Genomic DNA, 57048 nt, shown 5'->3' with positions numbered 1-57048 from the left:
GTCGGCAGCGCGCCGGTGGCTTCGCTGGGCTTGATCGAGGCTTGCTCGACGACGGGCTTCTCTTCGGTGACGTTGGTGGTCGCCTGTGCCAGCCGGGCGCTCTGCGGCGGACCACCGGCGGCAGCCATCTTGGTGGCCGGTGCCGCAACCGCTGCGACCGGCTGGGCGGGAGCTGCGGCAACGGGCTGCGCCACTGGTGCGGCGGCGGCGGATTTCGAACCGGGCACGGTCAGCTTCATGCCGAGGCTGAGCTTGGCGGACTGATCGAGATTGTTGGCCTTGGCGAGTTCGCTGACCGAAACCTGATTGCGCCGGGCGATGCTCATCAGCGTATCGCCGCGATTGACGACATGGACGGTCGGCGCTGCCGCCGCGGCAGCCGGCTTGCTGGCCGCAGGCGCGAGGGCCGGCGCAGGCGCTGCCGTCGCCGTCTGGCGCGGAATGATCAGTTGCTGGCCGGGCGACAACACGCGCGGACCCTTATAGCCATTGGCCTGCAGGATCGCAGCGGCTGAAACGTTGTAGCGCTTGGCCAGAATGTCGAGCGTGTCGCTGGTGCCGACGATGATCGTGGTGCCGCCCGGCGCGGATGGGCGCGCGGCGGCCACCGAGCGCGGCGGCACCGTGGCGGTGGTCTCGATCGGCGGATGGGACGGCGGCGCATAAGACGAAACCCCGCGCCCTCCTCCCGACACGCCGCCCGAACTCGCGGGATAGGCTTGCGGTGCAACGACGGCGGGCGGCGGCAGGGCCTGGGACTGGTATTGCGGGGTCGAGGCCTGCGGCCGGGAATATTGCGGCAGCTCGCGGCGTTCGACGGCGGGAGCGCGCACCGAACCGGTCGCTTCGGGCTGAGAGGCAAAGGGGTTGGAGAACGAGCTATCGGAAAAGCGCGTCTGCATATCGGCGCTGCAGCCGGCAAAGCCGACCGACATCAGCGCCAGCACCGCGGCCTGCGGCACCCGACGCGAGCGAAGCAACTCGGCGACACGGGACATGGTTACTCACTCGTACGCAACAAAATACTGTTTTGAGTAAACACGTACCGAGTAAATAACCGCTTAACCCTTGGAATAAGATGTTGGCGGGAACCGCCAATCCGGGATTCTACAGTTCGCGCGCAATTCCCGGCAGGGCCGGGACGAAGCGGACATCGACCAATTCCTTGCGCTCAAAACCGCTATCCGTCCTGGTCACCCTGACCAGCGTCTGGCTGCCATGATGGGGCCCGACCGGCGCGATCAGGATGCCCCCCGGCAGCAGCCGCTCCAGCAGCTTTTCGGGGATTTGCTCCATCGCAGCCGTCACGATGATGCGGTCGAAGTCGCCGGCGCCGGGCGGAATCTGGAAGCCGTCGCCCAGCATTACTTCGATATTGAAGTACCCAAGCGCTTCGAGCCGGTCGCGCGCGGTGTCCGCCAGCGTCCGGTAGCGCTCGATGGTCAGGACATGCGCGCATAGCCGCGACAGCACCGCGGCCTGGTAGCCGGAGCCGGTCCCGATCTCGAGTACCTTGTAATGCTTCTGCAGTTGTAGCTGTTCGGTCATGTAGGCGACCACGAAGGGCTGGCTGATGGTCTGTCCGCAGGCGATGCCGAGCGCGCTGTCACGATAGGCATGGCTGCGATCGCCAGCCGCCACGAAAGCCTCGCGGGGCACCTCTTCCATGGTCCGCAGCACCGCCTGGTCGCTGATCCCCCGCCGCCGCAGAGTGAGCTGAAACATCATCTTTTCGAGCGGTTCTTGGGACATCGCGGTCTCGTGGCGGGAGGCCTGCCGCCAATCCGGTGCTTCGGCCTCGCCGAGATGTAATATAGCGTCCGCGCACTTAAGGAACGATTTCCTTAAAGATTGTAGTTCCTCACCCGGAACTGGGACCGCGTCCCGACGTTGGGGCGCCGGGAAAATCCTTCGCGAAGAGGCTTTACCCAGCGCCTACCCGCCCATACCGACATTGCACCGGGGTCCGTTTTTTGCGAACCTCGACGCTCGGAAGGGCAAGGAATCCATCATGGTAGCGACACGGCCGGCGGGCTGTTCTGTTTTCCTCGTTGAAGACGAGGTCATGATCCGCATGATGGTCGCTGACATGCTGGAAGAGCTGGGACACAGCGTAGCCGCCGAGGCCGGCGAAATCGGTGAAGCGGTCAAGCTGGTGCAATCGACCGAATTCGATCTCGCTATTCTCGACGTCAACGTCAACGGCAAGGTGATCACGCCGGTGGCCGAACTGATCACAGCGCGCAACCGTCCGTTCATTTTTGCGACCGGCTACGGCTCCTCCGGCCTGCCGCAGGAATATCGCGACCGCCCCGCGCTGCAGAAGCCATTCCAACTGGAAACGCTGGCCCAGGTGATCGCGTCCACGTTGAAGAGCGCGCCAGTTTAGGGCACTACGTGTAGCCCGAACGGAGCGAAGCGCAATCCGGCTACTTCGTCACCGTGCTCCGCGTTACTTCAACGTCGTCGTCAGCTCTTCCGAGAACGCTTCATCGGTACGATCCAGCCGCAGCGGTGTGACCGAGACGTAGCGCGCTGCCAGCGCTGCGAGATCGGTGCCATCGGCCGGCGTATCCAGTGCCGCGGCGCGTTCGAACCCGATCCAGTAATACGGATTGCCGCGGCCGTCGTGGCGCTTGTCAATTTTCAGGAAGCCGAGATTGCGCTTGCCCTGCCGCGTCACCCGAACACCCTTGACCTGATCGGGCGTGCAGGCGGGAAAGTTGACGTTGATCACGGTATTTTTCGGCACCCCCGCATCGATCACCTTGCGCAGGATGCCGGGGCCGAATTTCAGCGCGGTATCCCACAGCGGCGCGTGACGGGTCTCGATGGAAAATTCCTGGCTCAGGGCAAACGACGGGATGCCCAGGATCGTGCCCTCGAGCGCGCCCGCGATCGTGCCGGAATAGACGACGTCCTCGGCGACGTTGCGGCCCTTGTTGACGCCGGACAGCACGAGATCGGGCATCTTCTCGCCGAGGATGTGGCGCGAGCCCATGATCACGCAATCCGTCGGCGTGCCTCGCACCGCGAAATGGCGCGGACCGATTTCGCGTAAGCGCAAGGGATCGTTCAGCGACAGTGAATGCGAGACACCGGACTGATCGAGCTCCGGCGCCACGATCCAGACATCGTCGGACAGCGCGCGGGCGATCTCCTCGACGATCTTCAGACCCGGCGCATGAATGCCGTCGTCGTTGGTGCAGAGAATTCGCATCCGTCAAAATGCCTTCAGGTTAAGGTCGAGGTAGGCTTTTGCCTTTGGCTGTCGTCTTATCCGGCTATCGCGGCTGAAGCAAACCGGCCTGTTCCCTCATGTTTTCTTCATCCAGACGCGCCAGGGGCGGGCAAATCTGGCGCCGCCATCGTTTTTCATCTGCAGGTCTGGCGATGCCTGTTGCGCCGATTCGACGGGCAGAGGGGGCGCGCTCGCGTCCGCCGGCTTGGGCGAAGATGCCGCGACGGGCTCGATCGCCGGAAGCGCTGCAGCCGATCCCGCCTCCGGCCGCGTGTGTCGCGTCCGCGCAACCGCCAGCCCCTTGTCGAAGTCGGCGGCGTTGAGCCACTCCTTGGCATGCATGCGTTCGATCAGATCGTCGTCCCACAGGCGGGCCACTTCGATATCGAAGGCGCCCATCAGCCGCTGGTCGATCAATTGCATCCCGTGGCCGGTGACAGCCCATTGCTTCCCGATCCAAAGGATGTCGCGATGCAATGCCATTTTGCTTTGCGCTATTTGTCCCGCTCGATGATCTTGAGCCCGCCCATATAGGGCTGCAGCACCGCAGGCACCGCGATGGAGCCGTCTTCCTGCTGATAGGTTTCCATCACCGCGATCAGCGCGCGGCCGACCGCGGTACCGGAACCGTTCAGCGTGTGCACGAAACGCGGCTTGCCATCGGGCCCACGCGAACGCGCATCCATGCGCCGCGCCTGGAAATCACCACAGACCGAGCAGCTCGAAATTTCGCGATAAGCGCCGCCCTCGCCCTGACTTGAAGATTGACCCGGCATCCAGACCTCGATGTCGTAGGTCTTCTGCGCGGAGAATCCCATGTCACCGGAGCACAGCGTCATCACGCGATAATGCAAGTCGAGCCGGCGCAGCACTTCCTCCGCGCAGGACAGCATGCGCTCGTGCTCGTCACGGCTGGTCTCCGGCGTCACGATCGAGACCAGTTCGACCTTTGTAAATTGATGCTGCCGGATCATGCCGCGGGTGTCGCGTCCGGCGGCGCCCGCCTCGGCGCGGAAGCACGGCGTCAGCGCAGTCAGCCGCATCGGCAGTTCTTTCTCATCGACTATGGATTCGCGGACGAGATTGGTCAGCGAGACTTCGGCGGTGGGGATGAGACCCAGACGTTCAGTTTTCAATCGCTCATCCGGCGCTGCTAGCAGCTCCCCCTTGATGGCCCAGAACTGGTCGTCCTCAAATTTCGGCAACTGGCCAGTGCCGAACATCACGTCGTTGCGCACCAATAGCGGCGGACTGACCTCGGCGTAACCGTGTTCGTTGGTGTGCAGATCGAGCATGAACTGCCCAATCGCGCGCTCCAGCCGCGCCAGGCCCTTCTTCAGCACCACGAAGCGCGCGCCGCTCAGTTTCGCGGCCGCCTCAAAATCCATGTAGCCGAGCGCGCCGCCGAGATCATCATGCGGCTTCGGCGTGAAGGCGTAGCTGCGGATCTTGCCGTAGACGTGGCGCTGCACATTGCCATGCTCGTCTGCGCCTTCGGGCACGTCGTCGAGCGGCAGGTTCGGAATTGCAGCGAGTTCTTTCGCCAGTTCGTCGTCTGCCGTCTTCGCCGCGAGCTCGAGCTCCGGCATCGTGGTCTTGAGCTCGGCGACTTCCGCCATCAGCTTGTTGGCGCGCGCGTCGTCCTTGGCCTTCTTGGCCTCGCCGATTTCCTTCGAAGCCGCATTGCGCCGCGCCTGCGCCTGCTCGGACGCCAGGATCGCTGCCCGGCGCTTCTCGTCGATCGCCAGCAGCGAAGCCGACAACGGCGCCAGCCCCCGGCGCTTCAGTCCGGCGTCGAACGCCTGGGGGTTGTCGCGGATCGATTTGATGTCGTGCATGGCCACAATTTCCTGCGTCACGGCCGGGCAAAAGCGCGAAGCGCGTCTTCACCCCAGAGTCCCGGCCATCCACGTCTTTGCTGCGTTAGACCAAGTCGTGGATGCCCGGGTCAAGGCCGGGCATGACGAATCATAGGCAGCGGAGAGCTATGATAAGGAAAAATGCGGCCGGAGCGCCCTACTCGGCCGGATTAGCCTCTGGCGGCGGGCTTGCGGGCGGCGTCCCCGTGGACGCCCGCGCCGCGGCGGCCTTCTTTTCCACCATGCGGACCGCGACGATCGCGCCCTCGTAGAGCGCCATCAAGGGAATCGCGAGCGAGGCCTGGCTGATGACGTCGGGCGGCGTCAGAACGGCGGCAATGACGAAGGCGCCGACGATGAAATAGCGCCGCTTTTCTCGAAGCATCCTGGAGTTGACGACGCCGATCCGCCCCAGCAGCGTCAGGATGACAGGCAACTGGAACGCAACGCCAAAGGCGAAGATCAGCGACATCATCAGCGACAGATATTCGCCGACCTTGGGCAGCAACTGAATCTGCGCACTCTCGTCGCCGCCCATCTGCTGCATGCCGAGCGAGAACCGCACCAGCATCGGCAGCACCACGAAATAGACCACGAGCGAGCCGAGCACGAAGAAGAACGGAGTTGCGATCAGGTACGGCAGAAACGCGCCACGCTCGTGCTTGTAGAGGCCGGGCGCCACGAATTTATAGATCTGCGTCGCCACGATCGGGAACGAGATGAAGGCGGCGCCAAACAGCGCGAGCTTCAATTGCGTGAGGAAATATTCCAGCAGCGCGGTGTAGATGAACTTCGAATTCTCGGCGCCCGCCACCCAGACGAACGGCCAGACCAGCACGTTGTAGATCTGCTTGGCGAAGAAGAAGCAGAAGATGAACGCAATGCCAAAGCTGAGCAGCGCCTTGATCAGCCGCGAGCGCAGCTCGATCAGATGGTCCATCAACGGCGCCTTGCTGGCCTCGATGTCTTCGATGGTCATGACGCTTTGGCGTCCTTGAGAATGTCGGGCGCCGCCGGCGCGATATCCTGCGGCGCGGCCTGAACTTCACGGGTGATCGCCAGCGGTTCGGAAGCGGCCGCATGCGCCTCGGCCTCCACGAACGTTTCCGGCGTGGGCAGGGCTGGGGTAGTTGGCGTGACAGGCTCGCCGGTCGCGGAGGCAACTTGCGCATCCACCGGCTTGTCGGCAGGCTTGTCGATATCCCCAATCTGCAGGGCGTCGTTGACGTCTTTTTGCAGCGAGGTCATGACGTTGGCCGGCGAAAGACCCGTAGCCACGTCCTTGACCTCGTCAAAACTCTTCTTGAGGTCGGCCATTTCGGCCTCACGCATGGCTTCCTGGAACTGGCCCTGGAATTCGGCCGCCATCTTGCGCGCCTTACCCATCCATTGCCCGACCATGCGCAGCACACCGGGAAGCTCTTTCGGGCCGATGGCAATCAGCGCGACGACCGCGATGATGACCAGTTCACTCCACCCGATGTCGAACATGAATTCTTCCGCTCACGCGAGACGTCTGCGCCCAAATCCCTTTAGCAAAGATTTGGAGCCGCCCGCGTCTTTTCTCAACCGGCGTCTTTCCCCGGTGATGTCTGGTTGGTTCAGACAGCCTTGCTGCCGACATCCGTCCGGGCTGTCGGCGCCGGCGTCGCATTGTGATCGATGGTCTTCACCGGTTCGGCGGGCTTTTCGGGCGCCTTCTCATCGTCCTGCATGCCCTTCTTGAAGGCCTTGATACCATTTGCGACATCGCCCATCAGGTCAGAAATCTTGCCGCGGCCGAACAACAGCAGGACCACTGCGATCACGACGATCCAGTGCCAAATGCTAAGCGAACCCATCCTGCAACCCTCCAAAAGAGACGGCCGGCTTCCGGCCAAGCTTTCGCGGAAGGTAGGCCCGCGGGGTGTCAAAAACAAGGACCCCTGCCGCGGCAAATCGCTGTCGCGGCTACGTATTATGGCTATTATTAACCCCGCCTGAGTGGATTAATCGGGGGAGCCGTCGGAACTAGCTATCGCTGCCGCCTTCAGGCTCGGCGGCCGGAGCCAGCAGCAGTTCCAGATTGTCGCCAGCGTCCAGCGGATCCTCGTCCTCGCGTAGCGCCACGTCATCCGACGGCGTCGGAACGCTGAAGCCGGAAGGCAGCCGCGAATCCAGGAGCCCCGTACCTTTCAGTTCTTCCAGGCCCGGCAGGTCGCTCAGCGCCTCCAGGCTGAACTGCGAAAGGAACGCTTCCGTTGTGCCGAACGTCAGCGGCCGCCCCGGCGTCTTGCGGCGACCGCGGGGGCGAATCCAGCCGGTTTCGAGCAGCACATCCAGCGTTCCCTTTGACGTGATCACGCCGCGGATCTCCTCGATCTCTGCGCGCGTCACGGGCTGGTGATAGGCAATGATCGCGAGCACCTCGATCGCCGCCCGCGACAGCCGCCGCGTCTCCGTGCTTTCGCGCGTCATCAGCCACGACAGATCGCCCGCGGTGCGGAACGTCCATTTGTTCGCGACGCGCACCAGATTGACGCCACGCGGTGCATATTCCTCCTGCAATTGCGCCAGCGCCGCCTTGACGTCGACGCCGTCGGGCATGCGCTTGGCAAGCGTCGCCTGATCGATCGGGTCCGCGGACGCAAACAGCAACGCTTCGAGCAACCGCAATTCCTCGGGCCGCGCGGCCTGATCGGTATGTTGGTCGATGGGATGATCCTCGGCATCTTCCATGCGTTTTTCCGCCAGGCTTGCCATGGCTAGGTCTCCTTCCACTTACTCGACCGTCATATCCGGCGCAGGCATTGCGGCCTGCGGCGGACGCTTACGAAAGTACAGCGGCGCGAACGCCTCTTTCTGGTTCAATTCCATTTCGCCTTCGCGCACCAGTTCGAGCGCCGCGGCAAAGCTCGAGGCGAACACCGTCGCTCGCTGTGAGGGATCGACCACATAGCTGAGCAGGTAATCGTCGAGACAGTTCCACTCCTCGGATTCGGCCATGCCGACCAGCCGCTCCAGCGAGGCGCGCGCTTCGGCCAGCGACCACACCGTGCGCTTGGCCAAATGCACCGTCGCCAGCACGCGCTGCTGGCGCTGCGTGGCATAGGCGGTGAGCAGGTCGAACAGCGTCGCCGTGAATTTGGGATGCTTGATCTCGGCGATCGTTTCCGGATTGCCGCGCGGGAAGATATCGCGCTGGAACTGCGGCCGGTTCATCAACCGGTTGGCGGCTTCGCGGATGGCTTCGAGCCTGCGCAGCCGGTTGGCCAGGGCGGTGGCCATTTCCTCGGCGCTCGGCCCATCAGGCGTGGCCGGTTCAGGCAGCAATAGGCGCGATTTCAGGAACGCCAGCCAGGCCGCCATCACGAGGTAATCGGCGGCGAGTTCGAGGCGGATCTTTCGCGCCGCCTCGATGAAGATCAGATACTGATCGGCCAGCGCCAGGATCGAAATCTTGGCCAGATCGACCTTCTGCTGCCGCGCCAGGGTGAGCAGCAGGTCGAGCGGGCCCTCATAGCCCTCGACGTCGACGACCAGCGCCGGCTCGCCTTCGGTGATTTCGGCGGGCCGTCCGGTTTCAAACGATAGAATCTCAGCCGTCATGCCGTTCCTACCCGATCCATCAACGCTTCGAGTTCAGTCCGCGCTGCCTGCCGGTCGAACGGCTCAGGCTGCTTTCGCGAGGCCAGCGCCCGTTTGGCCCGATTCAAGGCCTCGCCCGCCAATTCCGGCGTCTCGCGCGCCACATCGCGCATTTCGTCGAGCTTGCCGTTGCAGTGCAGGACGATGTCGCAGCCGGCGCTGACGATGGCGCGGGTCCGATCCGAGATCGATCCGGCCAGCGCATTCATCGACACGTCATCACTCATCAGCAAACCCTGGAACCCAATTACGCCGCGAATCACCTGCCGGATGATTGTCGCAGAAGTCGTCGCCGGATGGACGGGGTCTAACGCGCTAAACACAACATGCGCGGTCATGGCCATCGGCAGGTCCGCCAGCGGCTGAAAGGCGGCGAAATCGGTCCGTTCCAGCTCTTCCCGCGCTGTATCAACGGTCGGGAGCCGGAAATGGCTATCCGCATTTGCCCGGCCATGGCCAGGAATATGCTTCAGCACGGGTAAGACGCCGCCCTGCTCCAGCCCCTCGGTGACGGCGCGGGCGATCGCCGCGACCTTGCCCGGCTCGGTTCCATAAGCCCGGTTGCCGATCACGGCGTCCGCGCCAGCCACCGGCACGTCCGCCAGCGGCAGACAGTCGACGGTGATGCCGAGGTCGATCAGATCGGCCGCAATCAGGCGCGAGCTCAAGCGGGCGGCTTGCAGGCCCAGCACCGGCTCGATGTCGTAGAGCGCACCGAAGGTGGCGCCGGGCGGATATACCGGCCAATGCGGCGGCCCGAGCCGGGCCACTCGCCCGCCTTCCTGGTCGATCAGGACCGGCGCATCCGCCTCGCCTACAAAACCCCGGAATTCATCAACAAGCGCAGATACTTGATCCGGCGTCTCGACATTGCGTTTGAACAGGATCAAGCCCCACGGCCGCATCCCACGGATGAATTCGCGCTCCGCGGCGCTCAGCTCGAGTCCCGATACGCCCGTGATGAATGCGCGACTTGTCATGGGGGCCGATTAGGCCCCTCATGGCCCCGGGGTCAAGGAAACCGCCGTTAATTCCTTTGGACGAAGCACTGCCCGCCGGCAGATTTCAGGCTGCTGCAGACCTGCGCCGCCTCTTCGGAAGAGCCGAACGGGCCGGCGAACGCACGGTAATAGACACCCTTTTCGCCGAGATCGACGCGTTTCACCAGCGACGAGTGCTGTCCCAGCACGCTCGGGAACTTGCTCTGCAGCGCCCGGTAGGAGGCCTGCGCGTCGGCCTCGTTCTTCTGCGAAGAGACCTGGACCAAGTAGCCTCCCCCGGCCGGGGCAGCCGGCTGGGTCGGATTGGTTGCCGCCATTCGAGTCGGCGCCGGAGCAGGATCAGCCCCACCCTGCGGCGTGAGCGGCATCGGCGTGTTGGCGCTGGCGTTCGCCGACGCGGGGTTACGCGCCGGCGGCTGGGCAGGAGCCGGCGGCGAAGCCGCAGCGCTGCGGGTCGTCGGTGCCGGCCTCGGCGGCGGCGCGCTGGCCCCTGCCGGAATGCCGCCATTGTCGGCGGGGTCGCCCTTGACGGCGAGCGTCCTGATCCTGCGCGGCTCGTTGTTCGGCATCGTACCGTTCACGCCCGTCTGCGGCGGCGGGCCGGACGGCGAAACGCTTGCGACCGGCGGCGGGTTGCTATTCGGATTTAGCGGCGGAAACACCACGCGCGGCGCGCCGGACCTTGCGTTGAGGTCGACCGGCGTCTCTTCGCGCGACACCAGCTTCTCGCCGCCATCGCCCGGCAGCATGCGGTCAGGGGCCTTGGCGGCACCCGCGTCGGACGGTGCCGGCATTACCTTGGTCGGGCTGTTGTCGGCCCTGATGATCGGCGGCTCGCCCGAGCGGGGCGAACCGATGTAAGTGCGATAGGCAAAGGCAGCGCCCGTCCCGACCACAGCCAACGCCAGCACTGCAGCGACCGTCATCAGGCCGCTCGAGCGCTTCTTCGGAGCGGGCTCCTCCTCCTCGTATTCGCCCTGGTACGCATAGGGATCGTCCGGATAGGCCGGATCGCGCTGATAGTCGTGCTCGCCATTTTCGAGCCGTCCATACAGCGCTTCGTCGTAGCGCGACAGGTCCTGCTGCGGCTCGTCGGCATCTTGCTGTGGAGCCTCGTAATAGTCCTGCGAGTCCTGCGCGGGCGCCTGATGCTGGGCCGCGTAGCGGTGCAAGGGATGCACCGGCGCCGGCTGGTAGTCCGGCTCGTCGTCGTGAGCCTGATCCTGCGGCAAAGGCGATGGAAGTGGCGGCGGCGGGGTTTCCTGCCGCGTTTCCTGGCGCGCGCGCTGCATCCATGCCGGCGGGGCCGGAGGCACATCGAGATCTTCCGGTGGATCATGCCGCTGTGGACGCGCATTCGCTCGCGACTGCAGAGGATGCGGTGCCGGTTTGGCGGCAGCCCCGTACGGGTCGTTCTGCCCGATCAGCCTTGCGAGCTCGGCAAGCGGATCGCTCTCGCCGCGATCCTGGTCGGCGGAGGGAAAATGTCGGTCCTGATATCGATCAGCCATCGTGATGATGCATCCCCTACGGGACAGCGCCAACTCGCCATGTCAAACAAACCATGACGAGCGTGGCCCCTGCCAGATACCCCCACGAACCCCCATTCGTGAAGGGCCTTCGCCCCTGCCTACCGCATCTCGGTCGGAGCGTGGACGCCGAGAACGGCTAAGCCCGATGCCAGAACCGAGACGACGCCCTGGACCATAGCCAGTCGCGCCCTCGTGATTTCTGCATCATTAGTTATAATGAAGCGTAAATAGGGCAAATCCCGCCCTTTCGTCCATAACGCGTGAAATTCACTGGCTAAATCATACAGATAAAAAGCGATTCGATGCGGTTCATGTGCGACCGCCGCCGCCTCGACCATCCGGGGATAGAGCGCCAGCCGCTTCAAAAGGTCAAGTTCGGCCGGATCCGTCAGCCGCTCCACCGGGGAATCCCCCAAATACGCCGTCCGGGCCGCGTCATCCTCGGGGAGGTCTGGAACGACCTCGCGGGCATTCTTGAAAATTGAGTGGCCGCGGGCATGCCCGTACTGGACGTAGAAGACCGGATTGTCCTTCGATTGCTCGAGCACTTTGGCGAGGTCGAAATCGAGCACGGCGTCGTTCTTGCGGAACAGCATCATGAACCGCACCGCATCGGAACCGACCTCGTCGACCACTTCGCGCAGTGTGACGAAATCGCCGGAGCGTTTCGACATCCGCACCGGCTCGCCGGCACGCAGCAGGCGAACAAGTTGCACCACCTTGACGTCAAGCGCGGCCTTGCCGCCGCTGACGCCCTTCACCGCCGCCTGCATGCGCTTGATGTAACCGCCATGGTCAGCGCCGAACACGTCGATCATGTCGAGGAAGCCGCGATCGACCTTGTTCTTGTGATAGGCGATGTCGGAAGCGAAGTAGGTGTAAGAGCCATCCGACTTGATCAGCGGACGATCGACGTCGTCGCCGTAGGCGGTGGCGCGGAACAGCGTCTGGATCCGGTCCTCGTAATCCTCGACCGGCTTGCCCTTCGGCGGCGGCAGGCGGCCCTCGTAGATGTCGCCCTTGGAGCGCAGGAAATCGATGGTCTCGGTGACCTTGTTGTTGCCGGTCTCGATCAGCGACCGCTCCGAGAAGAACACCTCGTGCTTGATATTGAGCGCGGCGAGATCGCCCTTGATCATGTCCATCATCATGGCGATCGCCTTGGCGCGCACGATCGGCAGCCAGGCGGCTTCAGCCATCGCCTTCAGCTTGCCTCCGTGCTCGGCCGCAAGCGCCTGCCCGACCGGCACGAGATAGTCGCCGGGGTAAAGCCCGTCCGGGATCTCGCCGATGATTTCGCCGAGCGCTTCCAGATAGCGCAGGTAGGCCGAGCGCGCGAGCACGTCGACCTGCGCGCCGGCGTCATTGATGTAATATTCGCGGGTGACGTCATAGCCGGCAAAATCCAGCAGGCCGCACAGCGCGTCGCCGAACACCGCGCCACGGCAATGGCCGACATGCATCGGCCCGGTCGGGTTGGCGGAGACATATTCGACATTGACCTTTTCGCCGCGGCCGATCGCGCTCTTGCCGTAGGACACGCCTTCGCGCAGCACGGTGCGCAGTTCGTCGGCCCAGACTTGCGGCTTCAAGGTGAGATTGATGAAGCCGGGCCCGGCGACCTCGACGGCGGCAACCAGATCGTCGGCGCGCAATTTTTCCGCGATCTTGTCGGCGAGGTCGCGCGGCTTTGCCTTGGCGTCCTTGGCCAGCACCATCGCGGCGTTGGTCGCCATGTCGCCATGGCTGGCATCGCGCGGCGGTTCGACCACGACGCGGGAGAAATCGATGCCGGCGGGCCATTGGCCCTCGGCTGCGAGCGCGGCGCAGACCGCCTGCACGCGCGCCAGCGCGTCGGCGAACAGATGTTGTGTGGCTGCCTTATCGGACATGGCCGCCGCCTAACGCAAATCCGGGGTCGAGTCAAAAAGCCGCTGGTGCTCCACCAGGGCGTAGCGGTCGGTCATCCCGGCGATGAAATTGCCAATCCGGCGCGCCCGCTCGCCGTCCGTGACGCGCTCGGTACCCTCCACCCATTCGGCCGGCAGGTCCCCCGGCGAATTCTGATAGCGCGCGAACAGGTCGAACAGGATGCCTTCCGCCTCGGCCATTACCCGCATCACCCGATTGTGGCGGTACATGTGCTGCTTCAGGAACGCCTTGATGGCAGCCTCCTCTTCCGCAACGTCAGGCGGAAAGGCGATCAGCGGCTGGTGATGGTGGCGGACGTCGTCGGCCGATTGCGGTTTCGCTTCTGCCAACCGCCTGGCCGCCTCCGACATGACCGCCACGATCATGTAGGAAATCAGCTCACGTACCAGTTCCGCGCCGCGCCTGGCGTCGTCAAGGTTGGGATAGTGCCGGTCGATCTCGGCGATGATCGCTTCGGTGAGCGGCATCACCTTGAGGTCGTCGACAGCAAACAGGCCGGCGCGCAGGCCGTCGTCGATGTCGTGGGCATCATAGGCGATGTCGTCGGCAAACGCTGCGGCCTGCGCCTCCAGCGAGGCGTAGCTCCACAGCTCCAGATCGAATTTTTGATCGAAGTCGGAAATGCCGATGGGGATGCCGCTGTCGCGGTAAGGCCCGGCCGGGGCCCCGTCCCGCTCGGTCAGCGGGCCGTTGTGCTTGACGATGCCCTCCAGCGACTCCCAGGTCAGGTTCAGCCCGTCGAACTCCGGATAGCGGTGCTCCAGCGAGGTCACGACACGCAGCGCCTGCGCGTTGTGGTCGAAGCCGCCGTGATCCTTAAGGCATTTGTCGAGCGCCCGCTCGCCGGCATGGCCGAACGGGGGATGGCCGAGGTCATGGGCCAGCGCCAGCGTTTCGGTGAGATCCTCATCGAGGCCGAGCTGGCGGGCCAGGGCGCGGGCGATCTGCGCCACTTCCAGCGAATGGGTCAGCCGCGTCCGATAATGGTCGCCCTCGTGGAACACGAAAACTTGTGTCTTGTGCTTTAGCCGGCGGAACGCGGTGGAATGGATCACCCGGTCGCAATCGCGCCGGAACGGGCTGCGGGTCCGGCTCGGCGGCTCCGCGAACAGCCGCCCGCGGCTCCGGTCAGGGTCGCAGCCATAAAGCGCGCGGGGGGCAGCCATTCCGACCGACACGGTTTTTTAGTCCTTATCCATTTGATTCCGCGAGATTGCGCACTTAACTATGTCTAACGCGCCATACCAAATGAATTGGGTATGACGGGGCCGGAGACCATGCAATGACCACTGCCATCACCGTCAGCGAGCGGGCTGCCCGCCGCATCGGCGAAATCCTTAAGAGCGAGGGCGACGGCGCCATGCTGCGCATTTCCGTCGAAGGCGGCGGCTGCTCCGGCTTCCAGTACAAGTTCGACGTCGACCGCGCCAAGGCCGAGGACGATCTGGTGATCGCGCGCGAGGGCGCGGTGGTGCTGGTCGACCCAGCCTCGGTGCCGTTCCTCGCCGGCTCCGAAGTCGATTTCGTCGACGACCTGATCGGCGCCTCCTTCCGCGTGGTCAACCCGAACGCCACGGCGTCGTGCGGCTGCGGGACCAGTTTTTCGGTTTGAGACGGTAATTCTATTCGACCATGGTCGTCATACACCGCGAAAGCGGGGTATCCAGTACGCCGCGGCTTATCCGTTCAATCACTCCGGCCTCTGGAATACTGGATCGTCCGCATTCGCCCTTCGCGGACGATGACGGGAGCGGCTACGCCTCGCGCGCGTAGCGCGGCAAATCGGCTTTCAGCATTTCGAGAACGTCGTCCCTGACCGGATCGCGCGTGCCGCGCGTCCAGGCAGCCGCCAGCGGCAGCTTGTTCATGTCGGAGGCGGCAAGGCGGATGAAGCGGACGCCGCGCGTCGCCATGCGCGAGGTCCAGCGCGGGACGATCGCGAGGCCGAGGCCGGTGGAGACCAGGTTGACGATGGTCTGCTTCTCGTCAGCGATCTGGGCGACGCGCGCCTCTAACCCCGCCTCGGCAAACAGTTTCATCGTGAGGTCATGGCTGTGCGGACGCGAGCGGCGTTCGGGCACGATCAACGGCTGGTTTTCGAGATCGGCAATGGTCACGCGCTTGCGCTGCGACAGCGGATGCCGGTCGGCGACCGCAACGACGGCGGTCTCGTGCAGCAGGAAGGCAAACTCCAGCCGCTTGTCGGGCCGCTCCGGCGGGCGCACCAAGGCGAGATCGAGCCGGCCGGACAACAGGCGCGGCAGCAGGCGGACCGTCTTGTCCTCGACCAGCTGCACGCTGACGTCGGGCCGGCGCTGCCGGAAATCATGGAGCAGTTTTGGCAACAGTCCCGCGGCGGCGCTGTCGATGGCGCCGACGCGAATGATCGCCGCGCGCTTGCGGCCGCCGGTGCGAAATCGCCCTGCAAGCGCATCGGCCTGCGTCAGCAGCGCCCGCGCCTCCTTGAGCAGCACGGCGCCATCATCTGTCAGCGCAACGCTTCGCGTCGTGCGCGTCATCAGCCGCGTGCCGAGATCCTCTTCGAGCAGGCGGATGAAGCGACCGAGCGCCGACGGCAGCATATCGAGCCGCTGCGCCGCCCGGCCAAAATGCAGCTCCTCGGCGGCAGCCACGAAGCAACGCAAGTGATGAAGGTCCATCGCTCCTCCCCGCCGGGATTATATCAATTTTTTGTATAAACGCGAGGCGGTTGTCCATCGGCAGAAGCGGCCCCAGGATACCCTGAGAGCAAGGCTGGTGCCCCGTCATTGCGAGCGCAGCGAAGCAATCCATAGCGCCGCAAGTGGAAAGGTGGATTGCCTCGTCGCTTCGCTCCTCGCAATTGACGTGGATAGGACGCGGGCCTGGCCGTTTCCAAGGAGAACTCGATGCGTGAATATTCAATCGCCGCCATTCCGGCCGACGGGATCGGCCCGGAGGTCATCGCCGCCGGCGTCACCGCGCTCGAAAGCCTCGCGAGGCGGCTTGGCGATGTGAAATTCAGCGTCGAAACCTTCGATTGGGGCTCGGCCTATTACCGCAAGCACGGCGCCATGATGCCGGCCGACGGCCTCGCCACGCTGAAAAAATTCGACGCGATCTATTTCGGCGCGGTCGGCGCGCCCGACGTGCCCGATCACATCACGCTGTGGGGCCTGCGCTTGCCGATCTGCCAGGGATTTGACCAATACGCCAACGTGCGCCCGACCCGGATCCTGCCCGGCATCACCTCGCCGCTTCGCCATGCCGAGGTGGGTGACCTCGACTGGGTGATCGTGCGTGAAAATTCCGAAGGCGAATATGCCGGCTGCGGCGGACGGGTGCATCGCGGCCTGCCGGAGGAAGTCGGCACGGAGGTCGCCATCTTCACCCGCGTCGGGGTCCAGCGCATCATGCGCTATGCGTTCCGCCTGGCGCAGTCGCGGCCGCGCAAGCTGCTCACGGTGGTGACAAAATCGAACGCGCAGCGGCATGGCATGGTGATGTGGGACGAGATCGCCGAGCAGGTGTCGAAAGAATTCCCAGACGTTACCTGGGACAAGATGCTGGTCGATGCGATGACGGTGCGGATGACGCTGAAACCGCAGAGCCTCGACACCATCGTCGCCACCAACCTTCACGCCGATATTCTGTCCGATCTCGCCGGTGCGCTCGCCGGCAGCCTCGGTGTGGCACCGACGGCGAACATCGATCCGGAGCGGCGCTTTCCCTCGATGTTCGAGCCGATCCACGGCTCGGCATTCGACATCACCGGCAAGGGCATTGCCAACCCGGTCGCGAGTTTCTGGACGGCATCGCAGATGCTCGATCATCTCGGCGAGGCTGAAGCCTCGGCGCGGCTGATGCGTGCTGTGGAGAAGGTCACCGGCGCCGGCATTACGACGCCCGATGTCGGCGGCACCGCGACGACCAAAGATGTCACCGCGGCTGTTGTGGAGGCGATTCATAGCTCCAACGTGTGAGGCCCGCACGGCGAACCGGTCGTGCAGCAAGAGGCCTGCGTTAAAAGCCAAACAAAACAAATTCTCCGGGAGGCACGTATGAGGAAAACAGCCGTCATCGCCGCAGCGTTCGCGATGCTCAGTTCGACCGCTTTGGCGCAGAACTATCCCAGCAGACCTATTACGCTGCTGGTCCCGTTCGCCGCCGGCGGCGCCACCGACACGGTCGCGCGGGTGACGGCGCAATCGATGTCAAAACTCCTCGGTCAGACCATCGTCATCGAAAACGCCACGGGCGCCGGCGGCACCATTGCGGCCACGCGCGCCTCACGCGCGGAGGCGGACGGCTACACCCTCCTGATCCACCATATCGGCATCTCCACAGCCGCCACGCTGTATCGCAAGCTGCCTTACGACACCAAAACGGCATTCGCCCCGATCGGCCTTGTCACCAATGCGCCAATGACGATCATCGGGCGCCCCGATCTGCCGCCGAACACGCTCGCCGAACTCGTTACCTACATCAAGGCCAACGGCGACAAGATGACGTTCGGCAATGCCGGCCTTGGCGCCGCGTCGCACCTATGCGGCATGCTGTTCATGACGGCGGTCGGCAAGCAGGTCCTGACGGTGCCCTACAAGGGCAATGCGCCTGTCATGAACGACCTGATCGCCAAGCAGATCGACCTCTCCTGCGACCAGACCACAAACACAACGAGCCCGATCGCATCGAAGCTGGTCAAGGCCTACGCCATCACGACGAAGACACGGCTCGCATCCATGCCCGATCTACCGGCCGCCGACGAAGCGGGCCTGAAGGGCTTTGAAGTCGGCGCATGGCACGGTATCTACGCGCCGAAGGGTACACCCGACGAGATCGTTCAAAAACTGTCCAGGACGCTGCAAGAGGCGTTGCGCGATCCGGATTTGGTGAAGCGGTTCAACGACATCAACACGGAACCTGTCCCGCAAAGCGACGCGACGCCCGAAGCCTTGAAGAAGCAGTTGATCAGCGAGGTCGACCGCTGGGCGCCGATCATCAAGGCGGCCGGTCAGTTTGCGGATTGAGCGCTAGCCGCCAAGACGTTTGCCGATTTCAAGCGCGTTACTGAGCAGACCGGCATTCTGACCAACGAGCCGCATCATCCGCCACAGCAGTATTGATGTCCCTGCGCATCATCCATATTCCGCGACGCCAAGCGGCTGGCGTTGACGCCTGAGCGTTTTGCCGCCATATACAGAGCATGAATAAGCTTCGATCAGCCGCATTGACCACCACGGCGACCGCTTACGGCGGATCGCCTGCTGGTTGCGCGCGCTAGAGACAAGCGTACTTCACCCAGAAAAGGCCCCGCCGGCGACGGACGGGGCCTTTTCTGGTTTTTGATGGTCCCCGTCCGCGCTTTTTCCCATCACAAGGAACACAGCCATGGACGATCTCGACCACAGAAATCTCGGCGTGAAGCTCAAATCCTGGCACCTTCAGGAAGATACGCCGGGCATGGTGTTCTGGCATCCGCGCGGCTACGCGGTCTACCGGGTGCTGGAGGACTATCTCCGTCGCAAGATGCGCCGAGCCGGCTATGCCGAGGTCCGGACGCCACAGCTGCTGCCAAAGGAGTTCTGGGGCCGCAGCGGCCACTGGGACAAATTCGGCGAGCACATGTTCCGGATCGACGACGGCGAGCTGGCGATGGCGCTGAAACCGATGTCGTGCCCGTGCCACGTGCAGATCTTCAATAAGGGGCTGCGCTCGTGGCGGGAGCTTCCGATCCGCTATGCCGAGTTCGGCGCTTGCCACCGCAATGAGCCTTCCGGTTCGCTTCACGGCATCATGCGGACGCGCGCCTTCGAGCAAGACGATGCCCATGTGTTCTGCCGCGAACAGGACGTTGAAGCCGAAGTCGCACGCTTCATCACCCTGCTGGGCGAGGTCTACCGGGACCTCAGGTTTCCCAACTACGAGGTGGCGCTGGCCACGCGGCCGGCGGTGATGCGAACTGGGACTGGTCAGAGGCGAAGCTCGGCGATGCCGCGAGGCAATGTGGCCTCGTGCCGCAAATCAATCCCGGCGAAGGCGCGTTCTACGGACCGAAGCTGGAATTCGCGCTGCGCGACCGGCTGGGACGATCCTGGCAGTGCGGCACGGTGCAGCTCGACGGCGTGCTGCCGCAGCGGCTCGAGGCGTCCTACATTGCCCCCGACGGCAGCCGCGCCAATCCCCTGATGGTCCATCACGCCATCTTCGGATCGCTCGGCCGCATGATCGCGATCCTGCTCGAGCACCATGGCGGCATGCTTCCGTTCTGGCTATCACCGGACCAAATCGCGGTCGCGCCGATCTCGAAAGACCAGGTCGGATACGGCGCGGACGTTCTCGCGGCGTTCGAGGATGCCGGGATTCGGGCCGTTGCCTATGACGGCACCGATACTCTTTCGCGGCGCATCGTGGCAGCGCATGAAATGGCGGTGCCGGTGATGGCTATCGTCGGCGGCCGCGAGATGAGGGACGGCCGGGTGAGCCTGCGCGAGCGCGACGGCTCACAGGCCGACGTTCCGCTGGCCGAGGCGGTATCCCGCCTGCAGGCGAGGGCCCAGCCGTGCGCCCCTGTGGCTAAAGCCTTGTAGCGCGCGGACGCGAGGATGCACCAGCGGGCTGGAAAGAGTTCGCACTTCAGCGCGAACTGGCTTTTCAAACGTATCCGCTAAAAGCGGACAATTTTGAAGTGATCAGCTTTCGACCTAAGGCCGACTTCTGCGGACTGTATGCGCCACTCGGGCCTTGTGAAACGACGTGATTGCTGCCGTCTTGGCGCGCGATGCCTTGGTTTGCATGATTGCTTACAAGGAACTTTCGATCCTGTGCGGCGTCATAAGTGGCGCGGCCAAGGCTTGGCACGGGAGGTGCCATGTCGAAGTTCGGCGTTACAGTGATCGCTGTCGTACTGGTGACCGCGCTGTCGAGTGCCGCCACTGCGAAAGGACGTGGACATTTTGGTCTCGGCCCACTTGGCAGCCCACTTGGCAGCGTGAAGTCCGCGTTCGCCCGCTTGCTTGCGCCAGGGCTGCTTCACAGCCGCCCCAGGCATCACCGCCGGGTGCACGTCCGTCGGGCCAAAAACGCTCCCGTCGCTTTAAAAAGTGCTCCCGCCGCTTTACAAAACATCCCGTCCGCGACGAACCAGCCCACCGGCGAGGAGGGGTTGGTTGTTGGCAGGCTATTCACTGACCCCGCGGCACGCAGGCAGATCGCCGCGACTGCCGCACTTGCTCGCTGGCATGGTGACCGTAGCACTACAAATGGGTGGTGGTCGCATGGCCATGGCGGATATGGCTGGGTTGGGCCGCTGTTCTGGCCGTTCGCCTACAATGATATTTATGGTTATGCCATCTTCGGCGATGCCATGGGCTTCTGGGACTACGGCTACCCCGACATCTATGCCGGAATTTTTGGGCCTTACGGCAGTGACGAACTAGCGGCCTATATGGCACCGGTCTCTTCCGGCCAAAGCGAACGAAGGATCCCGCCGCTGCAGCAGCTCTGCGGTGATGGCGACCGCGAAATTATCGGTCTCGCCATTGATCAGATTCAGCGGGCGATTCAGCCAACCGAGGCGCAACGGGCCGCGCTGGACCAACTTGCCGACGCGTCGAACTCGGCCGCCCAGATCATTCAGGCATCTTGTCCGACGCAGCCCGCATCAACGGCGCCAGCCCGATTGGCCCTGATGCAGCAGCGCACTGCGGCACTTCTCACTGCGGTAATATCCCTGCAGCCGCCGCTTGAGGAGCTTTATGATCTGCTGAATGACGAGCAGAAAACACGGCTCAATGCACTCGCCGATGATCAGCTCAAGACGGCGTCCGCAAACGGGGCCACGAAGGCGCCGGCCCAGGGCTGCGAAGCATCCCTGCCAGCCGCGTTGCAGTGGCCGGCTGGCGAGATCGAGGCAAGGCTACACCCGAACGATGCCCAACACGACGCGCTTGAACGGCTGCAGCGTGCCAGCGCCAGAGCTGTCGAAATGCTGAGCTATGAATGTCAGCCGAAAGATGCGATCACGCCGCCCGCTCGCCTCGCCGCGGTGGATGGTCGGCTCGGTACCATGCAACAAGCCATCAATCTGGTAAGCGACGCGCTGGAAGACTTCTATGCTGCACTGAGTGATGAGCAGAAGTTTCAATTCGAGCTGATCGGACCAAAACGAGCGCCGTGATTGCCATGTATTCCGACTGGCGCGTTGGCTTTTGCGCCGCTCTTGGGGAACAGGCGGACGCCGAACGCACCTAGGCCGAACGTCCCATTTATGAGTACACGGGTTAGTGGGCAGGACCAAACAACGCCCGCGCATTGCCATGGGCAATCTGCGCAGCGACCTTTGGCGGTAGCTGCGCGAGCCAGGCACGGTACTCCGCGATGATCTCGCCGTAGCTCTCCCAGCGCTGGTTGATCCAGGTGTCGGAGCCGAGCAGGAAGCGGTCGGGGTAACGCTCGAACAAGGCGCGCCATTCGTCCGTCAGTTTTCCGCCGCCGCCAACGATGCCGCCGCGGTAGGACAACTCGCCCCACAATTTCGAATATTTCGACAGCATCTCGGCGACGCGGTCGGTCGAGAGCCCAAAACCGGTATGGGCCCAGATGATGCGGGCGCGGGGATTATGGCGCATCAGGATTTCGACGGCCACGTCATCGGCATGGGCGTGCAGATAGAGGTCGTGCTCGACCGCGAAATCGACGGTCTTCTTCACCCACTCGGTATCGGCCGCCTTGCCCGAGATATGGAATTCGCCGATGCCGCGGTAATAGCCGCGTTTGAACTCGTCCTGCACGAGGTCGAAGATGAAGGGGTCGCCGAACCAGCTCTGGATGTCGGCGCGGACCCGATAGGGCCGGATGAACGGCACAAGCCAAAGGCCCTGCGGCTTGGCATCCATAAGCGCATGCGTGCCGGTGTTCGGACGGCTGGTCGCGAGGATGCCGGTGACGCGGTGTTTCTTGAACAGCGCCAGCACCTCGTCCACGCCAAAATGAGGCTTTGGCTCCCAATTGTAGTGCAGATGGGCGTCGAAGATTTCGATCGGCTCGTCGGCGTTGGCGCGGTCGATTGTGCCCCCCACCCATGCGAACGCGATCAGCAAGGCGATGAATCGCGATGCCCGCCCGAACGTCGTCATTCGGCGGCGACCACGTGCGGCCGCTCGCCCTCGCCCGCTTCCTGCAGTTGCGGTTCGAGCTTGCGCCGCAGGCGGCGGTCGATGCGGTCGAGATAAATGTAGATGACGGGCGTGATGTACAGCGTCAGCAGTTGTGACAGGCAGAGACCGCCGACCACGGCGACGCCGAGCGGCTGGCGCAGTTCCGCGCCGGCACCGGCGCCGAGCGCGATCGGCAGCGTGCCGAAGATCGCGGCGAACGTCGTCATCATAATCGGACGGAAACGCAAGAGCGCCGCTTCCCGGATCGCGTGCTCGGCGCTTAAGCCGACCCGGCGACGCTCCAGCGCGAAGTCGACCATCATGATGGCGTTCTTTTTGACGATGCCGACCAGCATCACGATGCCGATCATCGCAATCACGGACATTTCCATCCCAAACATCATCAGGGTCAGGATCGCGCCGATGCCGGCCGACGGCAGGCCCGAGATGATGGTGATCGGGTGGATAAAGCTCTCGTAGAGAATGCCGAGGATGACGAAGGCGGCGAACACGGCAGCGAGGATCAGGACGCCCTGCCCGCGCAACGAATCCTGGAACACCTGCGCGGTGCCCGAGAATCCGGTGGCGATCGTCGCCGGAAGATTCGAAGCCTGCTCGAGCTTAGTGATCTCGTCGACCGCGTAACCCAGCGAATAGCCCGGCGCGAGGTTGAAGGAGATCGTCACCGCCGGCTGCTGCGCCTGATGGTTGATCTGCAGCGGACCGACCGTCGGAACCAGCTTCGCCACCGCCGACAGCGGGATGGTCTGGTTGTTCTGCGTCTTCATGTAGAGTTTGGAGAGATCCGACGGATCGACCCGGAACTGCGGCTGCACTTCCAGGATAATCTGGTAGTCGTTCGACGGCATGTAGATGGTGCCGATCTGGCGCGCGCCGTAGGCATTGTAGAGCTGGTTGCGCACCTGATCGACGGTGATGCCGTAGACAGCGGCCTTCTCGCGGTCGATATCGACCGTCATCTGCGGGTTCTTGATGTAGAGATCGGTGGTGACGTCGAGCAGGCCGGGCAGCTTCTCGATCTTCTCGCGCATTTCCGGCGCCAGCCGGTACAACGAGTCGGTGTCGCCGCTCTGCATCACGTATTGATACTGGCTCTTCGAAATCCGGCCGCCGATATTGAGGTTCTGGATCGGCTGGAAGAACGCCTGCATGCCCGGAACCTGTCGCGCATTGGCACGCAGCCGTCCGATGATGGTGTTGAGGTTGTCACGCTCCTTTTTCGGCTTCAGGGCGATAAACAGGCGTCCATAATTCGCCGTCGGATTGGGGCCGCCCGAGCCGACGGTGGAGTTGATGTAGTCGATCGCCGGATCGGATCTCAGCACGTCGACCAGCGCCTGCTGCCGCTCCTTCATCGCATCGAACGAGGTGTCTGTGGCAGCTTCGGTCACGCCTATCAGAAAGCCGGTGTCCTCCTGCGGGAAGAAGCCCTTCGGCACGATCATATAGAGGTAGACGGTGCCGCCCAGCGTCGCCAGCGTCACCATCAGCATCAGGAATTTTCGGGCCAGCACCCAGTCGAGCGTCCATTCATAGGCGCGCAGCCAGGAATCGAACATCCTCTCGAAGATGCGGAGCACGATGTTCGGCCGCTTGGTCGCGTCATGCGCCCGCAGCACGCGCGCGCACAGCATCGGCGTCAACGTCAGCGAGACGAACCCGGATACCAGGATGGCGACCGAGACCGTGACCGCGAACTCGCGGAACACGCGGCCGACGATGCCGCCCATCAGCAGCACCGGGATGAACACCGCGATTAGAGAAAACGTGATCGAAATGATGGTGAAGCCGATCTCGCGGGCGCCCTTCAGCGCCGCCTCAAACGGCCGCATGCCGTGCTCGATGTGGCGGACGATGTTTTCCAGCATGACGATGGCGTCGTCGACTACGAAACCGACCGAGAGTGTCAGCGCCAAGAGCGTCATGTTGTTGATGGAGTAGTCGAGCGCGTACATCACCGCGCAGGTGCCGAACAGCGAAATCGGCACCGCCAGCGCCGGAATGAAGGTCGCGGACGCCGAGCGCAGGAACAGGAAGATCACTAGGATCACCAGCCCGATCGCGATCAAAAGCGTTTCCTCGACGTCGGCCACCGACTGGCGGATCGAGACCGAGCGGTCCATCAGCACGTTGATCGAGACCGATGGCGGGATCTGCGCCCGCAGCACCGGCAGTTTGGCCAGGATGGAGTCGACCACCGCCACCGTGTTGGCGTCCGGCTGCTTCTGGATGCCGAGCACGATGGAACGGTCGCCGTTCAGCCAGCTCGCGATCCGCTCGTTCTCGACGCTATCGTAGATCCGCGCCACCTCGTCGAGCTTGACCGGGGAACCGTTGCGCCAGGCCACCACGATCTGGCGATAGTCCATCGCCTTATCCATCTGGCCCGAGGCCTGCAGCGCCACGTCCTGCTTCGGTCCGTTCAGCGTGCCGACCGGGGTCGAGGAATTGGCGGCCGAAACCGCATTGCGAATGTCCTCGAGCGACAGCCCGCGCGCCGCGGCGGCCTCCGGATCGGCCTGGACGCGGATGGCGAATTTCTGCGCGCCGTAGACGCTGACCTGCGCGACTCCGGGTATCTGCGACAGGGTTTGGCCGATCGTGATCTCGCCATACTCGTTGACCGCCGACAGCGGCAGCGTCGACGACCCGAGCACCACGAACAGCACCGGGAAATCCGCCGGATTCACTTTGCGGAAACTCGGCGGGATGATCATCTCACGCGGCAACCGGCGCTGCGCGATCGTCAGCGCGGTCTGCACGTCGAGCGCGGCGGCATCGATGTTGCGGTTGAGGTCGAACTGGATGGTGATGGTGCTGGTGCCCTGCGACGAGTTCGACGACATCGACGAGATGCCGGAGATCGTCGAGAGCTGGCGCTCGATGACGCCCGCAACGGAGGACGCCATGGTGTCCGCGCTCGCACCCGGCAGGGTTGCGGTCACGGCGATGGTCGGGAAATCGACCCGCGGCAGCGCCGAAACCGGCAACAGGCGAAAGCCGAAGATCCCGAACGCGATGATCGACGCCGTGATCAGCGTCGTCATGACCGGCCGGCGGATGCAGAGTTCGGACAGGGTCATCGGCTAGGCCCCGGCCTTTTTGGCTCGCGGCTCGACCCGCGTTCCGTCAGACAGCAGCAATTGCCCGTCGACCACCACGTTCTCGTCGCCGGCGAGCCCCTCCGAAATCACCGAGATGCCCTGCGTGGTGCGGTCGACCGTGACCGGTTGGACCTTGGCGACCCCGTCCTTGACCACGAAGACGAAATTGCCGCTCTGGCTGCGCTGCACGGCGACCGTCGGCACCACGATTGCGTCTTCGTTGCGGATGACGAGCTTGGTGGCGACCAATGTGCCCGGCCACAACGTCTCATTCTCGTTGGCCATAATGCCGCGCACGGTGACCATGCCGGTGGTCGCGTCCACGGTGTTCTCGACCATCGCGACCTTGCCGGTCTCTGAACGCCGATGGCCCGGGATCATCGCGGTGACGGTGGAGATCCCTTTCGCCATCGACTCCCGCAAATCGACCAGCACGCGTTGCGGTACCGCGAATGTCACATAGACCGGCGCCATCTGGTTGATGACCGCAAGCGGGGTGGTATCGGCGGGGCGCACGAAATTGCCGACCTTCACGTTGGCCGCGCTGATCCGGCCCGAGAAAGGCGCGCGGATCATGGTGTAGCTTTTCTGGACCTTCAGGTTGTCCAGCGCAGCCTGGTTGGCCTTGATGGTACCGGTCAGGATATCGGACTGTGTCCTGGCGTTATCGACGTTGACCTGCGTGGTCGCGCCCTTGGCGACCAGATCGTTGAAGCGGCGGAGGTCACGCTGCGCGCCCTCGAGCTGCGCCTGGTCCCTGGCGAGCACGCCCTCGGCCTGTTCGATCTGGGCGTCGATCTGGCGGCTATCGAGTGTGAACAGCAAGTCGCCCTGGTTGACCTTGGCGCCGTCCTCGAAATGCACCGCGACGATGGTGGTTTCCAGCCGCGATTTCAGCGCCACGCTGGAGATCGGCGTCACCGTCCCATTGGCGTCGACATCGACCGGGACGGATTTGCGCTCCGCCTTCGCCATTTCGACCGAAACTGTCCGCGGCCGCTGCGGGGCTTGAGCGTTGCTGCTGCCGCCCATCCATGAGGAGCGGGTAATGAAGCCGGCCGCGGTAGCAATGGCGATGGCGCCGGTAACAAGTATCAAGGTACGCTTTTTCATAATTTTCACGCTCGCCGGTCCACAACGGACGGGACGGTTTACTCCTGCCCCTTGACGGCGATGTTTGCGCCTTATTCTTAAACGGTTATCACAGCCCGGCTGCACATGGTATGCCACTGCAGCAGAAATTGTGTAGTTACGGTCCGGACAGAATTCATGCGTGTTGCAACCTGGAACGTCAATTCGATCCGGCAGCGGCTCGAGCCTCTCTTGACGTGGCTGAAAGACTGCTCGCCGGACGTCGTCTGCCTGCAGGAAACCAAGTGCGTTGACGATGCGTTCCCGCGGCTGGAGATCGAGTCGCTCGGCTATAACGTCGTCACCCACGGACAGAAGACCTTCAACGGTGTCGCCCTGCTGTCGAAACTGCCGTTCGACGAGACCAAATCGGGCCTGGCCGGCGACGACGAGGACGCCCATGCCAGATTCCTCGAAGGCGTGGTGACGCTGAAGACCGGCGTGATGCGGATCGCCTGCCTCTATCTGCCCAACGGAAACCCGCCGGACACGGAAAAATATCCCTATAAACTCAAATGGATGTCGCGGCTTCTTGAGTACTCGAAAGAGCGGCTTAAGGCGGAAGAACCGTTGGTCCTCGCAGGCGACTTCAACGTCATTCCGGCTGCCGCCGACGTCTATAACCCCGCCGCCTGGGGTAACGACGCGCTGTTCCGCCCGCAAACCCGCGAGGCCTTCCAGTCCCTGCTCGGCCTCGGCCTGACCGATGCGCTACGCGCGGTGACCGACGAACCGGGCCTCTACACGTTCTGGGACTATCAGGCGGGCGCCTGGCAGAAGAACTGGGGCCTTCGAATCGACCACCTCCTGCTGTCGCCGCAGGCCAGCGACCGCCTGACCGATGTCGGCGTCGACAGCTACGTCCGCGCCTGGGAGAAACCGTCCGACCACGTGCCAGTCTGGGCGGATTTCGATCTGGAGAAGGCTTGAGCGACAAAATCGTAGCGTGGGCAAAGCGACCTGTCCGCTCGTAGAGCGAGACGGCAGCGTGCCACCATTTCTATTGTGATTTCGGAGGGATAGTGGGCACGGCGCAGAGCGCCCTTGCCCACCCTACCGGCGGTGCGGCGTCAATCCCGCTTGCCCTGCACCCAGTGCTCGAGCATCTGCAAGGCCGTGGCGCGGTCGTCGTCGGAGGCCTTGGCGAACGCACGGTTGTAGCTTTCGCGGATCCAGGTCTCATCGGGCGCGGCGTTGTCACGCGCCAGCGTCAGCCACATCAATCCGCGGGCGGCCTGCCGCGGCAGCCGGTCGCCGTTGAACAGCATCTGGCCGAGCATGGCCTGCGCCTGATGCTGGCCTTTCTGGGCAGCCAGACCAAGCCAGCGCGCCCCATAGCGGAAATCGTCCCGCGAGGCATCCGGGGTTTTCAGATAAAGCCGCGCCAAATCGTATTGCGCGTCGGCATTGCCGAAATAGGACGCGGCATAGGAGAACATTTCCCGGGCCCGATCGGTGTCGGGCTTGATCTTGGAATTCGGGATGCCGTTGAGGTAGTAGCGCCCTAGCGCCACGAAGGCGTTAGCCACGATCGCGGCCTGCGGCGCCGACGGGCTATCCTCGGCATGCTGGTTGGCGATACGGCTGAAATATTCAAACGCGCGCAGGTCATCCTGCACCACGCCATCACCGTCGGCATACATCCGGCCGAGCTTCCACTGCGCGACGGGATGGCCACCCTCGGCGGCGTATTGCAGCGAAGTCAGCGAAGGCGCGTTAACCGCAGTCGCCGTGGCGGTAGCCGCCGCGGCTCCAGCCTTTTTCAGCGCCTGCGCCGTGACGGCTTGCGCTGCCGCGGGCTGGTTCATTACGGGGAGCGCGGCGTCCGGCTTTACCGGTGCGCCGTCAAATGCGAATCCAGGGGCGGCCACCGGCGCGGCCCCCAGCATCAACGCAAGAATGATACGCCTAGATGTCCGCATAACACTGTTTCTCGTGCGCACCGCCAGGATGGGTCACAGCCCCATCCACCGCCGGCCCGACCTGTTGGGCATATTTCCACAGCGCACCCGACGTATGGTTAGTCTGTCGAGGCAGCCATTTGGTTTTACGTTCGGCGAGTTCGGCGTCGGTCAATTTTACGTTAAGAGTCCCGGCCTCGGCGTCGATCTCGATAATGTCACCATTCTGCAACAGGGCTATCGGGCCGCCCACGGCCGCCTCCGGTCCGACATGGCCGATGCAGAAGCCACGGGTGGCGCCAGAGAACCGGCCGTCGGTGATCAGGGCGACCTTGCCGCCCATCCCCTGCCCGGTCAGCGCCGCCGTCGTCGAGAGCATCTCCCGCATGCCGGGACCGCCGCGCGGCCCCTCGTAGCGGATCACGATGACCTCGCCTTCCTTGTAGGTTTTCTTCTGGACCGACTCGAAGGCGTCTTCCTCGCGATCGAAGCAACGGGCAGGACCAGCAAATTTCAACTTCGACATGCCCGCGACCTTCACGATCGCGCCCTCCGGCGCGAGATTACCCTTCAACCCGACAACGCCTCCCGTGACGGTGATCGGATTGTCGGCGGACCGCACCACATCCTGGTGCGGATTCCATTTCACGCTCTTGAGATTTTCGGCGATCGTACGGCCCGTGACGGTAAGGCAATCTCCGTGCAGGTGGCCATTGTCGAGCAGCGTCTTCATCAGAAGCGGAATACCGCCAACCTCGAACATGTCTTTGGCAACATAACGGCCCCCTGGCTTCAAATCCGCGACATAAGGAGTCTTTTTGAAGATTTCGGCGACGTCGAATAGGTTAAATTTTATCCCACACTCATGCGCGATCGCCGGCAGGTGCAGCGCAGCATTGGTCGACCCGCCGGAGGCCGCAACCACGGCGGCGGCGTTTTCCAGCGAACGGCGGGTGACGATGTCGCGCGGGCGGATGTTGGCTGCGATCAGCTCCAGAATCTTCTCGCCGGCGGCGGTGCAAAACGCGTCGCGAATCTCGTACGGCGCCGGCGCGCCGGCCGAATAGGGCAACGCCAGGCCAATCGCCTCTGACACGGTCGCCATGGTGTTGGCGGTGAATTGCGCGCCGCACGCCCCCGCCGAGGGACAGGCCACCCGCTCGATTTCGTCGAGATCCGCATCCGACATATCACCGACCGAGTGTCGGCCTACGGCCTCGAACATGTCCTGCACCGTGACCTGCTGGCCACGGAAATTGCCCGGCAGAATCGAGCCGCCATAGATGAAGATCGAGGGCACGTTGAGCCGGACCATCGCCATCATCATGCCCGGCAGCGACTTGTCGCAGCCGGCGAGCCCGACGAGGGCGTCATAGGCGTGGCCGCGGACCGTCAGCTCGACCGAGTCGGCGATGCATTCCCTGGATGGCAGGGACGAGCGCATGCCGTCATGGCCCATGGCGATGCCGTCGGTCACGGTGATGGTACAGAATTCGCGCGGGGTGCCGCCGGCAGCCGCAACGCCTTTCTTGACCGCCTGCGCCTGGCGCATCAGCGAGATATTGCAAGGCGCGGCTTCATTCCAGCAGGACGCGACGCCGACGAAAGGCTGGTGGATCTGCTGGGTGGTCAGCCCCATCGCGTAGAGGTAGGACCGATGAGGGGCACGCTCCGGTCCCTCCGTCACGTGACGGCTCGGCAACCTCTTCTTAATGTCGGTCTTGGCGTCCATCAGCGGAACCTGTTCTCCCCAGCCATCTTCCTGTCGGCCTCGGGAGCAATTTCCCGTCGCCTTCGCCGGCGCTGTGGCCAATCAGCTAAGAAGGAAATGGTTTCAATGGAGGGGTGTGGCCAAAAAGCGGCGCAAGCAAGAGGCAGGCGGGACGGTTAACCAAATGTTCCCTTGTTGTTGCAGTCACGCAACAATCGTGGCCCGGCGGCAACCATTATTTGGCGTTACCAAGATCGGCGGTACCCCTCGAAAAAACCCTCGTTCCGGGAGACCAGGCTCTCAGCCGATCACAACCTGAGGGCGATCGACGAAATGCCGCGCGCCCCAGCCTCGCCGCGAATCGGACAGCGCAACCCGAACAACATCCACGGCGCCCATCTTCTATTGCGCTATTGCGCAGAGCGAAAGTTACATCCCGTGCCATGCCTGGCGTTCGAAACGGGATCGCGTCATTTTTGTGCGGCCGGCACTTTTTGCGCCAGTTTTCGTCACGCAATGATGTGGCCCGCGACATGCGCACCGTCGGCGCTTGTGGTTCATATGCGAGAGAGAACAACGCGGTACGCAGCTTGTCGCAGACGTTTTGATCGCCGGCTGGAATTGAGGCGCAGGCCCAAGGATCGGCGCACGAACGCCTTTCGCGTCACCATATTGCCCCTGCGCAGCGCAAATCCGCCGCGCACACGTCCAGCCACGGGCCCGTTTTGCTGTTTCTTCTTCGATGCGGGTGAGGGATCCTGCCTCACGTCCTTCCCGCGCGCATCACGCGAGGCTTTCCCAAAGTCCGTGGTCGTTTCTAGTCCGTGAGGCCTCTGAGTAAGAGGTTCGACTAATGGCACGCTTCAATCTAAACAGATTCTTCGACGACGGCCGTCTCGATGATTTTTTAGCCAGGTTTACGGGTGGCACCGCCGACCACGATCATCTGAACGGCACGACGGGCAACAACGTCTTGTACTCCGGTGCCAAGGCGGACTCGGTCGCCGGCATGGCCGGTAACGACACGCTGAACGCCGGCTCCGGCGACGACAAGGTGTGGGGTGGCTCGGGCAACGACAATCTCTCGGGCGGCTCCGGCGCCGATCTCCTGGTCGGCGGCTTCGGCGCTGACCGCATGGATGGCGGCTCCGGCAACGACGTGCTGCTCAGCCGGTCGGACGCCGGCGAGATGGTCGCGGCCCAGGACGGCACGACCCAGATCTTCGCGGAGGAAACCGCTGCGTTCAAGGCGGTCAACGACACCCTCACCGGCGGCAGGGGCGCCGACACCTTCCGCTTCGAAGGCATGGTGAACGCCAAGGATGAGATCGTCGCCAAGCACGTCAATGCCGACGGCACCATCGACTGGGTCGGCGTCACCGGCGAAAACGGCGCCGTTCACGACCACTGGGTCGACGGCTTCGGCAACGACGTGATCCGCGACTTCAATCGCGCCCAGGGCGACAAGATCGAAATCTCGGCGCATACCGCCGAGGTCAAGTCGATCGAGCACAAGGACAGCAACGGCGACGGCAGGAACGACTATAGCGTGATCACCGTCATCAGCCAGCAAGGCAATGCCGGCGCGCATGACGAGGATCTGCTCGGCACCATCACCGTCTACGGCAACCTGGTGAAGCAGAGCGACATCAACGTTACCCAAACCGTGTATGGCGCCTACGAGAAGGTTGGCGAACTCGGCGGCGCGCATTTCGATCTGGAGGACGACGGCGTGCTGGCCGGTGGCGGCACCGACGGCGGCCACCACAACGAAATGACGGCGATGGCCAACATGGCCACCTACGCGTAAGGCGAAGGAGCTCAGGTCTCAAGCACCTGCAAGGGCCGGCTTTCCGGACCTTGCACCTCCAGCGTCCGGTGTCGATTCAATCGTCACCGGGCGCAAGGCTGCATCCGCATCTCAGGCGCATGAGGTCAGCGCGACTTCCCGGTGGTCGTCCCTGAGATATCCCCGGCGGGCGGTGGGGTCTGATCTCGCGCCGTCGATCCCGGTATTCCGCTGGGTCCGGGATTACTGGGAACATGCGCGATGTTCTCCCATGCAAGGGCGGCAATCATCAGAATGATTGCTGCAGCGATAACGACAAAAGTTCGGAAGCTGATTAAGCCACGATCTTGACTGTCCCGCATGCCGGCGTCCGGGAACTAGTTCCATTTGCGTCCCTATGGCAGGACACTACATACGTGCTGCGGCGATCGTGTGGTACCGGTGCGGCCACCCGCGCCACAGAAGGTAAAATCGTGCTATATCTAGACCTCGGGATCGTCACGATCCTGATTGTTCTCAATGGCCTACTCGCAATGTCGGAGTTGGCCATTGTATCGTCGCGTCCGGCGAGGCTGGCCGGCCTTGTCGAGAAGCGTGTCAAAGGAGCCCGCCGCGCCCTTGCGCTGGCATCTGATCCCGGCAAATTCCTGTCGACCGTTCAAATCGGCATTACCCTGATTGGCGTGTTGTCCGGCGCTTTCTCAGGCGCGACGTTAGGGCTCCGTCTTGCATCTTGGCTGATCGAGGCCGGCCTGTCGCCACGCGTCGCAGAGCCGGCCGGAGTTGGCGTTGTCGTTGCTTTCATCACCTATGCGTCACTGATTATCGGCGAGCTCGTTCCGAAGCAGATTGCGCTTCGTGATCCAGAGGCCGTAGCAGTGAAGGTGGCACCTGCGATGGTGTTGCTTGCCAAGGTGTCGCATCCGCTGGTGTGGCTCCTTGATCGATCCGGCAAGATATTGCTGTGGCTGTTGGGTCATCGAGAGGAAGCGGGCGATAGAGTCAGTGAGGATGAAATTCGATCGCTTGTCGCCGAGGCTGAGAATGCCGGAGTATTAGAACCGGGCGAAAAGGAATGGATCGCCGGGGTGATGCGGCTCGGCGATCTGGCCGTGGGGGCGGTAATGACCCCACGTCACGAGGTAGACTCTATCAACTTGGAAGATAGTAACGACCAAATTTTTGCTGACCTCTTGGAGAGCAAGCACTCCCATCTCGTCGTCTTTGATGGCAATCACGAAGGCGCGGTAGGCATCGTGAGTGCAAAAGATTTGCTTGACGTCTACCTGGCGGGCAAGATCCCCAAAGTCCGAGATCTGGTTCGCGAAGCACCCATAATGCCGGAAGCGCTCGATGCTCGAGATGTGATTACGCTCTTGCGCGGTGCACCTGTTCACGTGGGACTGGTGCATGACGAATATGGCGTTTTCCAAGGTGTCGTGACCAGCGCTGACATCCTCGAAGCGATCGTCGGCTCCTTCAATACCAAAGACGGACCGGTCGAGCCTGCTGCCGTAAAGCGTAACGACGGATCGTATTTAATCTCCGGTTGGATGCCGGCGGTTGAGGCCGCGCATTTGCTCGGAATTGCCCTTCCTGCATCGCGGCCCTATCAGACGTTTGCCGGCTTTCTGCTTCAGGAGTTTGGCAAGATTCCCAACGTGGGTGATAGAATTGAAGATGAGGGATGGCAGTTTGAGGTTGCCGATCTCGACGGCAGGCGGATTGACAAGGTGTTGGCCAGTCGAATTGAGCCGGCATGAATGTCGACCGGCGCAAAATGATTCTGTTGTGCTGGCCCCGACCCGCCGCCGACTGGCAGAAGGCCCATGGATCGTTCGTTTCTGTGACGGCGTTAGGACCAAGAATCAATCCAGGCGGATGATTTTTGAGCGTTCGAGGCATCGACCGTACCGAAACGCCGACTGACGCGGGAAGCCATCTTTCCAAGCTGAAACGTCAAAACGCGTAAGGTAAACGCAGTCCAGCACTCAAACCACTTCCTGAAAATCACTTGCAAGGGCCGGCCGCCGGCCCTTGCACTCCGACTTTCAACCTAGCGCCCCGATGCGGCGCCCCACGAGCAGTGTGGTGGCGATGCCTGTGAACACCGCCACCGCGAAGACCCAGCCTGAGAGCGCTCCGGCCATGATGCCGGAAAGCAACGTGCCGATCGTGCAGCCAAGGCCTGTCATGGCGCCCCAGCCAAGCAGAATGCCGCCGATCACACCGCGGCTGGCCTGACCGGCGGTCGGCCGCTCCGGCTTGAATTGGCCGGATACGAATGCGGCGGCAAAGGAAGCGACAACGAGCGCTGCGATGAACGCGCCGTTATTGGAAACGAGACCGTCGCGAATGACGGTGACACAGCCCCGCAGCGTATCAAGTCCCTCAAGCCTGCCGGGCGAGAGACCTGTCACCGAGGCGATCTGACGCGCGCGGCTGCCAATCTCTGCGGTGACGCCCAGCGGCGCGACGCGCAGATACGCCACCATGCCGATAACGCCAACGATCGCTCCGCCGATCCAGGCTGGCCAGCGATGGATCAGTATCTTGCGCCAGGGCGTATCGTCTACTGGCTGAGAGCGTTGCTGGCCGCCGCGCGACAGCCAGAGCGCGACGAGAGCGAGCATGATCAGGCTCGCCACCAGCGTGCCAGCATAGCCGACCCAGTGCGGCAGCCACACCATGGGCGCGCCAACGATCTGGGTCAGGTAGAGCGTATTCCAGCTCATGAAGCCGAGAATGAAGCCAATAACCGTGCCGATCAGCGCGAAAGGCGCGGTCGGCGATCCCTCGCCGAGGCGATAGAGGTGCGCGCTGACACAGGAGCCTGATATCGCCATACCTGCACCGAATGCGAGGCCGGCAACCGGCAGGACGAGGCTCACCGGGCCTATGAAGGCGTCCGGCGGCAGCCGGCCGCTGGACGGATCGGGCAGCCACGCCCCGAACACGATGGCATAGCCGACGATGCCGACCGCGAGCGCCACGAGGATTCCGAACAGGCCGCGCGGATCGCCACTGTCGAACCAGTCGCGAAAATTGCAGAAGAAGCAGAAGCGCGAGCGTTGCAGGACAATGCCGAAGGCTGCGCCCAAGAGAAGCGAGAGCGAAAGACCCGGCTGGCGGTTCAGGTGGAGCACGTAAGCCAGCGCCGCCAGCACCACCAGAAGCGCAGCCGAGACCAGCAAGCGCACGAGTGAGGGCACAAATGCGAACGACGCCGGGGAGCCCGGCGCCGTTGCGGTCTGCGGCGCATCGATGCGATGCGCGTAAGCCTTGTCCTGCGATGTCAGCGCTTCACTTGCCACCCCAGACGGTCCCTGCCACGTTGACGACGGGCAAGCCAACCGTGTTTCCGTATTCGGTCCACGAGCCGTCATAGTTGCGCACATCATAGCCCAGAATCTGCGAGAGCACGAACCAGGTGTGGCTGGAGCGTTCGCCAATGCGGCAGTAGACGATGATCGGCTTCGAATCATCGATGCCCGCTGCTGCATAAAGCTTCTTCAATTCGTCAGCCGACTTGATCGTGCCATCCTCGTTCACGGCGCGGACCCAGGGAACGTTGATCGCACCCGGGACGTGGCCGGCGCGCACCGCCAGCTCCTGCGAACCCGGAGGAGCGAACACCTTGCCGGAATATTCGTCCGGCGAGCGGATGTCGACGATGGTCGCATTGGTCTTCTTCGACACCGCGTCGTTCACGTCCGACAGCCGCGCGCGCAGCTTGCTGTTGGGCTCGCCGATGGAAACCTGGCTCGGCGCTACCGAGGCCACACGGCTGTCGAAGGGACGCTTGTCAGCCTCCCATTTCTTCCGGCCGCCATCGAGCAGCTTTATGTTATCGAAGCCGTAGCTTTTGAAAATCCAGGCGCCCCAGGCGGCAAACCAGTTGTTGTTGTCGCCGTAGAGGACGACGGTCGTATCCTTGTCGATGCCGAGCTTGCGGACGAGGTCCTGAAATTTCTCCTTCGTGGCGATGTCGCGACGGACCGTGTCAACCAGATCCGTGTGCCAGACAACGTTCTGCGCATTGGGGATATGGCCGCGTTCGAACAGGCCCGGTTCGACGCTCACCTCGACGACACGCACCTTGGGATCGCTAAGGTTCTTCTCCAGCCATTCGCCGTTGACGAGTGGGCCTTCCGGCGTTTGTGCAAGCGTCGGGCCTGCAAGGCCGATGACGGTAAGTGTCACCGCAGTGAATAGCGATGCTAGTTTCATGGGAGGCTCCTGATAATGGAGTTAAAGCATTCCGTGCAAATGGATCGTCAGTATGATCGCGGCCAGACTATCCTGACGGCGAAAAGCGCCACTGCAGCGGAGGCCAGTCAATAGCTGCATTCCGGGCAGACAATGAAATTCCATGCATCTCCAACAGACGGAAAGAATTGAGGCACCACCTGCGTCAAAACGCAAATGACTATCTCGGCTGTGGCAACAAGTCGCGCTGGAGAGGCTGCCCAGCGTTCAGTGACGACGTGCTTCGAACAAGCGGCAAAGCCATGCAGCCTCACCGGGGGAGCGGGCCGCCGGTTACACGCCCCACATACGTAAGCCATCGTGACACATCATGAGCAAGCGCGCGGCGGCCGGGCTAATCCACCTTGACGTTGGCGGCCTTGATCATCGGCCACCATTTTGTGATCTCGGCCTTTTGCCAGGCGCCGAGCGCTTCGGGCGTGGGCTTGTCCTTGGGCGGCATCTGCAGGCCGAGGTTTTTCAAGCTGTTTGCGTACAGCCGGATCGTTCAGTCTCTTGATGCAAGAACCTTGCTAATCCGCGGACCCTCCATATCAACGATCTGGAATCGCCACCCCTCCCAAGTGAACTGGTTACCAAGGGCGGGTATTCTGCCAAGTAGAGCAATCGCAAATCCTGCAAGCGTGTGAAAATCGCCTTCCGGCCTGCGACCGATATTGAGGCGAATCGGAGCTTCGTCCGCTGCCATTTTGCCATCTAAGAGGAACGTGCCGTCCCGTTGCTCAAGCTCCGCAGGGTCCTCACCGGCATCGGGCAGATCGCCCGCAATTGCCGCAAGGAGGTCGGTCCGCGTCACGATGCCCTGAAGCGCTCCATATTCGTCGACGATCACGCCGACACGAGCGGGCTGAGCCTTGAACCTCTCGATAGCGTGAAGCACAGGAATCGATTCGGGGAGAACCAAAGGCTGCTGAATTGCGGCGAGGGGATCAAGTGGTTCACCATCGAGAGCCTCCAGTCGATATCCGTCCGCGGGGTCATAATGTCGCTCACCTCGCGACTGGTGATGTTGATGATCCGCTCAACGACATCGCGCTGCGCGCGCGATGCTCAGTCGAAATAGAGCATCCGATCAATATGGAGGACGGCTTGGCCGCTGCAGTCCGAAGAGATCGGACAAAGCACACTTACCAACTACTATTTCTTTCCGGGCGCGACCGGCGGAAGGTCAGCATCGCTGGTCACCTCTTTAGTTCCGCCCAATTCACCGCCGGTGAGAATGAATGCCGCAGCAGCCAATGCGATGACTCCGCCGAGAATGAGTCCGATTGTGCCCTTGGTTCGGTTGTATTTGTCAGCCATCGTGCGCTCCGTATAAGAGCGTTAACGTCCGCACTACCCGTAGGTTCCCTGCCCTCGATCTTGCACATTCGCCCGCGTGCGCATCCGGAGCTAATCCACCTTGACGTTGGCGGCCTTGATCATCGGCCACCATTTTGCGATCTCGGCTTTCTGCCAGGCACCGAGCGCTTCGGGCGTGAGTTTGTCCTTCGGCGGCATTTGCAGGCCGAGGTTTTCAAGCTGCTTGCGCACCGCCGGATCGTTCAACGCCTCCACGGTCGCCGCATTCAGCTTGGCGATGACGTCCTTCGGCGTATCCTTGGGCACCCAGAGGCCGGACCACAGCGTCATGTGGAAGCCGGGCAGCCCCGCCTCGTCCACGGTCGGAATGTCGGAGGCAGATTCCACGCGCTTGCTGTCGGTGATGGCATAGGCGCGGATATTGCCGGCCCGCACCTGCCCGATCGAATTCGAGGTCTGGTCGACGATCATGTCGATCTGGCCGGCGACGAGATCATTCATCGCGGGGCCGGTGCCGCGATACGGCACATATTGCAGCTTGATGCCGGTAACGTTCTCGAAGTAGACCCCGGCGATATGGCTGCCGGAGCCGGCGCCGGCCGTGCCCGCGGTCGCCGACGTCGGCTGCGCCTTCAGCCACGCCACAAATTCCTTCAGCGAGGTTGCGGGCACCGCCTTCTTGCTGACGATGATCATCGGATTGCTCGGCAGCAGCGCGACCGGTTCGAGGTCGGTTATGAGGTCGTAGCCGAGCTTGTAGATCGCGCCATTGGCGACGTGGGTACCGAGGTGGCCGAAGCTGATCGTGTAACCGTCAGGCGGCGAACGCACCGCGCGGCCGACGCCGACCGAACCGGCCGCTCCCGTCACGTTCTCGACCAGCACCTGCTCGCCGAGCGTGACCTTCATGCGCTCCGCGAGAATGCGCGCCATCGCATCCGACGGACCGCCAGCGGAGAACGGTACGATGATGGTGACGGGACGCGAGGGGAAGTTTTGCGCTGCCGCAACACCACCGAACGCCAACACTGCAATCGCGGCCAGAATGATCTTTCGCATCTCATGCTCCCATTACATTCCGCCGCATGACGGTCAGAGCTTGGCGTAGTCGATCGGCTGGTGGCGATCGAGCGTGCGCGTGACCGGCGGCAGCGGATATTTAAGCCCTGTCGCGCAATTGAACAGCATGACGCGATCGTTTTTGGTCACGCGACCGTCGGCAAGGCTTTGCTGATAGGCAGCATACGTCGCCGCCCCTTCCGGACACAACAGCAGGCCCTCCTCGCGCGCCACTTCGTTGAGCGCAGCAGAAATCTTCTCGTCCGGGACCGCGATCGCAAATCCCTTGCTCTCGCGAACCGCGCGCAGGATCAGAAAATCTCCGACCGCTTGCGGCACGCGGATGCCTGACGCGATGGTATGGGCATCTTCCCAGCGCGGGGCGTGCTCGGTGCCGTTCTCGAAGGCGCGCACCATCGGCGCGCAGCCGGACGCCTGTACCGCGACCATCCGCGGCCGCTTCGCGCCGATGAAGCCGATGGCTTCCAGTTCGGCAAACGCCTTCCACATTCCGATCAGGCCGGTGCCGCCGCCGGTCGGGTAGAAGATCACGTCGGGCATCTCCCAGTCTAGCTGTTCGGCGAGCTCAAGGCCCATCGTCTTCTTGCCTTCGATCCGGTAAGGCTCCTTCAGCGTCGAGGTGTCGAACCAGCCCGCTTTTACCTTCCCCTCGCCGACGATCTTGCCACAATCGTCGATCAGGCCATTGACGCGATAGACGGTGGCGCCCTGCAGCTCGATCTCGCTGACGTTCACCTCCGGCGTGTCGGCGGGGCAGAAGATCGTCGTCTTGATGCCGCAGGACGTCGCGTAGGCCGCGAGCGCTGCGCCCGCATTGCCGTTGGTCGGCATCGCCATGTGCTTGATACCGAGCGCCTTGCCCATCGACACCGCCATGACAAGGCCGCGGGCCTTGAACGAGCCGGTCGGCAAGCGCCCCTCGTCCTTCACAATGATCTCGCCAGCGCCGAGTTTTTTCGCAAGCTTCGGCAGCCGGATCAGCGGCGTCGTCACTTCGCCGAGGCTGACAATGTCCGTGACCTTACGCACCGGCAGCAGCTCGCGATAGCGCCACATGTCGGCCGGGCGCTGCGCGAGGGCTTCCTTGGTCAGCGCCTTCTTCACGCCAGCGAGGTCGTAACGCACCAGTAGCGGCTTGCCGGCCTTGGAGAGGTTGTAAATCTGGTCGGCCTCGTACCGATCGCCTTCCATCGCGCATTCGAGATGGGTCACAAAGGTCGGGCGTTCGATGGTCAGATTGTCGTTGTCTTTCACAACTGTTCTTTCTGGTTTGCTTGTCATTGCCGGGGCTAGACCCGGCATTCCATCTTCTTCGCAAGACTCTTGTGAAGCGCGATGGATACGCGGGTCAAGCCCGCGCATGACGGTTAGGGATTAGGCTAGATGTTCAGCACGCGGCCGTAGGCATCCAACACGGCCTCCTTCATCATCTCGGACAGCGTCGGATGCGGGAATACGGTGTGCATCAACTCCTCCTCCGTAGTCTCCAGATTCATGGCGACCACGTAACCCTGGATTAACTCCGTCACTTCCGCACCGATCATGTGAGCGCCGAGCAATTGCCCCGTCTTCTTGTCGAAGATCACCTTGACGAGGCCCTGGTCCTCACCGAGCGCGATTGCCTTGCCGTTGCCGACGAACGGGAAGCGGCCGACGCGAATCTCGCGGCCGCCCTCTTTCGCCTTCGCCTCGGTCAGCCCCACGGAAGCAATCTGCGGGTGGCAATAGGTGCAGCCGGGAATGAGGTTCTTGTCCGTGGCGTGCGGATGCAGGCCCTTGATAGCCTCGATGCAGACGACACCTTCGTGCTCGGCCTTGTGGGCGAGCATCGGCGGACCTGCGACGTCGCCAATAGCATAAATGCCGGGGACATTGGTCTTGCCGTAGCCGTCGATCACGACGACGCCGCGGTCGGTCTTGACGCCGAGCTTTTCGAGGCCGAGACCTTCGACATTGCCGACCACGCCGACCGCCGAGATCACCCGCTCGAACTCGACCGTCTGCGGCTTCTTGCCGTCGTCGATGGTGGCAACCACACTGTCGGCTTTCTTCTCGAGCTTCGTGACTTTGGTGTTTGAGAGAATCTTGATGCCCTGCTTCTCGAACCGCTTGCGCGCGAGACCGGCGATCTCGGCGTCCTCGACCGGGAGGATCTGCGGCAAGACCTCGACCACGGTGACATCGGCGCCCATGGTGTGGAAGAACGAGGCGAACTCGATGCCGATTGCGCCCGAACCAACCACCAGCAGCGATTTCGGCATCCGCTCCGGGACCATCGCCTCGAAATAGGTCCAGACCAGTTTCTTGTCGGGCTCAAGCCCCGGCAGCACGCGCGGCCGGGCGCCGGTCGCGAGAATGATATGCTTGGCCTGATAGGCGCCCTCACCCAGCGCCCCCTTCGGCGCCTCGACGGCGGATTTTTTCACCGTGACGTTGCCCGGCGCATCGATCGACGCCTCGCCCCAAATCACTGTCACCTTGTTCTTTTTCATCAGGAAGCCGACGCCGTCATTCAGCCGCTTCGAAACGCCACGCGAGCGTTGCACCACCGCCTTCGGATCGAACGAAATCTTCTCGGCTGAAAGGCCGTAGTCCTTGGCGTGCTGCATGTAATGGAAGATTTCGGCTGATCGCAGAAGCGCCTTGGTCGGGATGCAGCCCCAGTTCAGGCAGATGCCGCCGAGATAGGACTTTTCGATGATCGCGGTCTTGAAGCCGAGTTGAGCCGAGCGGATCGCGGTGACGTAGCCACCGGGGCCGGAGCCGATGATGATGACGTCGAAGGAATTGTCGGCCATGGCTATGTGCTCGTTATCATCGTGCGACCATCACAGTTCTCCGTCATTGCGAGGAGCCCTTGCGACGAAACAATCCACCTTGTCGCCGATGAGATGGATTGCTTCGCTGCGCTCGCAATGACGGGCGGCTACCCTCGCCTCACACCATCATCATGACCGGGTTCTCGATCAACTGCTTGAAGGCGCCGATCAACTCGGCGCCGAGCGCGCCGTCGATCGCCCGGTGATCGCAGGAAAGCGTCACGCTCATCATCTGCGCGATCTCGATCTTGCCACCGCGCACCACGGGACGCTCCTCGCTGGTGCCCACCGCCAGGATCGTCGCGTGCGGCGGATTGATCACGGCGGTGAAGTGGTTGATGCCGTACATGCCGAGGTTGGACACCGCCGTGGTACCGCCCTGGTATTCTTCCGGCTTCAGCTTGCGTGCCCGTGCGCGCGCGGCAAAGTCCTTCATCTCGGATGAAATCGTGGACAGCGTCTTGGTTTCCGCTTTCCGGATGATCGGCGTGATCAGGCCGCCGGGCATCGCCACGGCCACGCCGATGTCGGAGTGCTTGTGCTTGAGCATGCCGCCTTCGGTCCAGCTCACGTTGCAATTCGGAATCTTTTGCAGCGCGATCGCCATCGCCTTGATGACGAAGTCGTTGACCGAGAGCTTGTAGAGCGGCTTCTTTTCCTTGTCCTTCGGTGCCGCGGCGTTGATCTCCTCGCGGGCGACCAGGAGCTTGCCGATGTCGCAGTCCATCGTGAGATAGAAATGCGGCACGGTCTGCACCGACGCCGTCAGCCGTTGCGCAATGGTGCGGCGCATGCCGTCATGCGGCACGATCTCGTAACTGCCCTCCTCGAACAGCGCCAGGATCTGCTTGTCGGACATTGACGGCGCGATGCTCGGACCCGCCGCAGGCGCGGCGGCCGGGGCTTTCAGGCCCTTGCCCGACTTGGCATCCTCGACGTCGCGGGCGACGACGCGGCCATGCGGGCCCGAGCCGTTGATGCGCGAAAGATCAATGCCCGCATCCTTGGCGAGGCGGCGCGCGAGCGGCGACGAGAAGATACGGCCTTGCCCGTTGCCCTTGGCAGGCGGCGCCGCCTGAGGGGCAGGCGCGGGAGTGGTGGGAGCAGGTGTTGGCGCCGGAGCCGCGGCAGCAGGCTTCGGCGCTTCTTCGGGTGCCTCCTTGGGCGCTTCGGCAGCCTTCGGCGCGGGCGCGGCGCCTGCCGCCTTCACATCCTCGCCGTCGCCGGCCAGTACCGCGATCACGTCGTTGACGGGGACGTCCTGCGTACCCTCCGGCACCAGAATCTTGGCAATCGTGCCCTCGTCGACCGCCTCGACTTCCATCGTCGCCTTGTCGGTCTCGATCTCGGCGATCACGTCGCCGGATTTGACCTTGTCGCCCTCTTTCTTGAGCCACTTGGCAAGGTTGCCCTTTTCCATCGTGGGCGACAGCGCGGGCATCAAAATGTTGATCGGCATCGTCAGTGACCCTGTTGCGACCGGGGCGTGGTGGAGCCCATGTCGGTCGGCCGGTTGATTTCGGCTTCGAACATCTCGACGATGCGCGCGAGCGCCTCGTCCTCGGTGTAGCCACTCTCGCGCGCATAGGCGCGGGCGGCGTGGCGGGCGATATCGACCAGCAAGAGGCCCCACATGTCAGGCTCCTCGAAGGCGCGCTGGAACGCGATCGAGAGCCCACCATCGACGACGAAGGCGCGCAGGACTTCAACGGCGTCCTCGCGGCCGATCACGTCCGGCGGCAGCGGTTGTTCGTTGGGACCGGCCATGGGCTTACCGATAAGAAACGGCTTTGGCGGCCGCGACCACCTCGGCAACAGAAGGCAACGCGAGCTTTTCGAGGTTCGCGGCATAAGGCATCGGCACGTCCTTGCCGGATACGCGCGCGACCGGCGCATCAAGATAATCGAAGGCGTGCTCCATGATGCGGGCGGCAATCTCGGCGCCGACGCCGGACTGCTGCCAGCCTTCTTCCACCGTCACCGCGCGGCCGGTCTTCTTTACCGAGTTGACGATCGTCTCGGTATCCATCGGGCGCAGCGTGCGCAGGTCGATCACCTCGGCCTCGATGCCTTCCTTCGCGAGCTCGTCTGCGGCCTTCAGCGCGTAGGTCATGCCATTCGACCACGAAATCAGCGTTACGTCCTTGCCCGAGCGAACGATACGCGCCTTGCCGATCGGGATCACGTAGTCGTCGAGTTTTGGCACCTCGCCGGTGTGGCCGTACAACACTTCGTTTTCGAGGAAGATGACGGGGTTGGGATCGCGGATCGCGGCCTTCAGAAGCCCCTTGTAGTCGGCCGCCGAGAACGGCGCGATCACCTTCAGCCCGGGAATTTGCGAGTACCAGGCCGAGTAATCCTGGCTGTGCTGGGCGGCTACGCGGGCGGCGGCGCCGTTGGGGCCGCGGAATACGATCGAGCACCCCATCTGGCCGCCCGACATGTACAGCGTCTTGGCCGCGGAGTTGATGATCTGATCGATCGCCTGCATGGCAAAATTGAATGTCATGAATTCGACGATCGGCTTCAGCCCCGTCATCGAAGCCCCAACGCCGACGCCGGCAAAGCCATGCTCGGTGATCGGGGTATCGATCACGCGCCGCGCGCCAAACTCTTGCAGCAGGCCCTGGGTCACCTTGTAGGCGCCCTGATATTCCGCGACCTCCTCGCCCATGATGAACACGTCGGGGTCGCGCCGCATTTCTTCCGCCATCGCGTCGCGGAGCGCCTCGCGGATGGTCTGGGTGATCATCTCGGTGCCGGCGGGGACTTCCGGATCGGGCTCGGTGACCGCGGCCGGCGGCGCGGCTGGCGCCTTCTCCGCTTTGGGCTGCGGCGCCTCAGCTTTGGCTTCAGCGGGGGGCGCGGATTCCGCGGCCTTCGCCGCTTGCGCCGGCGCGCTCGCCTTGCCGAGATCGGCGGCGCTCTCGCCGTCGGCCAGAATGGTCGCGATCGGCGTGTTGACGGCAACGTCGGCGGTGCCCTCGGGGATCAATATCTTGCCGAGCGTGCCCTCATCGGTCGCCTCGACTTCCATCGTCGCCTTGTCGGTCTCGATCTCGGCGATGACATCGCCCGACTTGATCGTCTCGCCTTCCTTCTTCAGCCACTTCGCAAGGTTGCCCTTCTCCATGGTGGGCGACAGCGCAGGCATCAGCACTTGAATGGGCATATCGGCTCCCGAAAATCACTCGTCAGTTGGTTCTGCGCTCGTTTGATCTGCAGGTTGCGAGAGCAGCAAACCAGGTCCCACGTTTTACGAACTATGCGTTGAATTACCTGTAGATGTCGGTCCAGAGCTCGGACGGATCGGGCTCGGGATCGCGCTGGGCGAAATCGGCGGATGCGTTGACGATCGCGCGGACCTCGGCGTCGATCGCCTTCAACTCCTGCTCGCTGACCTTGGCGGCCAGCAGGCGGTTGCGCACCTGCTCGATCGGGTCCTGGTCGGTGCGGATTTTTTCGACCTCTTCGCGAGTCCGGTATTTCGCCGGGTCGGACATCGAGTGGCCGCGGTAGCGGTAGGTCTGCATTTCCAGGATAAACGGCCCCTTGCCGGCGCGGCACCAGGCCACCGCCTCGTCGCCGGCGGCTTTCACGGCGCGAACATCCATGCCGTCGACCTGCTGGCCCGGAATGTTGAAGGAGGCGCCGCGCTTGGAAAAATCGGTCAGTGCCGAGGAGCGCGTCACCGACGTGCCCATGGCGTAGCGGTTGTTCTCGATCACATAGATCACCGGGAGCTTCCACAGCTCCGCCATATTAAAACTCTCGTAGACTTGGCCCTGGTTGGACGCGCCGTCACCGAAATAGGCGACGCTGACGAAGTCATTGCCGCGATAACGATTGGCGAAAGCAAGGCCTGTCCCGAGCGAAACCTGGGCGCCGACGATGCCGTGGCCGCCGTAGAAATTCTTCTCCATGCTGAACATGTGCATGGAGCCGCCTTTGCCCTTGGAGTAGCCGCCGCGGCGGCCGGTGAGTTCGGCCATGACGCCGTTGGCGTCCATTCCGCAGGCCAGCATGTGGCCGTGGTCGCGGTATCCGGTTATGACCTGATCGCCCTTCTTCAGGGCCATCTGCATCCCGACCACCACAGCTTCCTGGCCGATATAGAGATGGCAGAAGCCGCCGATCGCACCCATGCCGTAGAGCTGGCCCGCCTTTTCCTCGAAGCGGCGGATCAAGAGCATGTCCCGCAGCGCGGCCAGTTCCTGCGCCTTGGTGAATTCCGGTGGGGACCCGTTTGCCTTCTCCTGCCCTGGTTCTTTCGCGACGCTTTTCTTGGGTGCAGCCATGGCAATTCCGGGTGAAAGAGAGACGGATAAGCCCTCTCTATCCCAACTCAAACCGCCGTGAAAGGATTGCGTGCGCTGGAGAAAATAATGCTATGCCGCAGTGCAATGTGGGCTGCGACATTTTTGAAATTGATTTCGCGATTTTTTGAAATTTGCGGACTGACACGCCGGCATCGCCCCCATGACGGCCGTGTTCGTGACATCGGTTTGAAATCAGTTCGGCTTGACGATCCGGATCAGATCGCGCGGATTGGCATAGTCGAGCTGGAAGCGCGCGCGCTCATCCAGCATGTCGGGATCGACCCGGTCGGAGCGCAGCAGCGATACCCGCTGCTCGCCCTCTGCCCGCTCCCGCTTCAGCCGCGCCAATTCCGAAGTCAGCGCAATGATTTCCTGATCGAGTTCCTGGCGCGCGTTCAAGCCGTATTTGCCGGTGTAAGCGTTGACGCCGAAATAGCCGACCATCATCGCCGCCACCGTATAGAGGGCGAGCCCGGTCAGGATGGATTTCAATCGGGTGCGGGAGACCATGCCGTCAAGATGCGACGGCTGGGTTAATGGAATGCTAAGGCGGTGAGCACGAATGTCACCGCCGTCATTGCAATGACGTCCTTACCTGTTCTGCTTCTCGATGAAGGCCGCAAACGCGTCGATGTATTGCTGCAGCACCTTCTGCACCGCTTCCTTCACGAGTTCGCCCTTCTCGTTAAAAGCGTCGCCGATGCCGTTGAGGTAGATTTCGGGCTGGCCGAGGATCGGACCGGAAATACCCGGCAGGATGTTCTGCAAATGCTTGGCGGCGCTGACGCCACCGAGCGCGCCGGGCGAGTTGCTGACGATGCCGGTCGGCTTGCCGAGGAACGAGCTCTTGCCATAGGGGCGCGAGCCGACGTCGATCGCGTTCTTCAGGACGCCTGGGATCGAGCGGTTATATTCGGGCGTCACGAACAGCACGCCGTTCGACTTCTGCAGCTTTTCGCGAAACGCCAGCCAGTCAGCCGGCGGCGCCGCTTCCAAATCCTGGTTGAAGAAGGAAATTTCATGCAGCGTGGTCACATCGAGCTTGAGCGAAGCCGGCGCCAGTTTGGCGAGCGCGTTGGCGACCTTGAGCGAAAAGCTCTCCTTGCGGAGAGAGCCGACGATCGTGACGATGGTGTAATAGGTGGCCATTGGATTTCCCTTTTGAAGCAAAAGCGCCAGCGCTCCCTTACGCCAGATCGGCAGAAAGATGCAAGTGCATTAACTTATCTTTACGACTGGCTCGGCATGCAAAAACAGGCCGCCTGAAAGGCAGCCTGTTCGCGGCAATAGAAGCGCGCGCTCACCCCTTGTTCGGGTTGATCAGGAATTTCTCGCCGGTGGAGCGCTTGTTGTAGACGGCGATATTGGAAAGCTGCAGCGTCTCCTGCAGCGACACTACCTGCGTGTAGTGGCTGGCAAAGGTTGTCTTGAGCTCGGACGCGACACGCTGGCGCAGCCGGCCGATTTCGGCGGGGCCGATCTTCTGCAGGAACGGCGTCAAGAGCCAGCCGCCGACGCCCCAGGTCAGGCCGAATGTACGGCTGAGCTCGGTCGGACGATTGTCGAGGCTGCCGTAGATATAGACCTGCTTGTACACGTTCGAGCCGTAGCGGCTGTATTCCTTGGCGGTCTTGTTGGCCGCGATTTCCATGCAGGTAAGAATCTGGCTTGCCAGCTTGCCGCCACCGATCGCATCGAACGCAATGGTGGCGCCGGTTTCCACCAGGGCGTTGGTCAGATCGTCCATGAACGTGTCTGCGGTGGAATCGACGACATATTTGGCGCCGATCTTGTGCAGGATGTCGGCCTGCTCCTTACTGCGAACGATATTGACGAGGCCGATGCCGTCCTTGATGCAGATCTTGTTGAGCATCTGCCCGAGATTGGAGGCGGCCGCGGTGTGCACCAGCGCCTTGTGGTTCTCGCGCCGCATCGTCTCGGTCATCCCGAGCGCGGTCAAGGGATTGACGAACCATGATGCGCCGTCGGCCGGCGTTGTGCCTGACGGCAGCTCCATGACGTCCCTGACCTTGATGGTGCGATACTGCGTGTACATCGCGCCGCCGATCATCGAGACCGCCTTGCCCATCAGCGCTTTCGCGGCGTCCGAAGATCCGGTCCTGATCACCACGCCGGCACCTTCATTGCCGACGGGAAGCGACTGGTCGAGCCGCGCTGCCATCATCCGCATCGCCGATTCCGGCATCTTCGCGGTGATGACAGGCGCGTCCGCGCTGCCGGATTCCTTGGCGGTCGACATGTCGGCCGGACCGATCAAGAGCCCGAGATCGGAGGGATTGATCGGGGTCGCCTCGACACGGACCACGACTTCGTCGTCGGCCGGCTCGGGCGTCGGGACATCGATCAGCGACAGTTCGAGTTCGCCGCTCTTCTTGAGCAGCGAACGCAGTTGAAGCCCGCTCTTGCCGTCGCTCATCGCCATCCTCCCCCTGGTGTCCGTCCTATCTGGTTGCGCCGATGCGTTATGCCAAGGCCTTCAGCGCCGATTTGCCGGCATATTTTGCCTGATTGCCGAGTTGCTGCTCGATGCGCAGGAGCTGGTTGTACTTGGCGGTGCGATCGGAGCGCGCCAATGATCCGGTTTTGATCTGGCCGCAATTGGTGGCGACCGCCAGATCGGCGATGGTGGAATCTTCCGTCTCGCCGGATCGGTGCGACATCACGGAAGTGTAGCCGTATTTGTGCGCCAGCTCGACGGCGGCGAGCGTCTCCGTCAGTGTGCCGATCTGGTTGACCTTGATCAGGATCGAATTGGCGCGGCCGTTCTTGATGCCGTCGGCAAGGCGGGTGACGTTGGTGACGAACAGGTCGTCACCGACGAGCTGGCACTTCTTGCCGATCAGGTCGGTCAATTCCTTCCAGCCGTCCATGTCATCCTCTGACATGCCGTCCTCGATGGTGACGATCGGATAACGCGAGACGAGATCGGCGAGATATTTTGCCTGCTCGGAACGCGAGCGGGTCTTGTTCTCGCCGCCGTAGACGTAACTGCCGTCCTTGAAGAACTCGGTGGCCGCGCAGTCGAGGCCGAGCATCACGTCGCTGCCTGCCTTGTAGCCGGCCTTGCCGATCGCGCTCACCACGAAATCGAGGGCTGCGTCCGCCGACGGCAGGTTCGGCGCAAAGCCGCCCTCGTCACCGACATTGGTGTTATGGCCGGCCTTCTTCAGTTCGCTGCGCAGCGTGTGGAAGATTTCCGAGCCGCAGCGCAGCGCCTCGGCGAAGCTCGCGGCGCCCACGGGAAGGATCATGAACTCCTGGAAGTCGATCGGGTTGTCGGCATGCGCGCCGCCATTGATGATGTTCATCATCGGCACCGGCAGCGTCCGCGCCGAGGTGCCGCCGACATAGCGATAGAGCGGCATGTCGAAGGATTCGGCCGCTGCCTTGGCGCAGGCCAGCGAAACGCCGAGGATGGCGTTGGCGCCGAGCCGGCTCTTGTTCGGCGTGCCGTCGAGATCGATCATGATCTGGTCGATGTGGACCTGGTCCTCGACGGCCTGATCGCTTAGCGCCTCGAAGATTTCGCCGTTGACGGCTTCCACCGCCTTTTGCACGCCCTTGCCGAGATAGCGCTGCTTGTCGCCGTCTCGCAGCTCGACCGCCTCATGGGCCCCGGTGGATGCGCCGGAGGGAACAGCCGCGCGGCCGATCGAGCCGTCTTCCAGCACCACATCGACTTCAACGGTGGGATTGCCACGGCTATCGAGAATTTCGCGGCCAATGATGTCGACGATGGCGGTCATGTCTTGAACTTTCCTGGGAATGGGTGGTCCGGTTTCGGGGGCGGTCTTACACGGGGAGCAAGCAAATGTGAACGCTTTGGCTGCGACCTCTTCCGGACGATAGAGCCGGATCAGGATAGACTTGCTTCGAGGTTGATATCAGCGTCCAAACCTTCACATTGATAGACCGGGGTAACGCAATGAATCGCCGCCAGTTTCTTGGAACCGCCGCTGCCGGATTCCTTGCCGCGCCCACTCTCCTGCGCCACGCGAACGGACAGGAAGGCCCGTTCCGCGTCAAATATTATCCGGTCGCATCCGGCATGGGCTCGCGTGATACGACTCCGGCCCCCGATGGCTCGATCTGGTTCTGCGGCCAGCGCAACGGGACGCTCGGCCGGCTCGATCCGCGCGACGGGTCCTACAAGCTAATCGACCTTGGCAAGGGCGCCGCGCCCCATGGTGTCATCATCGGTCCAGATGGCGCGCCCTGGATTACCGAAGGCGGACAGAACGCAATCGCGCGCGTCGACCCCATTGATCACAAGATTACGCTGTTCCGCCTGCCCGAAAAGGAGGCCTACGCCAACCTCAACACCGGCGTATTCGACAGAGGCGGCATCTACTGGTTCACCGGCCAATCCGGCATTTATGGCCGGCTCGACCCCAGATCGAGCGACATGACTGTGTTCAAATCGCCGCGCGGTCGCGGCACCTATGGCATGACCGTCACGCCGAAGGGCGACATCTGGTACGCCTCGCTCGCCGGCAACCACATCGCAAAGATCGATCCGGCGACCGGCAACGCGACTGTGGTCGAGCCACCCACACCCAAGCAGGGCGCGCGGCGCGTATGGTCGGATTCGAAAGGCCGGATCTGGGTCAGCGAATGGAATAGCGGCAATGTGTCGGTGCACGATCCCGCCGACGGCTCCTGGAAGGCGTGGAAGCTGCCGGGCAGCAATCCCCGCGCCTATGCGGTCTATGTCGACGACAAGGACAAGGTCTGGCTCACCGATTTCGGCGCCAACGCGATCGTGCGCTTCGATCCGGTGACGGAGAAGTTCAACGCATTTCCCAGCGATCAGCCGGGCGCGAATGTGCGCCAGCTCGACGGCCGGCCCGGCGAAACCTGGGGCGGCGAATCCGGCAATGACCGCCTTGTCGTGATACAGACGGTCGCGTGAAGTCATTCGCTGCGCTGCTGCTGTTGCCCTTTCTCCTAACCGCGCCCGCCATCGCGGAAGAAAACGGCGTGCGGGCGTTCGCGCCCTGCCGCGCCTGCCACAGCCTCGATCCCGCGGAGCGCGGCCTGCCTGGCCCCAACCTTGCAGGGCTGATCGGGCGCACGGTGGCCGCTGATCCAGAGTTCGATTACTCGCCGGTGTTGCGCAAGGCGCGCGACGAAGGATTGCGCTGGGATGCGAAGCGCCTGGAGGCCTTCCTCGCCGATCCCGCCGCGATGTTTCCGGGATTGTGGATGTCGATCCGCGGGATCGAGGACGCCGCTGAGCGGCAGGCGCTGACGCGCTTTCTTGGCGACCCAGCCTCGCGCTGACGGTTGACGATCACCCCCCGCAGCGTTCATGTCAGCGCTCGCAACAGGACGATCATGATGGCCAAGAAATCATTGCCCACATCATTGCAACTCGGCCGCGCCGTGGAATGGCCTGATCGCCCTGAAAAGGCGCAGCTCGACCGCGTGCCCAATCCGCAAGCCGGCACCAATTATCTGGTTCGCTTCACCGCACCGGAATTCACCTCGATCTGCCCGGTGACGGGTCAGCCGGATTTCGCGCATCTCATGATCGACTATGTGCCGGGACAATGGCTGCTGGAATCCAAATCGCTAAAGCTCTATGTCGCGAGCTTTCGCAATCACGGCGCCTTCCATGAGGATTGCACGGTCATGATCGGCAAGCGGATCGCGGCCGAGATCAAGCCGAAATGGCTGCGCATTGGCGGCTACTGGTATCCGCGCGGCGGCATCCCAATCGACGTGTTCTGGCAGACGGGCAAGCTGCCCAAGGACGTATGGGTGCCCGATCAGGGCGTCGCGCCCTATCGCGGACGGGGCTAAGCGCTAATCGGAAGGTGGACTTCGCAGCGGACCTCCGAGAACTATCCAAGCTCGGGGACGAAAGGTCAGTTGCACTGCCACGATCCACATATTCATTCAAGCACCAGCGCGAAAGGCGTATAAGGACGCGTATTGCAATCTGTTCTTTTCTAGATGCATCAAAGGGAGGAAGGCCATGCGGAAGTCTCTCCTCGGGGTTACCATCGCAGCTCTTAGCCTATCGACACCCCAGCCGCTGCTTGCGCAAGACGATGTGGATCAGCAGCTCGGTCAAGTACACTTTAAGACCTCTTGTAACGAGGTGGCGCAGCGCCGGTTCGATCGCGCGATGCGCTATCAGCATTCTTACTGGTACAACAACGCCAAAGAAATCTTTGAGGAAGTCATCAAGGCCGACCCCACATGTGCCATGGCATATTGGGGCATCGCGCTCACGCTGATGGACAACCCGCACGTCGCAATCCCGCGGCAGAATCTCGCGCCCGGGCTTGCCGCCATCACGAAGGCCAAGGAAATCGGGGCCAAAACCGAGCGCGAACGCGACTACATCGATGCCCTTATGGTGATGTACGCGGATTATGACAAAACTTCCCACGTCCAGCGCATGCGCGCCTTGCGGGATGCGCTAGCGAAAGTCGCCGCGAAATATCCAGACGACGACGAGGCTCAGATCGCCTACGCCATCACACTCAACACGTCGGCGGACCTGAACGACAAGACTTACGCCCAGCAGGCCAAGGGCGCCGCAATTCTGGAGCCAATGTCCGTACGGCTGCCACAGCATCCGGGCGTAACGCACTACCTGATCCATCTCTATGACTATCCGGCGATCGCACAAAAAGGTCTCGATGCCGCCAACCGTTACGCCAAGATCGCGCCGGCCGCGCCGCACGCCCAGCATATGCCGTCGCATATCTACACCCGCGTCGGCTATTGGAAGGAATCGATCGCTTCCAACACTGCCTCCGTAAAAGCAGCCAAGGCCGAGAAGTCGGTGGGCAATTATCTGCACGCGCAGGATTATATGGTTTACGCCCACCTTCAACTTGCCCAAGATCAGCAGGCGCGCGCCGTCATAAATGACATGGCAAAGGAAACCGACTTCAAGGCCACGGTCGCCGCGGCCGACTACGCACTGGCGGCGTCGCCGGCCCGTTATGCGATCGAGCGCGGTGACTGGGACGCCGCCTCGCAACTGTCTGTCAGGCCGAGCGGCTTGAACTTCGCGATGGCCATCTCGCACTTCGCCCGCGCGCTTGGCGCCGCGCGCTCTGGCAAGCCGGAGGCCGCCAGAGCCGATGTCCAAAAGCTCGCAGAATTGCGTGACAGGATGCGCGACGCCAAGGATAACTACTGGTCGGAGATCGTCGATATTCAGCATCAGGTGGCCGTTGCCTGGGTGCTTCACTCAGAGGGCAAATACGACGACGCTCTCAAGGCCATGAGCGCTGCGGCGGAGGCCGAGGACAAGACCGAAAAGCATGTGATCACGCCAGGTCCGCTAGCGCCGGCGCGCGAGCTTTACGGCTTCATGCTGCTCGATCGCGGCATGGCCAAGGAGGCGCTTGCTGCCTTCGAGGCCACCAAGGCCAAGGAGCCGAAGCGCCTCCAGGGCTACGCAGGCGCCGCCAAGGCAGCCGACAGGCTCGGTGACAAGGTTGTGGCACGGGACAACTATCAGCAACTCGTGGCGCTGACGGCGAATGCCGACACGGAACGGCCAGACGTCGCGGCGGCGAAGAAGTATCTCGCCAGCAACTAGCCGGTGGTGCCATGAGGGCGGTAGGTCGTGTCGCCATTGTAGCAGCGTCGCTGGCAAGTGTGCTGGCGGCTATGCTGGCATGGTCTGGTCTGCCACAGAACGCGGCCGCAACTGCGACCGCGCCGGTGTGGACCGAGATGGCTTGGCCCTTCCCCAGCGATCCCTTTGGGAAGGGAAAGGCCTTCCGCTGTGAGGCGGCCGATTGCGGCGCCGAGGTGAGCCTTTATCTGCGTGCCAAGATAGGCTTTTGCAATTGCACGACCGGGGTAGCCGATGACGACGATGTGGACCGCATGGGAGATCTTGCTCTCGTCGGCGAAGCCTCGCCGCTCGGCATCAGCCGTCCCATCAGAATTGCGTGGATGGACGGCCGCAGCCGCGCTTACACGCTGGACACTCGTAATCCGCTCGGCAAGACGGCGCTATCGGTTGTTTTCAGAGAACGCTGCGACATGATCGCAGCGACTGCTGTAGTCGGCCACAACCGGCCGTCAGCTATCGAGCCGAGCGTGATCGAGTTTCTCAATGGCAGCACTGTGATGCGCTGGGCCGAGACCACGCTTGGCCTCTAATCTGACCTCGCAGCGGGAACAGATCTCTTACTCAATTACCTCATCAGCGGCGCTGACGAATGAAGGCGAGAACTCCCGCCCCAATAACTTTGCCGCCTTCATGTTGATGATGAACTCCACCTTGGTGACAAGCTGTACTGGAAGATCGGAGGGCTTCTCGCCTTTCAGGATCCGCCCGGCATACATGCCCGCGCGTCGATGCGATTGCGCAAAGTCTCCCCCATAGCTCATCAAGCCGCCTGCCATGGGGAAGTCCCGGGACTGAGTAATTGCCGGCACGCGATATTTCATTGCGAGTTCGGCTAGCTGTCTGCTGCGGAATGCAAAATAGGGGTCCGATGTAAAGACGAGCCCGCCCGCTTCCTCGGCCGCGCCAGAGAAAATCGGTTCGAATTCCTTCTCGGTACTTGCATTCACCACCTGCAGAAGGATCCCCAAGGTTTCGGCGGCCGAGCGCAGCTTCTGCAATTGTGAATTGGCGGTTGGGCTCGTAGGATTGGCGACCACCGTCAGTTTTGCCGCGACTGGCAGCATTTCATGCATCAGCTCAAGCCGTTTCGGCGACACGTCGACGCTCAGGCTCGAAACCCCCGTGATATTGCCGCCCGGCCGCGACAGGCTGTCCACGACACCTAACTGAACGGGGTCACCACCCATCTCGAAGACGATTGCATTGTTGGAGACAGCAGCTTTCACAGCGAGTGCCACCTGCGCGCCGCCGGGCGCGACGACAATGTCGACATTGCGCGCAACGAGGTTGGCGGCCAGGGCAGGCAATCGGGTGTACTGCCCTTCGGCCCACTGATAGTCGATGGCGACATTGCGGCCTTCGACAAAGCCAGCTTCACGAAGTCCTTCATGGAAAGCTTTCAGTCGGCTGGCAAACAGCTCGGGAGATTCCGCGCAGAGATAGCCGATGACCGGCATCGTTGCCTTCTGCGCATGTAGCGGGGTTGTCCAAGCGGCGGCGCCCGCCATCAACACAAGCAAATCTCGTCGCCTGACGGATCTGCCGGACGTCATTGCGTTGAACTTGGCGCTCGTCATGCTTTCACCGATTGGCTGTGTTTCGGACGCCGCCCCCAGCATATCCCGTGAAGTTGACCTAGTCCCTAACGGATTACGCCAGACCCCTGCGGCTTGATGTCGGCCACGGTGTCGAAGGAAATTCCGAATACCGGAATAGCTTCGTCAAATCCCTTGATTTGGTGGTCGCCAAGTCGCTCCAGGGGGCGCTTGCCCCTAACGCGTTCGGCGACTTCAGCGTCTATGAGGATTTCCCGGTCTGCCGCCGATGCGCATAGACGTGCCGCCAGGTTCACCACACTGCCGATGGCGGTGTAATCGAACCGGTCCGCGTATCCGATCCGTCCAACGGTCGCTGCCCCGCTGGCAAGACCGATCCCGAAGCCAACCTGGTAGCCTCGGGATCGCCAGCCGGCGATGAGCCCTTGCACGCCCTTCTGCATCTCAACAGCAAGATCGACAGCCCTTAATGCCGGCTCTTCGACGGGAACGGGAGCATTCACAAGAACCATGAGGCCGTCCCCAGAGAAACTGATGAGTGTCGCTGCAAATTGCGTGATGGCTCTGCCGAGGCACGCATAGTACTCCGACAACACGCTCATGACTTGCTCTGGCGCGAGTGCCGCAGAAAATGCGGTGAAGCCTCGCAAGTCGCAGAATATGACGACGACTTCCGCGTGGCGGCCGTCCAATACACTGTCGTCGCCCGCTCGATCGACGAGGTCGGCGACCTGCGGCGCAAGGAATCGCTTCAGCTTCGCTATGCGTTCCTGATGCTGCTGCGCGAGCTCCAGCTCGGCAGCCATCTTGTTGAAGCTGTTTGCCAGACGCTGAAACTCGTCTCCGGTCTCGATGGAAATGCGGTGATCGAAAGAGCCGGCCCCGATTTTCTCGGTCCCTTCCTCCAAAACCCTTATCGGTTCGGTCATCCGGTGCGCCAATGCGTAGGCAAGCAGCGCGGCAAATATCGTACCCGCGGCGAGAAGCGTCGCGGTCCGCCATAAGGCTGCATAGATGGGCGCGTAGGCTTCAGACAGCGGCTGTTCGACTATTACTGTCCAATCAGGGCCCGCAACGGGAGCAGCGACGGCGGCAATCTCACGGCCTTCCGCATCTCGGCTCGTCGCAAAGCCGGCCCCCGCCGGGCCGATTGCGTCGCGTATGTTACGGAACGGCTTGGAGGTCGCTTCTTCCGCCCCACGGAGGACAAGACTGATGTCGGGATGCGCAATGAGCCGACCCGGTTGGTCCAGGACGAAGGCAAAGCCACTCTTTCCCACTTTTATCGCTGAAATCACATCCCAGATCAGCTTGAGATTGACTTCCGCGACAACCGCGCCGACCGATGGGCGGCTGCCAACCACCGCAACCGTCAAATGTGGTTCAGAGCCTCGATGGTAGCTTACATCGCTGAACCAGACTTGTGCCGAGCGGGCGCCAACTACCGCAGGATCAGCGGATCGGTCCGCGCGGCTTTCAATTCGATTGAGCCCGATCCGTGAGACATAGAGACGTTCCAGGCCCTTGTGATCGATGAGCGCCAGACCGACGATGGCAGGAGCTTGTCGAAGCAAGCGCAACGCCTCGGTCCGCCGACGTTCGTCTGGCTCGTCGCTCCAGGGAACCTGGACAAACCAGCCGAGCTGGTTTGTGATGTCGAAGATGAAGTCATGGATTTCGGCGGCTGCCGACGTTGCTTGAACGCCGAGCAATTGATCGAGCCTTTCTCGTTGGTCGCGATAGCCGAACCAGGCTTCGACAACACCGTTCACCGCGAGCGGAATCGCGACGGCCATGAACAGCACGAGCAAATACTTCTGGAAAAGGCCACGAAAACGTTCTCGGACAATCATTCGTCGGTACCCAATACAAGACAAGCTCGACACTGCAGTTGCTTCGGCCGTCTACCGCTGCTTCTTATCATAGACTCCAAAGCAAACAGCCGCTCTCGTTGCGGAGTTTTCGCGTCCGTTTGCTCTTGATAGGGAAATCAGCTCTCTGCTCGGCATCTCTAATGCACGATACCGAAGAAGCTCGGCCGTACCGCTCAATGCCCGCTCAGCACCAGCGTCCTGACCGGCAGCAGC

52 protein-coding genes and 1 pseudogene (1 of these 53 only partly in view) are annotated in these 57048 nt (G+C 62.7%); 15 read left to right on the top strand and 38 right to left on the bottom strand.

Translation table 11 applies throughout. The features are described from left to right. Together CQ13_RS12135 and CQ13_RS12130 are read right to left on the bottom strand one after the other, a co-directional pair. On the bottom strand, positions 1-998 hold the 5' portion of the coding sequence (locus CQ13_RS12135; protein WP_057843119.1) for a peptidoglycan DD-metalloendopeptidase family protein. Its footprint begins 373 nt before the window's first position; 998 of the gene's 1371 nt are visible here — the first part of the coding sequence; the start codon lies at positions 996-998; the stop codon falls past the left edge of the window. Positions 999-1107: 109 nt separating this feature from the next. Next, entirely contained in the window at positions 1108-1752 is a 645-nt protein-coding gene (locus tag CQ13_RS12130) for a protein-L-isoaspartate(D-aspartate) O-methyltransferase (RefSeq protein WP_082637432.1), read from the bottom strand. A 259-nt stretch (positions 1753-2011) separates the two neighbouring features. On the opposite strand from CQ13_RS12130, the gene CQ13_RS12125 reads away from it, so the two are divergent. After that, positions 2012-2389: a response regulator gene (locus CQ13_RS12125; protein ID WP_082637436.1), complete on the top strand. Its 378-nt coding sequence runs from the start codon at positions 2012-2014 to the stop codon at positions 2387-2389. Between the two features lie 63 nt (positions 2390-2452). On the opposite strand, the gene surE is transcribed toward CQ13_RS12125, so the two are convergent. From surE to CQ13_RS12065, 12 genes are all read right to left on the bottom strand, one after another. Next, entirely contained in the window at positions 2453-3220 is a 768-nt protein-coding gene (gene surE / locus CQ13_RS12120) for a 5'/3'-nucleotidase SurE (protein WP_057843118.1), read from the bottom strand. A gap of 96 nt (positions 3221-3316) precedes the next feature. Then, the gene (locus CQ13_RS12115) at positions 3317-3724 is read right to left on the bottom strand and encodes a hypothetical protein (RefSeq protein ID WP_063800070.1); all 408 of its coding nucleotides are present in this window, start codon (positions 3722-3724) and stop codon (positions 3317-3319) included. A gap of 11 nt (positions 3725-3735) precedes the next feature. Next, positions 3736-5079, bottom strand: coding sequence for a serine--tRNA ligase (gene serS / locus CQ13_RS12110; protein ID WP_057843117.1), 1344 nt, complete (start codon positions 5077-5079; stop codon positions 3736-3738). 178 nt (positions 5080-5257) lie between these two features. Then, a complete protein-coding gene (gene tatC / locus CQ13_RS12105; RefSeq protein WP_057843116.1) occupies positions 5258-6079 on the bottom strand; it encodes a twin-arginine translocase subunit TatC in 822 nt (273 codons plus the stop codon). Then, positions 6076-6591 (bottom strand): Sec-independent protein translocase protein TatB, encoded by a 516-nt coding sequence (gene tatB / locus CQ13_RS12100; RefSeq protein ID WP_057843115.1) that lies wholly within the window; start codon positions 6589-6591, stop codon positions 6076-6078. Before tatB ends, tatC begins: the two co-directional genes overlap by 4 nt. Before the next feature lie 110 nt (positions 6592-6701). Beyond that, positions 6702-6941: a twin-arginine translocase TatA/TatE family subunit gene (locus CQ13_RS12095; RefSeq protein WP_028345916.1), complete on the bottom strand. Its 240-nt coding sequence runs from the start codon at positions 6939-6941 to the stop codon at positions 6702-6704. Positions 6942-7110: 169 nt separating this feature from the next. Next, positions 7111-7842: an SMC-Scp complex subunit ScpB gene (gene scpB, locus CQ13_RS12090; RefSeq protein WP_057843114.1), complete on the bottom strand. Its 732-nt coding sequence runs from the start codon at positions 7840-7842 to the stop codon at positions 7111-7113. 18 nt (positions 7843-7860) lie between these two features. Then, the gene (locus tag CQ13_RS12085; RefSeq protein WP_057843113.1) at positions 7861-8688 is read right to left on the bottom strand and encodes a segregation and condensation protein A; all 828 of its coding nucleotides are present in this window, start codon (positions 8686-8688) and stop codon (positions 7861-7863) included. Beyond that, on the bottom strand, positions 8685-9707 hold the full coding sequence (gene nagZ / locus CQ13_RS12080) for a beta-N-acetylhexosaminidase (protein ID WP_057843112.1): 1023 nt from the start codon (positions 9705-9707) through the stop codon (positions 8685-8687). The genes CQ13_RS12085 and nagZ overlap by 4 nt, the downstream gene beginning before the upstream one ends. Positions 9708-9754: 47 nt before the next feature. Then, a complete protein-coding gene (locus CQ13_RS12075) occupies positions 9755-11239 on the bottom strand; it encodes an SPOR domain-containing protein (protein WP_057843111.1) in 1485 nt (494 codons plus the stop codon). Positions 11240-11358: 119 nt separating this feature from the next. Next, positions 11359-13152 carry an arginine--tRNA ligase gene (argS, locus tag CQ13_RS12070; protein ID WP_057843110.1) on the bottom strand — a complete coding sequence of 598 codons (1794 nt, stop codon included), beginning with the start codon at positions 13150-13152 and terminating at the stop codon, positions 11359-11361. A gap of 9 nt (positions 13153-13161) precedes the next feature. Beyond that, positions 13162-14370 (bottom strand): deoxyguanosinetriphosphate triphosphohydrolase, encoded by a 1209-nt coding sequence (locus CQ13_RS12065; RefSeq protein ID WP_156433634.1) that lies wholly within the window; start codon positions 14368-14370, stop codon positions 13162-13164. Between the two features lie 104 nt (positions 14371-14474). Here CQ13_RS12065 and erpA point away from each other — a divergent pair, with 104 nt between their 5' ends. Continuing rightward, positions 14475-14804 (top strand): iron-sulfur cluster insertion protein ErpA, encoded by a 330-nt coding sequence (erpA, locus tag CQ13_RS12060; protein ID WP_057843108.1) that lies wholly within the window; start codon positions 14475-14477, stop codon positions 14802-14804. A 142-nt stretch (positions 14805-14946) separates the two neighbouring features. On the opposite strand, the gene CQ13_RS12055 is transcribed toward erpA, so the two are convergent. Then, on the bottom strand, positions 14947-15852 hold the full coding sequence (locus CQ13_RS12055; protein WP_057843107.1) for a LysR family transcriptional regulator: 906 nt from the start codon (positions 15850-15852) through the stop codon (positions 14947-14949). A gap of 228 nt (positions 15853-16080) precedes the next feature. On the opposite strand from CQ13_RS12055, the gene CQ13_RS12050 reads away from it, so the two are divergent. From CQ13_RS12050 to CQ13_RS40155, 5 genes are all read left to right on the top strand, one after another. Then, the gene (locus tag CQ13_RS12050; protein ID WP_057843106.1) at positions 16081-17154 is read left to right on the top strand and encodes a tartrate dehydrogenase; all 1074 of its coding nucleotides are present in this window, start codon (positions 16081-16083) and stop codon (positions 17152-17154) included. A gap of 78 nt (positions 17155-17232) precedes the next feature. Further along, positions 17233-18201, top strand: a complete 969-nt coding sequence (locus tag CQ13_RS12045) for a tripartite tricarboxylate transporter substrate-binding protein (protein ID WP_057843105.1) — start codon at positions 17233-17235, stop codon at positions 18199-18201. A 361-nt stretch (positions 18202-18562) separates the two neighbouring features. Beyond that, positions 18563-19360: an aminoacyl--tRNA ligase-related protein gene (locus CQ13_RS45575; protein ID WP_057843104.1), complete on the top strand. Its 798-nt coding sequence runs from the start codon at positions 18563-18565 to the stop codon at positions 19358-19360. Continuing rightward, positions 19243-19761 (top strand): His/Gly/Thr/Pro-type tRNA ligase C-terminal domain-containing protein, encoded by a 519-nt coding sequence (locus CQ13_RS46420; RefSeq protein ID WP_283807504.1) that lies wholly within the window; start codon positions 19243-19245, stop codon positions 19759-19761. Before CQ13_RS45575 ends, CQ13_RS46420 begins: the two co-directional genes overlap by 118 nt. A 281-nt stretch (positions 19762-20042) precedes the next feature. Next, a complete protein-coding gene (locus CQ13_RS40155; RefSeq protein WP_063800069.1) occupies positions 20043-21350 on the top strand; it encodes a Spy/CpxP family protein refolding chaperone in 1308 nt (435 codons plus the stop codon). Between the two features lie 103 nt (positions 21351-21453). Here the strand turns inward: CQ13_RS40155 and CQ13_RS12025 are convergent, their stop codons facing one another. From CQ13_RS12025 to CQ13_RS12015, 3 genes are read right to left on the bottom strand one after another with little or no spacing between them, the layout of a single operon-like run. Continuing rightward, a complete protein-coding gene (locus tag CQ13_RS12025) occupies positions 21454-22308 on the bottom strand; it encodes an amidohydrolase family protein (RefSeq protein ID WP_057843101.1) in 855 nt (284 codons plus the stop codon). Next, positions 22305-25433, bottom strand: a complete 3129-nt coding sequence (locus tag CQ13_RS12020) for an efflux RND transporter permease subunit (protein WP_057843100.1) — start codon at positions 25431-25433, stop codon at positions 22305-22307. The genes CQ13_RS12025 and CQ13_RS12020 overlap by 4 nt, the downstream gene beginning before the upstream one ends. 3 nt (positions 25434-25436) lie before the next feature. Next, positions 25437-26567 (bottom strand): efflux RND transporter periplasmic adaptor subunit, encoded by a 1131-nt coding sequence (locus CQ13_RS12015; RefSeq protein ID WP_057843099.1) that lies wholly within the window; start codon positions 26565-26567, stop codon positions 25437-25439. A 156-nt stretch (positions 26568-26723) separates the two neighbouring features. Between CQ13_RS12015 and xth the strand changes: the two genes are divergently transcribed. Beyond that, positions 26724-27515: an exodeoxyribonuclease III gene (gene xth / locus CQ13_RS12010; protein WP_057843098.1), complete on the top strand. Its 792-nt coding sequence runs from the start codon at positions 26724-26726 to the stop codon at positions 27513-27515. 140 nt (positions 27516-27655) lie between these two features. Here the strand turns inward: xth and CQ13_RS12005 are convergent, their stop codons facing one another. Then, on the bottom strand, positions 27656-28507 hold the full coding sequence (locus tag CQ13_RS12005) for a tetratricopeptide repeat protein (protein ID WP_057843097.1): 852 nt from the start codon (positions 28505-28507) through the stop codon (positions 27656-27658). Further along, positions 28494-30218 (bottom strand): dihydroxy-acid dehydratase, encoded by a 1725-nt coding sequence (ilvD, locus tag CQ13_RS12000; protein WP_057843096.1) that lies wholly within the window; start codon positions 30216-30218, stop codon positions 28494-28496. The genes CQ13_RS12005 and ilvD overlap by 14 nt, the downstream gene beginning before the upstream one ends. 832 nt (positions 30219-31050) lie before the next feature. Here ilvD and CQ13_RS11995 point away from each other — a divergent pair. Both CQ13_RS11995 and CQ13_RS11990 read left to right on the top strand, forming a co-directional pair. Continuing rightward, the gene (locus tag CQ13_RS11995) at positions 31051-32007 is read left to right on the top strand and encodes a calcium-binding protein (RefSeq protein WP_057843095.1); all 957 of its coding nucleotides are present in this window, start codon (positions 31051-31053) and stop codon (positions 32005-32007) included. A 452-nt stretch (positions 32008-32459) separates the two neighbouring features. After that, on the top strand, positions 32460-33749 hold the full coding sequence (locus tag CQ13_RS11990) for a hemolysin family protein (RefSeq protein ID WP_057843094.1): 1290 nt from the start codon (positions 32460-32462) through the stop codon (positions 33747-33749). A gap of 288 nt (positions 33750-34037) precedes the next feature. Here CQ13_RS11990 and CQ13_RS11985 read toward each other — a convergent pair whose 3' ends face one another. The 16 genes and pseudogenes from CQ13_RS11985 to eno form a co-directional block, all read right to left on the bottom strand. After that, the gene (locus CQ13_RS11985; protein WP_245309149.1) at positions 34038-35300 is read right to left on the bottom strand and encodes a YeeE/YedE family protein; all 1263 of its coding nucleotides are present in this window, start codon (positions 35298-35300) and stop codon (positions 34038-34040) included. Continuing rightward, positions 35290-36216 (bottom strand): sulfurtransferase, encoded by a 927-nt coding sequence (locus tag CQ13_RS11980; RefSeq protein WP_057843093.1) that lies wholly within the window; start codon positions 36214-36216, stop codon positions 35290-35292. Before CQ13_RS11980 ends, CQ13_RS11985 begins: the two co-directional genes overlap by 11 nt. 373 nt (positions 36217-36589) lie before the next feature. Continuing rightward, positions 36590-36749, bottom strand: a pseudogene (locus CQ13_RS42880) (tripartite tricarboxylate transporter substrate binding protein BugD); the annotation flags it as partial. Continuing rightward, positions 36743-37135: a transporter associated domain-containing protein gene (locus CQ13_RS40910; protein ID WP_245309148.1), complete on the bottom strand. Its 393-nt coding sequence runs from the start codon at positions 37133-37135 to the stop codon at positions 36743-36745. The gene CQ13_RS40910 and the pseudogene CQ13_RS42880, both read right to left, overlap by 7 nt. Positions 37136-37392: 257 nt before the next feature. Next, positions 37393-37557: a hypothetical protein gene (locus tag CQ13_RS42875; RefSeq protein ID WP_156433633.1), complete on the bottom strand. Its 165-nt coding sequence runs from the start codon at positions 37555-37557 to the stop codon at positions 37393-37395. Positions 37558-37647: 90 nt separating this feature from the next. After that, positions 37648-38616 (bottom strand): tripartite tricarboxylate transporter substrate binding protein BugD, encoded by a 969-nt coding sequence (locus CQ13_RS11970; protein ID WP_057843091.1) that lies wholly within the window; start codon positions 38614-38616, stop codon positions 37648-37650. Positions 38617-38649: 33 nt separating this feature from the next. Next, positions 38650-39891 carry a threonine synthase gene (locus CQ13_RS11965; RefSeq protein ID WP_057843090.1) on the bottom strand — a complete coding sequence of 414 codons (1242 nt, stop codon included), beginning with the start codon at positions 39889-39891 and terminating at the stop codon, positions 38650-38652. A gap of 125 nt (positions 39892-40016) precedes the next feature. Next, a complete protein-coding gene (gene lpdA, locus CQ13_RS11960; RefSeq protein WP_057843089.1) occupies positions 40017-41435 on the bottom strand; it encodes a dihydrolipoyl dehydrogenase in 1419 nt (472 codons plus the stop codon). 139 nt (positions 41436-41574) lie between these two features. Further along, positions 41575-42915, bottom strand: coding sequence for a pyruvate dehydrogenase complex dihydrolipoamide acetyltransferase (locus CQ13_RS11955; RefSeq protein ID WP_057843088.1), 1341 nt, complete (start codon positions 42913-42915; stop codon positions 41575-41577). Positions 42916-42917: 2 nt separating this feature from the next. Continuing rightward, the gene (locus tag CQ13_RS11950) at positions 42918-43223 is read right to left on the bottom strand and encodes a DUF5076 domain-containing protein (protein WP_028345892.1); all 306 of its coding nucleotides are present in this window, start codon (positions 43221-43223) and stop codon (positions 42918-42920) included. Between the two features lie 4 nt (positions 43224-43227). Then, positions 43228-44628, bottom strand: coding sequence for a pyruvate dehydrogenase complex E1 component subunit beta (locus CQ13_RS11945; RefSeq protein WP_057843087.1), 1401 nt, complete (start codon positions 44626-44628; stop codon positions 43228-43230). Positions 44629-44731: 103 nt separating this feature from the next. Beyond that, on the bottom strand, positions 44732-45754 hold the full coding sequence (gene pdhA, locus CQ13_RS11940; protein WP_057843086.1) for a pyruvate dehydrogenase (acetyl-transferring) E1 component subunit alpha: 1023 nt from the start codon (positions 45752-45754) through the stop codon (positions 44732-44734). A gap of 213 nt (positions 45755-45967) precedes the next feature. Next, entirely contained in the window at positions 45968-46285 is a 318-nt protein-coding gene (locus CQ13_RS11935) for an FtsB family cell division protein (protein WP_057843085.1), read from the bottom strand. An 81-nt stretch (positions 46286-46366) separates the two neighbouring features. Beyond that, positions 46367-46924, bottom strand: coding sequence for an NADPH-dependent FMN reductase (locus tag CQ13_RS11930; RefSeq protein ID WP_057843084.1), 558 nt, complete (start codon positions 46922-46924; stop codon positions 46367-46369). Positions 46925-47075: 151 nt separating this feature from the next. Next, positions 47076-48212 (bottom strand): zinc-binding dehydrogenase, encoded by a 1137-nt coding sequence (locus tag CQ13_RS11925; protein ID WP_057843139.1) that lies wholly within the window; start codon positions 48210-48212, stop codon positions 47076-47078. Between the two features lie 46 nt (positions 48213-48258). Beyond that, complete coding sequence (gene eno / locus CQ13_RS11920) at positions 48259-49542, bottom strand: phosphopyruvate hydratase (protein WP_057843083.1); 1284 nt, start codon at positions 49540-49542, stop codon at positions 48259-48261. A gap of 179 nt (positions 49543-49721) precedes the next feature. Here eno and CQ13_RS11915 point away from each other — a divergent pair, with 179 nt between their 5' ends. From CQ13_RS11915 to CQ13_RS11895, 5 genes are all read left to right on the top strand, one after another. Continuing rightward, entirely contained in the window at positions 49722-50708 is a 987-nt protein-coding gene (locus CQ13_RS11915; protein WP_057843082.1) for a Vgb family protein, read from the top strand. Continuing rightward, positions 50705-51079 (top strand): c-type cytochrome, encoded by a 375-nt coding sequence (locus CQ13_RS11910; protein ID WP_057843081.1) that lies wholly within the window; start codon positions 50705-50707, stop codon positions 51077-51079. Before CQ13_RS11915 ends, CQ13_RS11910 begins: the two co-directional genes overlap by 4 nt. Before the next feature lie 57 nt (positions 51080-51136). Next, on the top strand, positions 51137-51601 hold the full coding sequence (queF, locus tag CQ13_RS11905; protein ID WP_057843138.1) for a preQ(1) synthase: 465 nt from the start codon (positions 51137-51139) through the stop codon (positions 51599-51601). Between the two features lie 175 nt (positions 51602-51776). After that, positions 51777-53363, top strand: a complete 1587-nt coding sequence (locus tag CQ13_RS11900) for a tetratricopeptide repeat protein (protein ID WP_057843080.1) — start codon at positions 51777-51779, stop codon at positions 53361-53363. 11 nt (positions 53364-53374) lie between these two features. After that, a complete protein-coding gene (locus CQ13_RS11895) occupies positions 53375-53935 on the top strand; it encodes a hypothetical protein (protein WP_057843079.1) in 561 nt (186 codons plus the stop codon). 27 nt (positions 53936-53962) lie between these two features. Here CQ13_RS11895 and CQ13_RS11890 read toward each other — a convergent pair whose 3' ends face one another. Together CQ13_RS11890 and CQ13_RS11885 are read right to left on the bottom strand one after the other, a co-directional pair. After that, complete coding sequence (locus tag CQ13_RS11890) at positions 53963-54913, bottom strand: ABC transporter substrate-binding protein (RefSeq protein WP_082637434.1); 951 nt, start codon at positions 54911-54913, stop codon at positions 53963-53965. A gap of 134 nt (positions 54914-55047) precedes the next feature. After that, a complete protein-coding gene (locus tag CQ13_RS11885; RefSeq protein ID WP_057843078.1) occupies positions 55048-56814 on the bottom strand; it encodes a cache domain-containing protein in 1767 nt (588 codons plus the stop codon). Positions 56815-57048: the final 234 nt, after the last annotated feature.

The organism is Bradyrhizobium retamae (assembly GCF_001440415.1).
Taxonomy (GTDB): Bacteria; Pseudomonadota; Alphaproteobacteria; order Rhizobiales; family Xanthobacteraceae; genus Bradyrhizobium; species Bradyrhizobium retamae.
Note: the sequence above shows the minus strand (reverse complement) of the source record. Positions and strands in the feature narration are given on the sequence as shown.

Excerpts from the sequence above, each read along its gene's own strand:
- CQ13_RS12130 (WP_082637432.1), bottom strand. The coding sequence starts at position 1,752 with ATGTCCCAAGAACCGCTCGAAAAGATGATGTTTCAGCTCACTCTGCGG.
- CQ13_RS12125 (WP_082637436.1), top strand. The coding sequence starts at position 2,012 with ATGGTAGCGACACGGCCGGCGGGCTGTTCTGTTTTCCTCGTTGAAGAC.
- surE (WP_057843118.1), bottom strand. The coding sequence starts at position 3,220 with ATGCGAATTCTCTGCACCAACGACGACGGCATTCATGCGCCGGGTCTG.
- CQ13_RS12115 (WP_063800070.1), bottom strand. The coding sequence starts at position 3,724 with ATGGCATTGCATCGCGACATCCTTTGGATCGGGAAGCAATGGGCTGTC.
- serS (WP_057843117.1), bottom strand. The coding sequence starts at position 5,079 with ATGCACGACATCAAATCGATCCGCGACAACCCCCAGGCGTTCGACGCC.
- tatC (WP_057843116.1), bottom strand. The coding sequence starts at position 6,079 with ATGACCATCGAAGACATCGAGGCCAGCAAGGCGCCGTTGATGGACCAT.
- tatB (WP_057843115.1), bottom strand. The coding sequence starts at position 6,591 with ATGTTCGACATCGGGTGGAGTGAACTGGTCATCATCGCGGTCGTCGCG.
- CQ13_RS12095 (WP_028345916.1), bottom strand. The coding sequence starts at position 6,941 with ATGGGTTCGCTTAGCATTTGGCACTGGATCGTCGTGATCGCAGTGGTC.
- scpB (WP_057843114.1), bottom strand. The coding sequence starts at position 7,842 with ATGGCAAGCCTGGCGGAAAAACGCATGGAAGATGCCGAGGATCATCCC.
- CQ13_RS12085 (WP_057843113.1), bottom strand. The coding sequence starts at position 8,688 with ATGACGGCTGAGATTCTATCGTTTGAAACCGGACGGCCCGCCGAAATC.
- nagZ (WP_057843112.1), bottom strand. The coding sequence starts at position 9,707 with ATGACAAGTCGCGCATTCATCACGGGCGTATCGGGACTCGAGCTGAGC.
- CQ13_RS12075 (WP_057843111.1), bottom strand. The coding sequence starts at position 11,239 with ATGGCTGATCGATATCAGGACCGACATTTTCCCTCCGCCGACCAGGAT.
- argS (WP_057843110.1), bottom strand. The coding sequence starts at position 13,152 with ATGTCCGATAAGGCAGCCACACAACATCTGTTCGCCGACGCGCTGGCG.
- erpA (WP_057843108.1), top strand. The coding sequence starts at position 14,475 with ATGACCACTGCCATCACCGTCAGCGAGCGGGCTGCCCGCCGCATCGGC.
- CQ13_RS12055 (WP_057843107.1), bottom strand. The coding sequence starts at position 15,852 with ATGGACCTTCATCACTTGCGTTGCTTCGTGGCTGCCGCCGAGGAGCTG.
- CQ13_RS12050 (WP_057843106.1), top strand. The coding sequence starts at position 16,081 with ATGCGTGAATATTCAATCGCCGCCATTCCGGCCGACGGGATCGGCCCG.
- CQ13_RS12045 (WP_057843105.1), top strand. The coding sequence starts at position 17,233 with ATGAGGAAAACAGCCGTCATCGCCGCAGCGTTCGCGATGCTCAGTTCG.
- CQ13_RS45575 (WP_057843104.1), top strand. The coding sequence starts at position 18,563 with ATGGACGATCTCGACCACAGAAATCTCGGCGTGAAGCTCAAATCCTGG.
- CQ13_RS40155 (WP_063800069.1), top strand. The coding sequence starts at position 20,043 with ATGTCGAAGTTCGGCGTTACAGTGATCGCTGTCGTACTGGTGACCGCG.
- CQ13_RS12025 (WP_057843101.1), bottom strand. The coding sequence starts at position 22,308 with ATGACGACGTTCGGGCGGGCATCGCGATTCATCGCCTTGCTGATCGCG.
- CQ13_RS12020 (WP_057843100.1), bottom strand. The coding sequence starts at position 25,433 with ATGACCCTGTCCGAACTCTGCATCCGCCGGCCGGTCATGACGACGCTG.
- CQ13_RS12015 (WP_057843099.1), bottom strand. The coding sequence starts at position 26,567 with ATGAAAAAGCGTACCTTGATACTTGTTACCGGCGCCATCGCCATTGCT.
- xth (WP_057843098.1), top strand. The coding sequence starts at position 26,724 with ATGCGTGTTGCAACCTGGAACGTCAATTCGATCCGGCAGCGGCTCGAG.
- CQ13_RS12005 (WP_057843097.1), bottom strand. The coding sequence starts at position 28,507 with ATGCGGACATCTAGGCGTATCATTCTTGCGTTGATGCTGGGGGCCGCG.
- ilvD (WP_057843096.1), bottom strand. The coding sequence starts at position 30,218 with ATGGACGCCAAGACCGACATTAAGAAGAGGTTGCCGAGCCGTCACGTG.
- CQ13_RS11995 (WP_057843095.1), top strand. The coding sequence starts at position 31,051 with ATGGCACGCTTCAATCTAAACAGATTCTTCGACGACGGCCGTCTCGAT.
- CQ13_RS11980 (WP_057843093.1), bottom strand. The coding sequence starts at position 36,216 with ATGAAACTAGCATCGCTATTCACTGCGGTGACACTTACCGTCATCGGC.
- CQ13_RS42875 (WP_156433633.1), bottom strand. The coding sequence starts at position 37,557 with ATGGCTGACAAATACAACCGAACCAAGGGCACAATCGGACTCATTCTC.
- CQ13_RS11970 (WP_057843091.1), bottom strand. The coding sequence starts at position 38,616 with ATGCGAAAGATCATTCTGGCCGCGATTGCAGTGTTGGCGTTCGGTGGT.
- lpdA (WP_057843089.1), bottom strand. The coding sequence starts at position 41,435 with ATGGCCGACAATTCCTTCGACGTCATCATCATCGGCTCCGGCCCCGGT.
- CQ13_RS11955 (WP_057843088.1), bottom strand. The coding sequence starts at position 42,915 with ATGCCGATCAACATTTTGATGCCCGCGCTGTCGCCCACGATGGAAAAG.
- CQ13_RS11950 (WP_028345892.1), bottom strand. The coding sequence starts at position 43,223 with ATGGCCGGTCCCAACGAACAACCGCTGCCGCCGGACGTGATCGGCCGC.
- CQ13_RS11945 (WP_057843087.1), bottom strand. The coding sequence starts at position 44,628 with ATGCCCATTCAAGTGCTGATGCCTGCGCTGTCGCCCACCATGGAGAAG.
- pdhA (WP_057843086.1), bottom strand. The coding sequence starts at position 45,754 with ATGGCTGCACCCAAGAAAAGCGTCGCGAAAGAACCAGGGCAGGAGAAG.
- CQ13_RS11935 (WP_057843085.1), bottom strand. The coding sequence starts at position 46,285 with ATGGTCTCCCGCACCCGATTGAAATCCATCCTGACCGGGCTCGCCCTC.
- CQ13_RS11930 (WP_057843084.1), bottom strand. The coding sequence starts at position 46,924 with ATGGCCACCTATTACACCATCGTCACGATCGTCGGCTCTCTCCGCAAG.
- CQ13_RS11925 (WP_057843139.1), bottom strand. The coding sequence starts at position 48,212 with ATGAGCGACGGCAAGAGCGGGCTTCAACTGCGTTCGCTGCTCAAGAAG.
- eno (WP_057843083.1), bottom strand. The coding sequence starts at position 49,542 with ATGACCGCCATCGTCGACATCATTGGCCGCGAAATTCTCGATAGCCGT.
- CQ13_RS11915 (WP_057843082.1), top strand. The coding sequence starts at position 49,722 with ATGAATCGCCGCCAGTTTCTTGGAACCGCCGCTGCCGGATTCCTTGCC.
- queF (WP_057843138.1), top strand. The coding sequence starts at position 51,137 with ATGGCCAAGAAATCATTGCCCACATCATTGCAACTCGGCCGCGCCGTG.
- CQ13_RS11900 (WP_057843080.1), top strand. The coding sequence starts at position 51,777 with ATGCGGAAGTCTCTCCTCGGGGTTACCATCGCAGCTCTTAGCCTATCG.
- CQ13_RS11895 (WP_057843079.1), top strand. The coding sequence starts at position 53,375 with ATGAGGGCGGTAGGTCGTGTCGCCATTGTAGCAGCGTCGCTGGCAAGT.
- CQ13_RS11890 (WP_082637434.1), bottom strand. The coding sequence starts at position 54,913 with ATGGCGGGCGCCGCCGCTTGGACAACCCCGCTACATGCGCAGAAGGCA.
- CQ13_RS11885 (WP_057843078.1), bottom strand. The coding sequence starts at position 56,814 with ATGATTGTCCGAGAACGTTTTCGTGGCCTTTTCCAGAAGTATTTGCTC.